This is a genomic window from Anaerotignum lactatifermentans, assembly GCF_016902535.1.
GTDB classification, from domain to species: Bacteria; Bacillota; Clostridia; order Lachnospirales; family Anaerotignaceae; genus Anaerotignum; species Anaerotignum lactatifermentans_A.
In genome coordinates this window covers 1-57671 of record NZ_JACSNY010000006.1, presented here as the reverse complement: position 1 = coordinate 57671, position 57671 = coordinate 1, and the positions used below count along the sequence as shown (strand labels likewise).

58 protein-coding genes (1 of these 58 running past the window's edge) are annotated in these 57671 nt (G+C 48.8%); 53 read left to right on the top strand and 5 right to left on the bottom strand.

What is annotated here, in order from left to right; translation table 11 throughout:
- Positions 1-232, bottom strand: partial view of a dihydroorotase gene (locus tag H9X84_RS06270; RefSeq protein WP_243423579.1) — the beginning only. Its footprint begins 1037 nt before the window's first position; the window shows 232 of its 1269 coding nt (coding positions 1-232); the start codon lies at positions 230-232; the stop codon falls past the left edge of the window.
- A 503-nt stretch (positions 233-735) separates the two neighbouring features.
- Between H9X84_RS06270 and purE the strand changes: the two genes are divergently transcribed.
- The 25 genes from purE (at position 736) to H9X84_RS06145 (ending at position 28173) form a co-directional block, all read left to right on the top strand.
- Positions 736-1230: a 5-(carboxyamino)imidazole ribonucleotide mutase gene (purE, locus tag H9X84_RS06265; RefSeq protein ID WP_205133457.1), complete on the top strand. Its 495-nt coding sequence runs from the start codon at positions 736-738 to the stop codon at positions 1228-1230.
- Between the two features lie 89 nt (positions 1231-1319).
- Positions 1320-2759: an amidophosphoribosyltransferase gene (gene purF / locus H9X84_RS06260; protein ID WP_205133456.1), complete on the top strand. Its 1440-nt coding sequence runs from the start codon at positions 1320-1322 to the stop codon at positions 2757-2759.
- A complete protein-coding gene (gene purM / locus H9X84_RS06255; protein ID WP_205133455.1) occupies positions 2756-3793 on the top strand; it encodes a phosphoribosylformylglycinamidine cyclo-ligase in 1038 nt (345 codons plus the stop codon). The genes purF and purM overlap by 4 nt, the downstream gene beginning before the upstream one ends.
- Entirely contained in the window at positions 3787-4395 is a 609-nt protein-coding gene (purN, locus tag H9X84_RS06250) for a phosphoribosylglycinamide formyltransferase (RefSeq protein WP_205133454.1), read from the top strand. The genes purM and purN overlap by 7 nt, the downstream gene beginning before the upstream one ends.
- A gap of 2 nt (positions 4396-4397) precedes the next feature.
- Positions 4398-5117 (top strand): IMP cyclohydrolase, encoded by a 720-nt coding sequence (locus tag H9X84_RS06245; protein WP_330612282.1) that lies wholly within the window; start codon positions 4398-4400, stop codon positions 5115-5117.
- 119 nt (positions 5118-5236) lie between these two features.
- On the top strand, positions 5237-6421 hold the full coding sequence (locus tag H9X84_RS06240; protein ID WP_205133453.1) for a phosphoribosylaminoimidazolecarboxamide formyltransferase: 1185 nt from the start codon (positions 5237-5239) through the stop codon (positions 6419-6421).
- Positions 6422-6444: 23 nt separating this feature from the next.
- Positions 6445-7707 (top strand): phosphoribosylamine--glycine ligase, encoded by a 1263-nt coding sequence (gene purD, locus H9X84_RS06235; RefSeq protein ID WP_205133452.1) that lies wholly within the window; start codon positions 6445-6447, stop codon positions 7705-7707.
- A gap of 5 nt (positions 7708-7712) precedes the next feature.
- Entirely contained in the window at positions 7713-11399 is a 3687-nt protein-coding gene (locus H9X84_RS06230) for a phosphoribosylformylglycinamidine synthase (protein WP_205133451.1), read from the top strand.
- 185 nt (positions 11400-11584) lie between these two features.
- Entirely contained in the window at positions 11585-12616 is a 1032-nt protein-coding gene (locus tag H9X84_RS06225; RefSeq protein WP_205133450.1) for a threonine aldolase family protein, read from the top strand.
- Positions 12617-12649: 33 nt separating this feature from the next.
- A complete protein-coding gene (locus H9X84_RS06220) occupies positions 12650-13294 on the top strand; it encodes a sigma-70 family RNA polymerase sigma factor (protein ID WP_205133449.1) in 645 nt (214 codons plus the stop codon).
- Complete coding sequence (locus H9X84_RS06215) at positions 13291-14301, top strand: anti-sigma factor family protein (RefSeq protein ID WP_205133448.1); 1011 nt, start codon at positions 13291-13293, stop codon at positions 14299-14301. Before H9X84_RS06220 ends, H9X84_RS06215 begins: the two co-directional genes overlap by 4 nt.
- Positions 14302-14467: 166 nt before the next feature.
- On the top strand, positions 14468-14818 hold the full coding sequence (locus H9X84_RS06210) for a DUF2200 domain-containing protein (protein WP_205133447.1): 351 nt from the start codon (positions 14468-14470) through the stop codon (positions 14816-14818).
- A 356-nt stretch (positions 14819-15174) separates the two neighbouring features.
- Positions 15175-16293, top strand: a complete 1119-nt coding sequence (locus H9X84_RS06205) for an ATP phosphoribosyltransferase regulatory subunit (protein WP_205133446.1) — start codon at positions 15175-15177, stop codon at positions 16291-16293.
- Positions 16286-16924, top strand: a complete 639-nt coding sequence (hisG, locus tag H9X84_RS06200) for an ATP phosphoribosyltransferase (protein ID WP_243423577.1) — start codon at positions 16286-16288, stop codon at positions 16922-16924. The genes H9X84_RS06205 and hisG overlap by 8 nt, the downstream gene beginning before the upstream one ends.
- Positions 16925-16933: 9 nt before the next feature.
- Positions 16934-18214, top strand: a complete 1281-nt coding sequence (hisD, locus tag H9X84_RS06195) for a histidinol dehydrogenase (protein ID WP_205133444.1) — start codon at positions 16934-16936, stop codon at positions 18212-18214.
- A 1-nt stretch (position 18215) separates the two neighbouring features.
- A complete protein-coding gene (hisC, locus tag H9X84_RS06190) occupies positions 18216-19286 on the top strand; it encodes a histidinol-phosphate transaminase (RefSeq protein WP_205133443.1) in 1071 nt (356 codons plus the stop codon).
- Complete coding sequence (gene hisB, locus H9X84_RS06185; protein ID WP_205133442.1) at positions 19283-19870, top strand: imidazoleglycerol-phosphate dehydratase HisB; 588 nt, start codon at positions 19283-19285, stop codon at positions 19868-19870. Before hisC ends, hisB begins: the two co-directional genes overlap by 4 nt.
- Positions 19870-20487 carry an imidazole glycerol phosphate synthase subunit HisH gene (hisH, locus tag H9X84_RS06180; RefSeq protein ID WP_205133441.1) on the top strand — a complete coding sequence of 206 codons (618 nt, stop codon included), beginning with the start codon at positions 19870-19872 and terminating at the stop codon, positions 20485-20487. The genes hisB and hisH overlap by 1 nt, the downstream gene beginning before the upstream one ends.
- Positions 20488-20505: 18 nt before the next feature.
- Positions 20506-21231: a 1-(5-phosphoribosyl)-5-[(5-phosphoribosylamino)methylideneamino]imidazole-4-carboxamide isomerase gene (gene hisA / locus H9X84_RS06175; RefSeq protein ID WP_205133440.1), complete on the top strand. Its 726-nt coding sequence runs from the start codon at positions 20506-20508 to the stop codon at positions 21229-21231.
- Complete coding sequence (gene hisF, locus H9X84_RS06170) at positions 21228-21986, top strand: imidazole glycerol phosphate synthase subunit HisF (RefSeq protein WP_205133439.1); 759 nt, start codon at positions 21228-21230, stop codon at positions 21984-21986. Before hisA ends, hisF begins: the two co-directional genes overlap by 4 nt.
- An 11-nt stretch (positions 21987-21997) precedes the next feature.
- Entirely contained in the window at positions 21998-22648 is a 651-nt protein-coding gene (gene hisIE, locus H9X84_RS06165) for a bifunctional phosphoribosyl-AMP cyclohydrolase/phosphoribosyl-ATP diphosphatase HisIE (RefSeq protein ID WP_205133438.1), read from the top strand.
- Positions 22645-23460 (top strand): histidinol-phosphatase, encoded by an 816-nt coding sequence (locus H9X84_RS06160; protein WP_205133437.1) that lies wholly within the window; start codon positions 22645-22647, stop codon positions 23458-23460. The genes hisIE and H9X84_RS06160 overlap by 4 nt, the downstream gene beginning before the upstream one ends.
- A gap of 539 nt (positions 23461-23999) precedes the next feature.
- Positions 24000-25103 carry a hypothetical protein gene (locus H9X84_RS06155; protein WP_205133436.1) on the top strand — a complete coding sequence of 368 codons (1104 nt, stop codon included), beginning with the start codon at positions 24000-24002 and terminating at the stop codon, positions 25101-25103.
- An 88-nt stretch (positions 25104-25191) separates the two neighbouring features.
- Entirely contained in the window at positions 25192-26538 is a 1347-nt protein-coding gene (locus H9X84_RS06150) for an aspartate aminotransferase family protein (RefSeq protein WP_243423575.1), read from the top strand.
- 225 nt (positions 26539-26763) lie between these two features.
- A complete protein-coding gene (locus H9X84_RS06145; protein WP_205133435.1) occupies positions 26764-28173 on the top strand; it encodes a uracil-xanthine permease family protein in 1410 nt (469 codons plus the stop codon).
- Between the two features lie 63 nt (positions 28174-28236).
- Here H9X84_RS06145 and H9X84_RS06140 read toward each other — a convergent pair whose 3' ends face one another.
- The gene (locus H9X84_RS06140; RefSeq protein ID WP_205133434.1) at positions 28237-29370 is read right to left on the bottom strand and encodes a THUMP domain-containing class I SAM-dependent RNA methyltransferase; all 1134 of its coding nucleotides are present in this window, start codon (positions 29368-29370) and stop codon (positions 28237-28239) included.
- 204 nt (positions 29371-29574) lie between these two features.
- On the opposite strand from H9X84_RS06140, the gene tgt reads away from it, so the two are divergent.
- The 24 genes from tgt to H9X84_RS06020 all read left to right on the top strand — a co-directional run bounded on the left by tgt (position 29575) and on the right by H9X84_RS06020 (position 50883).
- The gene (gene tgt, locus H9X84_RS06135) at positions 29575-30708 is read left to right on the top strand and encodes a tRNA guanosine(34) transglycosylase Tgt (RefSeq protein WP_205133433.1); all 1134 of its coding nucleotides are present in this window, start codon (positions 29575-29577) and stop codon (positions 30706-30708) included.
- Positions 30709-30791: 83 nt separating this feature from the next.
- Positions 30792-31247 (top strand): preprotein translocase subunit YajC, encoded by a 456-nt coding sequence (gene yajC / locus H9X84_RS06130; protein WP_205133432.1) that lies wholly within the window; start codon positions 30792-30794, stop codon positions 31245-31247.
- Positions 31248-31557: 310 nt separating this feature from the next.
- A complete protein-coding gene (locus H9X84_RS06125) occupies positions 31558-32679 on the top strand; it encodes a BMP family ABC transporter substrate-binding protein (RefSeq protein WP_205133431.1) in 1122 nt (373 codons plus the stop codon).
- Between the two features lie 181 nt (positions 32680-32860).
- Entirely contained in the window at positions 32861-34426 is a 1566-nt protein-coding gene (locus H9X84_RS06120; protein WP_205133430.1) for an ABC transporter ATP-binding protein, read from the top strand.
- Complete coding sequence (locus H9X84_RS06115) at positions 34416-35525, top strand: ABC transporter permease (protein ID WP_205133429.1); 1110 nt, start codon at positions 34416-34418, stop codon at positions 35523-35525. The genes H9X84_RS06120 and H9X84_RS06115 overlap by 11 nt, the downstream gene beginning before the upstream one ends.
- Positions 35525-36493, top strand: coding sequence for an ABC transporter permease (locus H9X84_RS06110; protein WP_205133428.1), 969 nt, complete (start codon positions 35525-35527; stop codon positions 36491-36493). The genes H9X84_RS06115 and H9X84_RS06110 overlap by 1 nt, the downstream gene beginning before the upstream one ends.
- A gap of 86 nt (positions 36494-36579) precedes the next feature.
- Positions 36580-37521, top strand: a complete 942-nt coding sequence (locus H9X84_RS06105; protein ID WP_205133427.1) for a nucleoside hydrolase — start codon at positions 36580-36582, stop codon at positions 37519-37521.
- Complete coding sequence (locus tag H9X84_RS06100; RefSeq protein WP_205133426.1) at positions 37518-38462, top strand: nucleoside hydrolase; 945 nt, start codon at positions 37518-37520, stop codon at positions 38460-38462. The genes H9X84_RS06105 and H9X84_RS06100 overlap by 4 nt, the downstream gene beginning before the upstream one ends.
- Before the next feature lie 391 nt (positions 38463-38853).
- On the top strand, positions 38854-39885 hold the full coding sequence (locus tag H9X84_RS06095; RefSeq protein ID WP_205133425.1) for a DctP family TRAP transporter solute-binding subunit: 1032 nt from the start codon (positions 38854-38856) through the stop codon (positions 39883-39885).
- Between the two features lie 21 nt (positions 39886-39906).
- Complete coding sequence (locus H9X84_RS06090; RefSeq protein ID WP_205133424.1) at positions 39907-40398, top strand: TRAP transporter small permease; 492 nt, start codon at positions 39907-39909, stop codon at positions 40396-40398.
- 3 nt (positions 40399-40401) lie between these two features.
- Positions 40402-41685, top strand: coding sequence for a TRAP transporter large permease (locus H9X84_RS06085; protein WP_205133423.1), 1284 nt, complete (start codon positions 40402-40404; stop codon positions 41683-41685).
- A gap of 51 nt (positions 41686-41736) precedes the next feature.
- Positions 41737-42570, top strand: a complete 834-nt coding sequence (locus H9X84_RS06080) for a transketolase (RefSeq protein ID WP_205133571.1) — start codon at positions 41737-41739, stop codon at positions 42568-42570.
- A 28-nt stretch (positions 42571-42598) separates the two neighbouring features.
- Positions 42599-43537 carry a transketolase family protein gene (locus H9X84_RS06075; protein ID WP_205133422.1) on the top strand — a complete coding sequence of 313 codons (939 nt, stop codon included), beginning with the start codon at positions 42599-42601 and terminating at the stop codon, positions 43535-43537.
- Between the two features lie 68 nt (positions 43538-43605).
- Positions 43606-44364, top strand: a complete 759-nt coding sequence (locus H9X84_RS06070; RefSeq protein WP_205133421.1) for an SDR family NAD(P)-dependent oxidoreductase — start codon at positions 43606-43608, stop codon at positions 44362-44364.
- A gap of 71 nt (positions 44365-44435) precedes the next feature.
- Positions 44436-45401 carry a 6-phosphofructokinase gene (gene pfkA, locus H9X84_RS06065; RefSeq protein WP_205133420.1) on the top strand — a complete coding sequence of 322 codons (966 nt, stop codon included), beginning with the start codon at positions 44436-44438 and terminating at the stop codon, positions 45399-45401.
- A gap of 143 nt (positions 45402-45544) precedes the next feature.
- On the top strand, positions 45545-46279 hold the full coding sequence (locus tag H9X84_RS06060) for a FadR/GntR family transcriptional regulator (RefSeq protein WP_205133419.1): 735 nt from the start codon (positions 45545-45547) through the stop codon (positions 46277-46279).
- The gene (locus tag H9X84_RS06055; RefSeq protein ID WP_205133418.1) at positions 46276-46515 is read left to right on the top strand and encodes a hypothetical protein; all 240 of its coding nucleotides are present in this window, start codon (positions 46276-46278) and stop codon (positions 46513-46515) included. Before H9X84_RS06060 ends, H9X84_RS06055 begins: the two co-directional genes overlap by 4 nt.
- On the top strand, positions 46484-47431 hold the full coding sequence (gene fba, locus H9X84_RS06050) for a class II fructose-1,6-bisphosphate aldolase (RefSeq protein WP_205133417.1): 948 nt from the start codon (positions 46484-46486) through the stop codon (positions 47429-47431). Before H9X84_RS06055 ends, fba begins: the two co-directional genes overlap by 32 nt.
- 245 nt (positions 47432-47676) lie before the next feature.
- On the top strand, positions 47677-48126 hold the full coding sequence (gene spoVAC / locus H9X84_RS06045; protein WP_330612277.1) for a stage V sporulation protein AC: 450 nt from the start codon (positions 47677-47679) through the stop codon (positions 48124-48126).
- A 4-nt stretch (positions 48127-48130) separates the two neighbouring features.
- Positions 48131-49150 carry a stage V sporulation protein AD gene (spoVAD, locus tag H9X84_RS06040; RefSeq protein ID WP_205133416.1) on the top strand — a complete coding sequence of 340 codons (1020 nt, stop codon included), beginning with the start codon at positions 48131-48133 and terminating at the stop codon, positions 49148-49150.
- Between the two features lie 3 nt (positions 49151-49153).
- Positions 49154-49507, top strand: a complete 354-nt coding sequence (spoVAE, locus tag H9X84_RS06035; RefSeq protein WP_205133415.1) for a stage V sporulation protein AE — start codon at positions 49154-49156, stop codon at positions 49505-49507.
- A gap of 173 nt (positions 49508-49680) precedes the next feature.
- Positions 49681-50163, top strand: coding sequence for a hydrolase (locus H9X84_RS06030; protein WP_205133414.1), 483 nt, complete (start codon positions 49681-49683; stop codon positions 50161-50163).
- A 167-nt stretch (positions 50164-50330) separates the two neighbouring features.
- Positions 50331-50681, top strand: a complete 351-nt coding sequence (locus H9X84_RS06025) for a DUF3796 domain-containing protein (protein ID WP_205133413.1) — start codon at positions 50331-50333, stop codon at positions 50679-50681.
- A gap of 1 nt (position 50682) precedes the next feature.
- Positions 50683-50883 (top strand): helix-turn-helix transcriptional regulator, encoded by a 201-nt coding sequence (locus tag H9X84_RS06020; protein WP_205133412.1) that lies wholly within the window; start codon positions 50683-50685, stop codon positions 50881-50883.
- Positions 50884-50931: 48 nt separating this feature from the next.
- On the opposite strand, the gene H9X84_RS06015 is transcribed toward H9X84_RS06020, so the two are convergent.
- Entirely contained in the window at positions 50932-51102 is a 171-nt protein-coding gene (locus tag H9X84_RS06015) for a hypothetical protein (protein WP_205133411.1), read from the bottom strand.
- Between the two features lie 111 nt (positions 51103-51213).
- On the opposite strand from H9X84_RS06015, the gene H9X84_RS06010 reads away from it, so the two are divergent.
- Positions 51214-51870 carry a YigZ family protein gene (locus H9X84_RS06010; RefSeq protein WP_205133410.1) on the top strand — a complete coding sequence of 219 codons (657 nt, stop codon included), beginning with the start codon at positions 51214-51216 and terminating at the stop codon, positions 51868-51870.
- A 454-nt stretch (positions 51871-52324) separates the two neighbouring features.
- On the opposite strand, the gene H9X84_RS06005 is transcribed toward H9X84_RS06010, so the two are convergent.
- On the bottom strand, positions 52325-53917 hold the full coding sequence (locus H9X84_RS06005; RefSeq protein WP_205133409.1) for an N-acyl-D-amino-acid deacylase family protein: 1593 nt from the start codon (positions 53915-53917) through the stop codon (positions 52325-52327).
- Positions 53918-53987: 70 nt separating this feature from the next.
- Positions 53988-55187: a DUF819 domain-containing protein gene (locus H9X84_RS06000; protein WP_205133408.1), complete on the bottom strand. Its 1200-nt coding sequence runs from the start codon at positions 55185-55187 to the stop codon at positions 53988-53990.
- A gap of 148 nt (positions 55188-55335) precedes the next feature.
- Here H9X84_RS06000 and H9X84_RS05995 point away from each other — a divergent pair, with 148 nt between their 5' ends.
- The 3 genes from H9X84_RS05995 to H9X84_RS05985 all read left to right on the top strand — a co-directional run bounded on the left by H9X84_RS05995 (position 55336) and on the right by H9X84_RS05985 (position 57093).
- Positions 55336-55800, top strand: a complete 465-nt coding sequence (locus H9X84_RS05995; protein ID WP_205133407.1) for a LysR family transcriptional regulator — start codon at positions 55336-55338, stop codon at positions 55798-55800.
- 28 nt (positions 55801-55828) lie between these two features.
- Positions 55829-56260 carry a hypothetical protein gene (locus H9X84_RS05990; RefSeq protein WP_205133406.1) on the top strand — a complete coding sequence of 144 codons (432 nt, stop codon included), beginning with the start codon at positions 55829-55831 and terminating at the stop codon, positions 56258-56260.
- 104 nt (positions 56261-56364) lie between these two features.
- Entirely contained in the window at positions 56365-57093 is a 729-nt protein-coding gene (locus tag H9X84_RS05985) for a YebC/PmpR family DNA-binding transcriptional regulator (protein WP_205133405.1), read from the top strand.
- Positions 57094-57671: the final 578 nt, after the last annotated feature.

Below are 57671 nucleotides of genomic sequence, written 5' to 3'. Positions count from 1 at the left end.
CCTTTGTACCGGTTTCTATGGTCTCTTTATAAAAAAATCCCGGTTCTCTCAGATGTGTATGGACATCAATGAAACCGGGAAAGATCACACAGCCTTCCAAATCAAAAACAACGCTGCTCCCTTCGGGTGCTGCGGTAGAAATATGGGAAATCATTCCATTATTTACAAATACGTTGGTTTTTACAAATTCGCCCTGTGTAAATACCATAGCATTGGATAAAATGTACTTCAATGTATTTCTCTCCTTTCTTCCGTAAAAGTGTTGTTAGATATTTCTTTACAAATTGTCAGTAGTATATCACAAGGATTTGGCCCTGTCAAGAATTTCTTTCTCCGAAAATTAGTCCCCCTTCATTGACAGCATATTCGAAAATATGATAGACTGAATTTGTAAAAATTAAGGAGGTTTTCTGTAACTGACGGATTCGTGGGCGACCACAGGGGAGCAGAAAACCTGAAGGAAGCAGTGCAGTGAGATTCGGTTTCGCGTAGAAGCGGACGAGGCGAACGGACGCCCTTGGCAATGTTGGATGTGTAGATGGAAAGTGACGGTGTTTTTATGAAAAAAGAAAAAAATATCGTCTTTTTTACTGTCATCGCTTTGGCGGGCTTCGGGTGTACCTGCTTTTGTCGACCGTCTGGGCAGTCCTGTTTCTAAATGATAGAATAGGACTGCCCTTTTTTCTGTGTTTTCCGAAAGGTATCTATTGTTTTTATTTTTTAGGAGGTTTATCCATGAAAAAAATTGGCATTGTAATGGGCAGTGACAGTGATCTTCCCGTACTGGAAAAGGCGATTGTAACGCTGGAAAAATTTGGCGCGCCTTTTGAGGTACATGTGTATTCCGCCCACAGAACACCTGTGGAGGCAAAGGATTTCGCGCAGAACGCAAGAGCCAACGGCTTTGGCGCCATTATTGCGGCGGCGGGCAAAGCGGCCCATCTGGCTGGTGCTATCGCGGCAAATACTACACTTCCCGTCATCGGCGTACCGGTAAAATCCTCTACCTTGGACGGTCTGGACGCGCTGCTTTCTACCGTACAGATGCCCGGCGGCATCCCCGTAGCTACCGTAGCCATTGACGGTGCGGAAAACGCGGCTCTGCTGGCGCTGCAGATGCTGGCGGTAGCGGACGCGGATCTGGCCAAAAAGCTGGATGACGCAAGAGCGGAGGCAGCTGCCAAAGTTCTGGAAAAGAACAAAGCCGTGGAGGAAAAATATAATAAATAAGCAACTCACCGCCAGCGGCGGTATTACAGCGGTCAGGAACGACCGGCCGCTTTTACCCAAAGGGAACAAGAGAACAGGAGTGTGCAAGGATGAATAAAATTCATGAAGAATGCGGCGTATTTGGTGTGTACGCCAAAGAAAAAACGACGGTAGCGTCTACGACCTACTATGGTCTGTTCGCTCTGCAGCACAGAGGTCAGGAAAGCTGCGGTATCGTTGTAAACGATGACGGCGTGTTCCAGTACCACAAGGACGGCGGTCTGGTCAACGACATCTTCACCCCCGAGATCATGGCGAAGCTGGGCGAAGGCAATATGGCTGTAGGCCATGTTCGCTATGGCACCACAGGCGCCAGTGATCGTCTCAACGCGCAGCCCATTGTTGTCAACCATATCAAAGGCAAAATGGCGCTGGCACACAACGGCAACCTGGTGAATTCCTACGAACTGCGCCAGGAACTGGAAATGGAAGGCTCCATTTTCCATACTACCAGTGATACAGAAGTTATTTCCTATATTATTACAAAAGAAAGACTGAAAGCACCCTCCATCGAGGAAGCTGTAAACCAGGCTATGAACCGCATCAAAGGGGCGTACTCTCTGGTTGTGATGTCTTCCTCCAAGATGATCGCCGCAAGAGATCCTCATGGGTTCCACCCTCTTTGCTACGGCGTGACAAAGGAAGGTACCTATATCGTAGCGTCTGAGACCTGCGCTCTGGACGCGGTCAGCGCGAAATTTATCCGTGATGTTGAACCCGGTGAAATCATCGTATTTGACGGCGATGAGATCCGTACCATCCGGGATCACATTGGCGAAGAAAAGAAACATCTGTGTATTTTTGAACATATTTATTTCTCCAGACCCGACTCTATCGTAGACGGTGTCAGCGTACATCACGCAAGAGCCACAGCGGGCGCTTGCCTGGCTATGGAGCATCCTGTACACGCGGATGTAGTTATTGGCGTGCCTGACTCCGGTCTGGACGCTGCCATTGGTTATGCCAGACAGTCCGGCATCCCTTACGGCATCGGCTTTATTAAAAACAAATATATCGGACGTACCTTTATCGCTCCCGGCCAGAAGGTGAGAGAGGATAAAGTAAGAATCAAATTAAATGTCGTTTCTGAAACAATCAAAGGCAAACGTGTCGTTATGGTCGATGACTCCATTGTCAGAGGTACCACTTCTGCAAGAATCGTAAAACTGCTGCGGGAAGCAGGCGCTGCCGAAGTACACGTTCGTTCCTCGGCGCCTCCGTTCCTGTTCCCCTGCTACTACGGCACAGACGTGGATTCCCAGGAAAATCTGATCGCGGTAAACCATACCATGGATGAGATCAAGGAGATCATCAGCGCTGACAGCATCGGTTACCTGAGCCTGGATCATCTGGGGATGCTGATGGGCGTTCCCAAAGGCGAAGGCTACTGTTCCGCGTGCTTCGACGGCAATTACCCCACAGAAGTACCTTCCGAAACCTGCAAAAACAGATTTGAATGCAAGCTCAGCGAAAGGAGAAATAAGAAATGAAAAGCCACAGCGAAAGCTACAAAGCAGCCGGTGTTGATATTACAGCGGGATATCAGGCCGTAGAACTGATGAAAAAGCACATCGCAAGAACCGTGACCGCAGGCGCCATGTCCGATATCGGCGGCTTTGGCGGACTGTTTGAAATGGATCTGACCGGGATTTCCAAGCCCGTACTGGTCAGCGGCACAGACGGCGTCGGCACAAAGCTGAAACTGGCCTTTTTGATGGACAAGCATGACACTGTCGGCATTGACTGCGTGGCTATGTGCGTCAACGATATTATCTGCTGCGGCGCGAAACCTCTGTTTTTCCTGGACTACATTGCCGTAGGCAAAAACTTCCCTGAAAAGGTAGCCTCCATTGTTTCCGGTGTGGCGGAAGGCTGTGTACAGTCCGGCGCGGCGCTCATCGGCGGCGAAACGGCGGAAATGCCCGGTTTCTATCCTGAGGATGAATACGATCTGGCAGGTTTTGCCGTTGGCGTTGTAGATAAAGACAAGATTCTGGATAACTCCACTATGACAGAAGACGACGTTGTCATCGCTCTGCCTTCCAGCGGCGTACATTCCAACGGTTTCTCTCTGGTGCGCCGTGTGCTGGATGTGGAACATGAGGACATTAAAACACCTTTGGCAGAGCTGGGCGGCAAATCCATCGGTGAAACACTGCTGGCGCCTACAAAGATCTATGTGAAGCCTATGCTGGCTCTGTTTGAGGAAGTAACCGTAAAAGCGGTTTCTCACATCACCGGCGGCGGCTTCTACGAAAATATTCCCAGAAGCATCCCCAAGGGCTTTGGCGCGAAGATCGACAAGAGCGCACTGCGGATTCCTCCCATCTTTGATATGATTGCAAAGAAGGGCAATATTCCCGAAAGAGATATGTTCAATACCTTTAATATGGGTGTGGGCATGAGCGTTGTGGTAGCGAAGGCAGATGCGGAAAAAGCCATTGAGATTTTGAAAGCCCAGGGCGAGGACGCTTATATCATGGGTGAAATCGTGAAATCCGAAGAGGGCGTGGTAATATGCTGAAAACAAAAATCGCGGTTTTTGTTTCCGGCGGCGGCACCAATCTTCAGGCGCTCATTGATGCCCAGAAAAGCGGTCTGCTGCAAAGCGGCGAGATCGCTCTGGTCCTGGCCAGCAATCACAAGGCCTACGCGCTGACCAGAGCGGCGGAAAATAATATTCCTTCCGCTGTGGTGGAAAGAAAGACATTTGCCACCCAGCTGGAGTATGAGGAAAAAGTCAAGGAAGTGCTGAAGGAGTATGGCATCGAGCTGATTGTTCTGGCGGGCTTTATGTCTATCCTCAGTGAGAATTTTACTTCCGCTTACCCCAAGCGCATCATCAATATCCATCCTTCTTTGATCCCTTCCTTCTGCGGGAAGGGGTATTACGGACTGAAGGTCCACGAGGCGGCTTTAGCCTATGGCGTAAAGGTCACCGGGGCTACGGTTCATTTTGTCAACGAGATTCCCGACGGCGGAGAGATTTTGCTGCAAAAGGCCGTTGAGGTAAAGGATGGAGATACGCCGGAAGTATTGCAGCGTCGTGTTATGGAAGAAGCGGAATGGGTTCTGCTTCCCAGAGCGACGGAACAGGTAGCGAAGGATTTGCAGAAAGGAAGATAATCATGGATATTTATAAAAGCGAGCCTATGAAAATGCTGGTAAAGGATAACCCCTATGTGGGCAGAGGCATCGTCATCGGCAAAACAGCTGACGGCAAAAAAGCGGCAGTGGCTTATTTTATCATGGGCAGAAGCGAAAACAGCCGCAACCGTATTTTTCTGGAACAGGGCGAAGAAGTGATTATCAAGCCTTATGATGAATCCAAGGTGGAAGATCCTTCTTTGATTATCTATTCCCCCATCAAAAAATGGGAAAACAACCTGATCGTTACCAACGGCGACCAGACCGATACCATTTATGACTATTTAAAGGAAGGAAAATCTTTTGAGGCGGCGCTGGAAACAAGAGAATTTGAGCCCGACGCACCCAATTTCACACCCAGAATCAGCGGTATGCTGACCTTTGGGGAAAAAGATTTTACCTATAAAATGAGTATTCTGAAAAGCGCGGACGCTGACGGCAGCGCCTGCAACAGATACACTTTCAATTATGCGGCGCTGGCAGGTCTGGGCCATTTCATCCATACCTATGCCTGTGACGGCAATCCTCTGCCTACCTTCCAGGGAGAACCGGAACGAGTAGCCATTGGAAACGACATCGACGCTTTCGCCAAAGAGATCTGGGAAAATCTGAACGCAGACAACAAGATTTCCGTTTACGTAAGATTTGTGGATCTGGAAAGCGGCGCTGTGGAAAACAGAATGATCAATAAGTATGAATAAATAAATGCGTGAGGATACAGCGGAAGAAAAGAGTTTTCTTTTCTTCCCTGTCTTGACGCTTTTTTTCACAATAGGACATTTTCCGTTTTACGGAAGAGCGTATGGAGGAGTGGATCGCTATGAAAGAATTTGAATTGAAATACGGATGTAACCCTAACCAGAAACCTGCCAAGATCTATATGGCTGACGGCGAGGAACTGCCCATTGAGATTTTGAACGGCAAGCCCGGTTATATCAACTTTTTGGATGCCTTCAACAGCTGGCAGCTGGTGAAAGAACTGAAGGAAGCCCTGGGGATGCCCGCGGCAACATCCTTCAAGCATGTCAGCCCTACATCCGCCGCTGTAGGTGTGCCCATGAGCGACGCGCTGAAAAGAGCTTGTTTTGTAGACGACATCGAGGGTCTGGATGATTCTCCCATCGCTTTGGCCTATGCCAGAGCCAGAGGCACTGACAGAATGTGTTCCTTTGGGGACTGGGTGGCACTGAGCGATGTCTGCGACGAAGTAACGGCACGGATGCTCAAAAGAGAGGTTTCCGATGGCATCATCGCTCCCGGCTATACACCGGAAGCATTGGAGATTCTCAAAAGCAAGAGAAAAGGCAGCTACAATATCGTAAAAATCGACCCTGACTATGTGCCCGAAAAACAGGAAAAGAAACAGGTTTACGGCATCACCTTCGAACAGGGCAGAAATGACTTCAAGATCGACAAAGAACTGCTGAACAATATTGTTACAGACAACAAAAACCTGACGGAAGAGGCAAAGAGAGATTTGATTATTGCCCTGATTACACTGAAATATACCCAGTCTAACTCCGTATGTTTCGCCAAAGACGGTCAGGCCATCGGCGTAGGCGCAGGCCAGCAGTCCAGAATCCACTGCACCAGACTGGCAGGCGGCAAGGCGGATGTATGGCATCTGCGTCAGCATGAAAAAGTATTGAACCTGCCGTTCCTGCCTACTGTTGGCAGACCGGACAGAGACAATACCATCGACGTATATATCTCCGATGATTATGAGGATGTTCTGGCGGACGGCGTATGGCAGACACTGTTCTCCGAAAAGCCCGAACCTCTGACAAAAGAAGAAAAGAGAGCTTATCTGGATACCATCACCGGTGTGGCTTTGGGCAGTGACGCCTTCTTCCCCTTCGGTGACAACATTGAACGGGCGGCAAAGAGCGGCGTAAGCTATATCGCGGAGCCCGGCGGTTCTATCCGTGACGACAATGTCATCGCTACCTGCAATAAGTTTGATATGGTTATGGCCTTTACCGGCATGAGATTGTTCCATCACTAAGAAGAAGCGGAGGACGAAAATATATGAAGGTTATGGTAGTTGGCGGCGGCGGCAGAGAACACGCCATCGTGAAGAAGATCAAGGAAAACCCCAGTGTGACAGAGCTGTATGTACTGCCCGGCAACGGCGGTATGGCGCAGGACGCTGTCTGTGTGGATATTGGTGCTAAGGATATTGACGGCATGGTGGCCTTTGCCAAGGAAAAAGCCATTGATTTTGCAGTGGTGGCGCCGGACGATCCTCTGGTGCTGGGCGCTGTGGATGCCCTGGAGGCCATTGGCGTGCCCTGCTTCGGCCCCAATAAAGATGCGGCCATTCTGGAAGGCAGTAAAGTATTTTCCAAAAATCTCATGAAAAAATATGGTATTCCCACAGCGGCTTATGAGGTTTTTGACAAGGCCGAAGACGCTCTGGCTTATCTGGAAACAGCGCCCATTCCAACGGTTATCAAGGCGGACGGCCTGGCGCTGGGCAAAGGCGTAATTATTGCCGAAACAAGAGAACAGGCCAAGGAAGGCGTAAAAACCATTATGGAAGATAAGGTATTCGGCGCCAGCGGTGACCACATTGTTGTGGAAGAGTTCCTGACAGGCCCCGAGGTTTCCGTTCTGGCGTTCACAGACGGCAAAACCATGATCCCCATGGTTTCTTCCATGGACCACAAGCGGGCGCTGGACGGAGACAAAGGTCTGAATACCGGCGGTATGGGTACAGTAGCGCCCAATCCTTACTATACAGAGGCTGTTGCGGAAGAATGTATGAAAACCATCTTCCTGCCTACCATGGATGCCATGAATAAAGAAGGCAGAACTTTCAAAGGCTGCCTGTACTTTGGTTTGATGCTGACACCCAACGGCCCCAAGGTGATTGAATATAACTGCCGTTTCGGCGATCCCGAAACACAGGTGGTTCTGCCGCTGCTGGAAAGCGATCTGTTGACCATCATGCAGCATATTGCCAAAGGCACATTGGCGGAGGCGGAAGTGGAATTCAGCAAAAAATCCGCCTGCTGTGTTATTATGGCGTCGGAGGGCTACCCCGGCAAGTATGAGACAGGCTATGAGATCACACTGCCCGCGGATTCCAGCCGCATTTTTGTGGCCGGCGCAAAAATCAAGGACGGCAAACTGGTGACCGGCGGCGGCCGTGTACTGGGTGTGACAGAAGTAGCGGATACACTGGCGGAGGCTGTGGACAAAGCCTATGCAACGGTAAAAACCGTAAGTTTCGCAAACGCGTATTATCGGAAAGATATTGGTAAAAAAGCCCTTGCGGCGGAGGTGTAACATCTATGGTTTATCGAATTTATGTGGAGAAAAAACAGGGCCTTCAGACAGAAGCGGATGGTCTGAGAAGTGATCTGGTAAATCTGCTGGGCATCAAAAATCTGACAGGTCTGCGCCTGTTGAATCGTTATGATGTGGAGCATATGGAAAAAGAGCTGTTTGACTACTGCACAACAACAGTTTTTTCTGAACCCCAGCTGGATGATGTGCTGACAGAGATTCCTCAGGACGGCGCGAAAGTATTCGCTGTGGAATTCCTGCCCGGTCAGTTCGACCAGAGAGCCAACTCCGCGGCGGAATGTATTCAGATTATTTCCAAGCAGGAAAGGCCTCTGGTAAAGAGCGCCAAGGTTTATCTGCTCTATGGCGATCTCAGCGACGCGGACGTGGAAGCCATCAAGAAATATGTCATCAACCCTGTGGAATCCAGAGAAGCGTCTCTGGAAGAAGCGGCTACACTGGAAATGGTATATGATATCCCCACTTCCGTAGCCGTGCTGGAAGGCTTCCGCCAGATGGACGAGGCGGCTCTGGCCCAGTTTGTGGCGGATCAGGGGCTGGCTATGGATCTGGACGACATCAAGGTTTGTCAGGCTTACTTCCTGAGCGAAGAAAGAGACCCTACTATTACAGAAATTAAAATGATCGACACCTACTGGTCCGATCACTGCCGTCATACCACGTTCCTGACTACCATCGACAAAGTGACCTTTGAAGATGAGCTTTTGCAGGGCGCTTATGATGAATATTTGAAAACAAGAGAAGCCATTGGCAGAACAAAACCCATCAACCTGATGGATATGGGCACCATCGTTGCCAAATTCCTGAAACAGCAGGGCAAGCTGGATAAGCTGGATGAATCCGAAGAAATCAATGCCTGCACAGTAAAAATGGATGTAAAAGTGGGCGACAGAACAGAAAAATGGCTGCTGCTCTTTAAAAACGAGACACACAACCATCCGACGGAAATCGAGCCTTTCGGCGGCGCTGCGACCTGTGTGGGCGGCGCTATCCGTGACCCTCTCAGCGGCCGTTCCTATGTATATGCCGCTATGCGTGTGACCGGCGCCGGCAATCCGCTGACTCCCGTTTCCGAAACACTGAAGGGGAAACTGCCTCAGCGTAAAATTGTTACAACTGCGGCAGCGGGCTACAGCTCTTACGGCAACCAGATTGGTCTGGCCACCGGTCAGGTAGACGAAATCTACCATGACGGCTATGTGGCGAAGAGAATGGAGATTGGCGCTGTTATCGGCGCGGCTCCCGCGGAGAATGTACGAAGAGAACGTCCTGTGGACGGCGATATCGTCATCCTGCTGGGGGGCAGAACCGGACGTGACGGCTGCGGCGGCGCAACAGGCTCTTCTAAATCCCATACTATGGAATCTCTGGAAAGCTGCGGCGCGGAGGTACAAAAGGGCAACGCTCCCGAAGAAAGAAAACTCCAGAGACTGTTCCGCAACGCGGAGGCATCCCGTCTCATCAAACGCTGCAACGACTTTGGTGCTGGCGGTGTATCCGTTGCCATCGGGGAACTGGCAGATGGTCTGGAAATCAACCTGAACGCTGTTCCCAAGAAATACGAAGGTCTGGACGGCACAGAGCTGGCCATCAGTGAATCTCAGGAACGTATGGCTGTCGTTGTAGCGGCAAAAGATGTGGAACGCTTCAAGGAACTGGCTTACAGCGAAAATCTGGAGGCTACCGTTGTGGCGGAAGTTAAGGAAAATCCTTATCTGGTTATGTACTGGAACGGTGAGAAGATTGTTAATATCTCCCGTGAGTTCCTGAACTCCAACGGGGCGGAAAAACATATTGAAATCGCTCCCGACGCACCCAAAGCCTTTGATAAGGAAATCAAAGGAGACTTCAAAGAAGCCTATCTGGAAATGGCGGGAGACCTGAATGTATGCTCCAAGCGAGGACTGTCCGAACGCTTTGACTCCACCATTGGTGCAGGTACGGTACTGATGCCCTTTGGCGGCAAGAACCAGAGAACACCCATTCAGGCCATGGTAAACAAGGTTTCCATGGAAAAAGATACAGCGGAGACCTGTTCCATGATGGCATGGGGCTATAACCCCTTTATCGCCGAAAAGAGCCCTTACCACAGCGCGTATCTGGCGGTTGTGGAATCTGTGGCAAAACTCATTGCTACCGGCGCGAAATTTGAGGACGTATATCTGTCCTTCCAGGAATATTTTGAAAAACCCATGAAGGACCCCAAACGCTGGGGCAAACCCATGGCGGCTCTCTTGGGCGCGTTCATGGCGCAGAAGGGTCTGGAGATCGCCGCCATTGGCGGCAAGGACTCCATGAGCGGCACCTTTGAGCATATCGATGTTCCGCCTACATTGGTTTCCTTCGCTGTAACAACAGAAGATACTAAAAATATTATCTCTCCTGAGTTCAAGGGAGAAAATCACAAGGTTGTATGGCTGAAGCCGGTATACGATAAAAACGGCCTGCCTACGGCGGAAAGCCTGAAAGCCCTGTTTGCTCAGGTGAATGACCTGATGCGTGCCGGCAAGGTATGCGCGGGCTATACCCCTACCTATGGCGGCGTGGCAGAGGCTGTGCTGAAAATGGCTATGGGCAATGACATCGGCTTTGCTTATGCGGACGGCCTGAGTCAGGAAGACATCTTTGGCTACGCTTATGGCTCCTTTATTCTGGAACTGAATACAGAGGACGAAGTGGGCCTGCTTCTGGGACGTACCGGCGGCAGCGCCATCACAAAAGACGGCGTTTCTATCCCTCTGACAGAGCTGTATGACGTATACGAGGGCAAGCTGGAACCGATTTACTCCTGCAATATTGCCACAGAGAAGAAGGAGATCCCTGCCTTCTCTTACCATGCGAAAACCGTGGCAAAACCCCGGATGCAGTTCGCAAAGCCCAAGGCTCTGATCCCTGTATTCCCTGGCACCAACTGCGAATATGATTCCGCTAAGGCCATGGAACGGGCAGGCGCGGAAGCGGAGATCTTCGTTATCAACAACCTGTCGGCGGCTGGCATCGCAAATTCCGTAGAGACCTTTGCGAAAAAACTGCGTGACAGCCAGATGATTTTCATTCCCGGCGGCTTCTCCGGCGGCGATGAACCTGACGGCTCCGGCAAGTTTATTACAGCCTTCTTCCGCAATCCGGAAATCAAGGAAGAAGTGACCAGACTGCTGGAGGACAGAGACGGTCTGATCTGCGGTATCTGCAACGGCTTCCAGGCGCTCATTAAACTGGGGCTGGTGCCTTACGGCAAGATCATCGACACAGACGAAAACTGCCCGACACTGACTTATAATACCATCCACAGACACCAGTCCAAACTGGTACGCACCCGTGTGGCGTCTAATCAGTCTCCTTGGCTGACCAACGTACAGGTAGGCGATATCTTTACGGTGCCTATTTCCCACGGGGAAGGCAGACTGCTGGCGGACGAGGCGCTGCTGCGTCAGCTGGCGGAAAACGGCCAGCTTCTGACACAGTATGTGGATGATAAGGGCAATCCTACTTATGATATTCAGTACAATCCCAACGGCTCCGCGCTTGCCATCGAGGGTCTGCTGTCTCCCGACGGCCGCGTTCTGGGTAAAATGGGTCATTCCGAGCGTATCGCTGACGGTCTGTACCGCAATGTACCCGGCGAGTTTGATATGAAACTGTTCAAATCCGCTGTGGAATACTGGAAATAATCAAAATAAACACTTTTGGAGAGGCACCTTCCAGACATGGAGGCCTCTCCATTTTTTTGGAACAAAATGCCGGCGGGAATCGTATCATATGAGTTGAGAGTTGCTCTCTGCTTGTGCTTTTTTGTCTGCCATGATACACTAAAAAGCAGAAGACAATGATGGCAGACAGAATAGGGGGAGAGATTATGATTCGATTTGAATGTGACTATGCGGAAGGCGCCCATCCCAGAATTTTGGAACGGTTGATAGAGACCAATGACATACAGACCTGCGGCTATACGGATGATCCTTACAGCGACCATGCCAGGGAGCTGATCCGTAAACTCTGCGGCAGGGAGGATGTGGATGTGCATTTCCTGGTGGGCGGCACCCAGACCAATCTGACGGTGATCGCTTCCATATTGCGGCCCCACCAGGGGGCGGTATGCGCCCAGTCCGGTCATATCAATGTTCATGAGACCGGCGCCATTGAGGCCACAGGGCATAAGGTGCTGACACTGCCCAGCCGGGACGGCAAAATTACGGCAAAACAGGTGCAGAAGATGGTAGAAGGCCATTGGGCGGATGTGAACCATGAGCATGTGGTACAGCCGGGGATGGTTTATATCTCCCAGCCCACAGAAAATGGCACTATGTATACGAAGGCGGAATTGACGGCACTCTATGAAGTGTGCAGGGAGAAAGGACTGCCTTTGTATATCGACGGCGCCAGACTGGGGTACGCGCTGGCTTCACCCGCCAACGATCTGACCATGGCGGAGATTGCCGGGCTTTGCGATGTGTTTTATATCGGCGGTACGAAAATCGGCGCTATGTTTGGCGAGGCGGTGGTGATTTGTAATCCGGCGCTGAAACGGGATTTTCGTTATTACATCAAACAGCGGGGCGGTCTGTTGGCGAAGGGGAGATTTTTGGGCCTGCAGTTTGAGACCCTTTTTGAGGACGGACTGTATTTTGAGATTTCCAAAAACGCGGTGGAACGGGCGCTGGAGATCCGGAAGGTCTGCGAGGAACGGGGATTTCCTATGCTCTACGATTCCATGACCAACCAGCAGTTTCCGGTACTGCCCAATGAAATGATTGAAAAACTGGAAAAGAAATACGCCTTTTTCGTATGGGAGCCTGTGGACGCGGGACACAGCGCTGTGCGCTTCTGCACCAGCTGGAAGACCACGAAGGAACAGGCACAGGCTCTGGCAGAAGATTTGCGGGGCTGATTTGAGAAAAAAAGGATACCCAAAGGAACTGAGGTGAGACAGTTGGACAAGTACAGCCAAAGAGACGCCGCGGAACTGGTGGCTCTGGCCAGACAGGGGGATATGGACGCCTTTGAGGCGCTGATCCTGCAGCATGAAAAAATTGTGTACAATATCGCTTTTCGGATGATGGGCGGCGGCGAAGACGTGAAGGATATGGCCCAGGAGGTTTTTCTGAAGGTCTATCGGAATCTGGAGCGTTTTGACGGAAAATCCGCCTTTTCCACCTGGATCTACCGTATTGCCGTCAATACCTGTATCGACGAGATCCGGAAACGGAAGGGGAAACAGACCTATTCTCTGGACGCGGAGCTGGAGGATGAGGACGGCAATTACAAAAAGCAGTTTGCTGACGAGGGCGGACGGCCGGAAGAGGAAATACTGCAAAAAGAACTGCGGGGCGAGGTGCTGGCAGCGTTAGAGACCTTGTCGCCGGAGCACAAGGCGGCAGTGATCCTGCGGGATATCCGTGGGTATTCCTATGAGGAGATTGCGGAGATGATCCAGATGCCGCTGGGTACGGTAAAATCAAGGATTTCCAGAGGAAGAGCCCAATTAAAGGAAGAAATTTTAAAAATCAGGGAACGAAAGACAGATTCTTCCCGTCAAAAGAAAGGAAAGGAGGGAAGGAAAGAATGAAATGCGAAGATTGCAGAGAACAGCTGTGGGCGCTGTTTGGCGGCGAACTGCCGGAAGAAGAAGCCCAGCGGCTGCGGGCGCATCTGGCGAAATGTCCGGCATGTGCCGAAGAAGCAAAGCTGATACAAAATCTTTCCAAAACCCTGCGAGACCTTCCAGAAGAAGAACTGCCCTCTGGGTTCCATGATGAATTGATGCAGAAATTGGGCCGGGAAAAGGAAGCCCGGTTGGAGGATACAAAAGCCATTTCCCCTTCGGAAACAGAAGGAAAGGTAGTACCTTTCCCCGGCAGAAAGAAGCCGGGCCGGCGGAATTTCGGGCTGATTGCGGCGGCAGTTGTTCTGGTGGCTGTTCTTGGCGGCAGTCAGGGGATTTTGCAGATGCGTTCGTCACAGGACGCGGTGGTGCAGGAAATGATGGAACAGGCCGATGCTGATTCGGTCCAGACAAAGGTGCGGTCCGTACAGGAGGATACGGCACAGACGGAAGAGGTCACAGGGACAGAAAATGAGCAGCTCCAGGCCCAGACAGGTACAGGTACAACCCCAGCGGTGACAAAAAAGGAGCAGACAGCAAATTATGCTTCCAACGCAAAGACAGGGGAAGAGACTTCTTCTGAGAAACGGATGGATACAGCTTCCGCGCCCCAGACTTCCAACACAACGGCAAATGAGGAATCCCTGGACGTTATGCCCATGACAGCTTCTCAGATTGCGGATGGTCAGCCGGGACTGCGTTCTGTAACGCCCGCACAGGAAGATGTGGCACTGAAGGTGGCGGATGTGCCTGCGGCCATGACCCAGGTGGAAGCCATTGCCGAAGAAATGTCTTTGACAGAGGTGGAAAAAACAGAAAACAGTCTGACCTATGCCATGGCGGAAAGCCAGAAGCCTGCTTTTCTGGAAGAATTGAAGGAAGTGGGCACTCATGAGGCTCAGGCGGCAGTCACAGACAGCCAGAATGAAATCTGGGTCAAAGTGACTTTTGAGACACAGACAACAGAATAAAATGACGGAAGAAGAGAAGTTTTCTCTGAAAAAACTCCAAGCAAAAATTGAATTGCCTGAATCCTCTTGGTTATAAGGATTCGGGCAATATTTGTTTTCTGATGAGGAAGTCTCTGATCTTTCCGCCGTTATTTTTGTGGTATGATATTAAAAAGGAGGGGGATTTATGAAGGAAGAAAAAGTGTTTGGGTTGATGTTTTCCAGGGTTTATCCGCTGTTAGTCGCTAAGGCGGAGAAAAAAGGGCGGACACGGGAGGAAGTGGATGAGCTGACCTGCTGGCTGACAGGCTACACAAAAGAGGAATTGGAAATGTTTTTGGAGCAGGAACTGACCTATGGTGATTTTTTCCGAAATGCTCCTGCTCCCGCCAAAAACAGGGAGAACATTACCGGTGTGATCTGTGGTGTACGGGTGGAGCAGATCGAAGACCCGCTGATGCGTGAGATCCGCCGTCTGGATAAACTGGTGGATGAACTGGCAAAGGGGAAGCCCATGGAAAAGATCCTGCGCCAGTGAAGGATATAATTTTACGAAAAAAGGATAGCTGGATTCCTTTGCACGGCAGAGGCGCTATCCTTTTTGATTTTTGGAAAAGAGTAGAGAAAAACCAGAGGATGTGCCATAATAAAAAATGCCAAAGGTAGGGGAAACGGCAATATTTGCTTTTTGGGAGACCGGATGGAGCGCTATGTCTGACTTTGGACGGAAAAAAGCAGCTGTGGAGTTGCTTCTATACAATTTGCATAATTTATGAAAATGGAAGGAAACAATTTGCATATAGATACCAAACTTTAGTAATCTACTTGACTAAAGCGTTTTGCTGTTCTATGATGGTTCTATGATGAAAAATAAAAGTTTCGGAGGGTCGGCTTATGATTAAACAAGAGGGTTTTCTGAAAAAAGGCGAGCAGACGGTATATCTGCTCCGTTCGCTCTTTGAACAGTACGGATACAGAAAGTTTAAAATGAGCAAGTTTGAGGAATATGATTTTTACGCGGATAACCGCAGTTTTCTTTCGGCGGAGAATATTCTTACGTTTAACGGTCTGAAAGGACGTCTGCTGGCGCTGAAGCCGGATGTGACGTTGTCTATCGTAAAGAATACAAGAGGAAACCGGGACTGCCCCGAGCGTGTATACTATACGGAAAACGTATACCGGGCGGAAAAAGGTGACGGCGAATACCGGGAAATGATGCAGGTAGGGCTGGAGTATATCGGCGATGTGGATGATTATGCAGTTTGTGAGATCATTCTGCTGGCGAAAAAGAGTCTGGATAGCATCAGCGCCCGGTCTGTGCTGGATATTTCCCATATGGGCTTTGTTTCCGGTCTGCTGGAGGCGGCGGGTATTTCCCCCAGCAAACAGGGCAGGATTTTGGCCTGCATGGGAGAGAAGAATCCCCATGGTATCCGTCAGCTGTGCCGGGAGGCAGGCGTTTCGGAGGAAATGACGGAAAAAATCGCCATGACGGCGGAACTGGGCGGATCTTTGGAGGAAACGCTGCCCAAGGCAAAGGCCATCTGCTGCAACGAGAAAATGGAGCAGGCGGTGGCAGAGCTGGAAAAACTGCTGGCCTGCCTGAAAGCCTGCGTCTATGACCAGGGCATCAATCTGGATTTTTCCGTTGTCAATGATATGGACTATTATAACGGTATTATTTTCCAGGGCTTTGTAGATGGTATTCCAAAGAAGATCCTGTTTGGCGGCAGATATGACAAACTGCTGGAGAAATTCGGGAAAGACGCCGGCGCCATGGGCTTTGCTGTGGCCATGGATCTTCTGGAACGCTACGGCGAGACAGAAAAGACATATGATGTGGACGCGCTGCTGCTCTATGATGATACCACAGACACCATCGCCAAAATGCGGGCGGTGCAGATGCTCCAGAATATGGGCCTGAGTGTGGCGGCGCAGAAAAAGGATGACGGCAGCATTACATACAAACAGCTTTGCCGTCTCAATGAAAGAGGGGTGGAAGTCATTGGCTGAGTATATCAATATTGCCCTGCCAAAGGGCAGACTGGGAGAAAAAGCATACGATATTTTTGAATCCATCGGTTACGGCTGTCCCTCTATCCGGGAGCAGAACAGAAAACTGATTTTTGAGAATGAGGAAAACGGCGTTCGCTATTTCTGGGTAAAGCCTTCAGATGTGGCTGTTTATGTGGAACGGGGTGCCGCCGATGTAGGCATTGTGGGAAAGGATATCCTGCTGGAGCAGGGCTCGGATGTGTATGAGCTTTTGGATCTGGGCATTGGCAAATGCCGTATGGCAGTGGCCGGGCTAAAAGGCACCAGAGTCCACAGCGACCATACCCTGCGGGTAGCTACCAAGTTCCCCAATATCGCCCGGGAATATTTCCGGGGCCAGAGCCAGGAGATCGAGATCATCAAGCTCCATGGCTCCATTGAAATCGCTCCCATTTTGAATATGTCCGATGTGATTGTGGATATCGTGGAAACAGGAACGACATTAAAGGAAAACAACATGGAGCCTTTGGAGGATATCGTGCAGATCAGCGCAAGGCTCATTGCCAATAAAGCGGGCTATAAATTCAAAAACAGACAGATCCGTGAAATGTGCGAAAAGATCGCCGCACTGCGGGAAGGAAAGGAGTGAGCCGTTCCCATGATTCAGCAGTATCGTTATGAAGAAATTAAAATAGAAGATATTTTTCACAGAACAGAGGAAAAAACAGATGTGGCGGATACCGTAGCCGCTATTATTGAGGATGTGCGCAAAAACAAGGATGAGGCCCTGTTCCGCTACTGCCGTCAGTTTGACGGGGCGGAGCTGGAATGCCTGGAAGTATCTGAGGAAGAACGGGCGGCGGCGCTGTGGCAGGTAGACCATGAATTTCTGGATATCCTGCGGGAGGCGGCGGCCAATATTCGCGCTTTCCATGAAAAACAGAAACGGCAGGACTTTGTTGTGACGGAAAAAGACGGTGTGGTGCTGGGTCAGAAAATCATGCCTCTGGACAGAGCCGGGGTCTATGTACCCGGCGGCACAGCCAGCTATCCCTCTACCGTTTTGATGGATACTATCCCCGCGAAAATTGCCGGCGTGAAGGAAATCATCATGACGACACCGGCCAAGGGCGGGAAGGTAAACCCTGTGATTTTGGCGGCGGCGGAAATCGCCGGCGTAGATCGTATTTTTAAAATCGGCGGGGCGCAGGCCGTAGCCGCTCTGGCTTACGGCACAGAAAGCGTGCCTAAAGTGGACAAGATCGTAGGCCCCGGCAACGCCTTTGTGGCGGAGGCCAAAAAGCAGGTCTTTGGCCGTGTTTCCATTGATATGATTGCCGGCCCCAGTGAGATTTTGATTCTGGCCGATGATACCTGTGACGCCGAAATTGTGGCGGCGGATATGCTGTCTCAGGCGGAGCATGATAAAATGGCCAGCGCGGTGCTGGTCACAGACAGTCAGAGACTGGCGGACGCTGTATCGGCGGAGCTGGAACGTCAGATTCCTCTCCTGCCCCGGGCGGAGATCGCCAGAGCGTCTATTGATGAATGCGGCAAGATTATACTGGCGGAGTCCATGGTGCAGGCGGTGGAGATTTCTAACGAAATCGCGCCGGAACATCTGGAAATCTGTGTGGATCATCCTTTCGCCTATCTGGCGCAGATACGCCATGCGGGTTCTATTTTCCTTGGAAAGCAGGCGCCGGAGGCGTTGGGGGATTATTTCGCGGGGCCGAACCATACCCTGCCCACCAGCGGAACGGCCAGATTTTCTTCTCCTTTATCCGTAGACGATTTTATCAAGAAATCTTCCTTTACATATTATACAGCGGACGCTCTGCGGGAAGTGGGGCAGAAGATCGTCCGGTTCGCCAACGAGGAAGGCCTGCAGGCCCATGGCAGATCTGTGGCGGTGCGGCTGGAAAAAGGAGGAGAATGATATGAGCAGATTTATGAGCGCCCGCTTTGCCGGGCTGGAAGCATATACGCCGGGGGAACAGCCCCAGGATATGCAGTATGTAAAGCTGAATACCAATGAGTCGCCCTATCCGCCTTCTCCGGAGGTCTTTGCCCGACTGAGCCGGGAGGAAATCGAAAAGCTGCAGCTTTATCCCGATCCCGAAGGGAAGATCCTGCGGCAGAAGCTGGCGGCTCTTTACGGCGTGGGACCGGAAAATATTTTCCTTTCCAACGGCTCCGATGATATTTTGAATTTCGCTTTTATGGCTTTTTGTGACGAAAGCCATGGGGCGGTGTTCCCGGAGATCAGCTACGGGTTTTATCCCGTTTACGCCGATCTGTATGGGGTGAAGGCAAAAAAGATTCCTTTGAAAGAGGACTTTTCCATAGATCATAAGGACTACTGCCATGCCGGAGGGATGGTGGTCATCGCCAATCCCAACGCGCCTACGGGCATGGAAATTTCTCAGGCGCAGATCCGGGAGATTCTGCGGACCAATCCGGACAATGTGGTCATTATTGACGAGGCGTACATTGATTTCGGCGGTACCAGCTGTGTGGAACTGGTGAAAGAATACGAAAATCTGCTGGTGGTGCAGACCTTCTCCAAATCCCGTTCCATGGCGGGAGCCAGACTGGGATTTGCCATCGCGTCGGCGGGGCTGATCGAGGATCTGAATAAAATCAAATACTCCACCAATCCCTATAATATCAACCGTCTGACACTGGCGGCAGGAGAAGCGGCAGTGGACAGCAACGAATACTATATGGAAAACTGCAAAAAGATCGCCGCCACCAGAGAGCGGACAACGGCGGCTTTGCGGGAGATGGGCTTTACGGTGCTGGATTCCGTTGCCAACTTCATTTTTGCCAAGTCGGATGCCATCAGCGGCGCCGCGCTTTATGCCGGATTGAAGAAAAAAGGCGTTCTGGTGCGGTATTTCGGCAAGAAACGGATTGAGGACTTTGTGCGGATTACCATTGGCACAGATGAGCAGATGGAGATTCTGCTGGAAAAAACAAAGGAACTGTTAAAGGAGGGGAAGGCGTGAGAACAAGCGACATCAAACGGAAAACGGCGGAAACGGAGATTTCTCTTTCCTTAAATCTGGACGGCAGCGGAAAAAGCCATGTGGATACAGGCTGCGGTTTTTTGAATCATATGCTGACCCTGTTCGCCAGACATGGCAGATTTGATCTGGATGTGGTCTGCAACGGAGATACGGAAGTGGACGACCATCATACAGTGGAGGATATCGGCATTTGTCTTGGCATGGCCTTCGCGGAGGCTCTGGGCAATGGTGCGGGCATTACCCGCTACGGTCATATGATTCTGCCTATGGATGAAACATTGATTTTATGTGCTGTGGACATTTCCGGGCGAAATCATCTGGAATACGGTCTGGAGATCCCTACGGAAAAAGTAGGGACTTTTGATACGGAGCTGACAGAGGAATTTCTGATCGCCTTTGTCAGAAAGGCAAATCTGACCCTCCATGTGAAACAGCTGGCGGGCAGAAACAGCCACCATATTATAGAAGGAACATTTAAAGCGTTGGCAAGGTCCTTAAAGCAGGCGGTTGCCATTGAGGAAAAATACCGGGATGAGATCCCGTCCACAAAAGGGGTGCTGTAATGGTTGGGATTATTGATTATGGCGTAGGCAATCTGTTTTCCTTGAAAAGCTCTCTGGCTTATATTGGAGAGGAAGCGGTTGTTACCAACGATAAAGAAGTATTAAAACAGTGCGACCGCATCATACTGCCCGGCGTCGGCGCCTTTGGCGACGCGGCCAGAAAGCTGCGGGAAAGCGGTATGGCGGAGGTAGTGATGGAGGAAGCGGCGGCTGGCAAGCCTCTCCTGGGCATTTGTCTGGGGATGCAGCTGCTTTTTGAGAAGGGCTACGAATATGGCGAGCATGACGGTCTGGGTCTGGTGCCCGGCGTGGTGCGCCCTATCCGTCCTATGATCGGGGAAGAACTGAAAGTGCCCCATATTGGCTGGAACGGCCTGCATTTCCCCAAGGGGAAGGAACGGTGTCCTCTCTTTGCTGATTTGAAGGAAAACGACTGTGTTTATTTTGTTCATTCCTACGCGGGCGTAGAATGTGAGAAAGCCGTAACAGCCACAACGGAATACGGCGCGGAGCTGACGGCGGCCGTAGCCAGAGGAAACGTATTCGGCACCCAGTTCCACCCGGAAAAAAGCGGAGAAGTGGGCCTGAAAATTCTGAAGGCCTTTTGTAAACTGTAAGAAAGAGGAGGAAAGAGCATGTATATTTTTCCTGCCATAGATTTGATCGAAGGCTGCGCTGTGCGTCTGGTGCGGGGGGATTATGCCCAAAAGACCGTATACAGCGATGACCCTGCCGCCGTGGCGGAATCCTTTGCTAAAGCCGGAGCGGAATATCTCCATCTGGTGGATCTGGAGGGGGCCAAAGACGGCACAACGCCCAATCTGGAAACCATACGGAAGATTGTGGCCCGCAGCGGTCTGAAAACAGAAGTGGGCGGCGGCATCCGTTCCGAGGAAACCATACAGAAATATCTGGACGCGGGGGTATATCGCGTCATTTTGGGGACGGCGGCCATTACGCAGCCGGATTTTCTGGAAAAAATGGTGGCCAAATACGGCGAAAAAATAGCAGTAGGCGTGGATATTAAAGACGGCATGGTTGCTATCAAGGGCTGGACAGAGGTGTCCGCCCTGAGTTGTGACGCCTTTTGTGAGAAGCTGGAAAAAATGGGCGTGAAAACGGTGATTTGTACGGATATTTCCAAAGACGGCCTTCTTTCCGGCACCAATCTGGAACTGTACCGCCATCTGTCGGAAACCTATTCCATGGATCTGGTAGCCTCCGGCGGCGTGACCTCTCTGGAGGACGTGGCAGCCCTGAAAGAAATGGGCATTTACGGCGCTATTTTGGGCAAGGCCCTTTATACGGGCCATATTGATCTGGAAAAAGCAGTGAAGCTGGGGAAGGGGGAAGACAAGTGATTACAAAAAGAATCATCCCCTGTCTGGACGTAAAGGACGGACGGGTAGTAAAAGGCGTGAATTTTCAGGGCTTGAATGATGTTTCCTCTCCGGTGGAGCTGGGAAAGTATTACAGTGATAACGGGGCGGATGAACTGGTATTTTATGATATCACCGCATCTGCCGAAGGACGCGCTCTGTTTACGGATATTCTGCGGAAGGTAGCGGAGACCATTTTTATCCCTCTGACCGTAGGCGGCGGCATCAATACGCTGGAGGATTTTGACCGTGTGCTGAAATGTGGCGCCGATAAAGTCAGTGTCAATTCCGGCGCCATCAAAAACCCGGATCTGATTGCCCAGGCGGCGAAGAAATACGGGGATCAGTGTGTGGTCCTCTCCGCTGATGTGAAACGGGTAGATGGAAAATTTACGGTATTCGCCAAGGGCGGCCGGGAAAACACAGGCATGGATGCCATCCAGTGGATCAAAAAATGTGTTTCCATGGGTGCCGGGGAAATCGTGGTCAACAGCATTGATACCGACGGTGTGAAGCAGGGCTTTGACCTGGAAATGCTGGCGGCGGTCTGTGACGCTGTTTCTGTGCCCGTCATCGCTTCCGGCGGTGCTGGATGCATCGAGGACTTTGTGACCCTGTTCCATGAACTGCCCAAGGTAGACGCAGGTCTGGCGGCCTCCATCTTCCATTTTGGGGAAGTGGATATCCGGGAGCTGAAGGAGCGTCTGGCGGCGGAACAGGTATTGGTAAGAAGATAAAGGAGAAAGCTATGTTTGATCTGGATACATTGAAATTTGACGAAAAAGGGTTGATCCCCGCCGTTGTGGTGGATGCCCTCAATAAAAAGGTGCTGACAGTGGCTTATATGAACCGGGAAAGTCTGGAAATCAGCATTAAAGAAGGAAAGACCTGTTTCTGGTCCCGTTCCAGACAGGAACTGTGGCGCAAAGGAGAGACCTCCGGCAATTATCAGCATATCGTCAGCATTACGGCCGACTGCGACAGAGACGCACTGACGGTGGAGGTATTGAAGGACGGCCCTGCATGCCATCTGGGCACGGAATCCTGCTTCAATGAAACTGTTTATGCGAGTCAGGAAAATCAGGGCTTTTCCATGGATGGTCTGATGGAACTGCTGGAAGGCAGAAAGGAACAGATGCCCTCCGGTTCCTACACCACCTATCTGTTTGAAAAGGGTCTGGACAAAATCCTGAAAAAAGTAGGAGAGGAATCCACAGAGGTCATTATTGCCGCCAAAGCGGAGGATAAGAAAGAGACCATTTACGAGATCGCCGATCTGGCCTATCATGTACTGGTGCTGATGGTAGAGGCGGGCATTTCTCTGGAAGAGGTGCGCAAAGAACTGGCCTCCCGCCATGTGATTGACCATAAGGTAAAACAGGAGAAGATGACAAAATGATACCGAAAGCCAATTTTCATACCCATACCACCTATTGCGACGGCAAATGCACTGTGGAGGAAATGGTCCGGGCGGCATATGAAAAGGGATTTTCTGCGCTGGGTTTTTCCGGCCACAGCTATACGGCCTTTGATGAGAGTTACTGTATGTCCAAAGAAGGCGTGAAAAATTATCTGGCGGAGCTGGCGGAATGGAAGGCGGCCTATGCCGGGAAAATGGAAATTTATGCCGGTGTGGAGCAGGATTATTATTCTGAGGAAAGTACGGCGCCCTTTGATTATGTCATTGGGTCTGTCCATTATCTGTGCTGTGATGGACGGTATTATGATGTGGACGAGTCTTCGGAGAAAATGGAACGGGTCATTCGGGAGTATTTCGGCGGAGCCGGGCTGAAATACGCCGCCGCTTATTTCGCTGTGGCCGCGGATGTGGTGCGCAAAACCGGCGCCGATATCATCGGTCATTTCGATCTGGTGACAAAGTTCAATGAAGGAAACCGGCTTTTTGACACGGAAAGCAAGGCATATCGCTTTGCGGCCCTGGAGGCCATGGAGGCACTGCTGGAAACAGGAAAGCCCTTTGAGATCAATACGGGAGCCATGTACCGGGGACTGCGGACGGAGCCATACCCTTCCTTTGCCCTGCTGAAGGAGCTGCGCAAACGGGGCGGAAAGATCCTTCTTTCCAGCGACAGCCATGATACGGTTTCTTTGGGCTTTGGATTTGAGGAAACAGCAGTGGCCGCTCGGGAGGCAGGCTTTTCCACGGCATTACTGTGGACGCCGGTAGGCATGAAAGAATATAAATTATAGGATTTTGTATGCAATATCCTGCTAAAAACAGGGAAAAGACGGTGCTTTTTTAAGGAAAGCCCGTCTTTTTTTTGCTGCGATTGTATGAGTACTGAATACAAAGTGCAAATTATGCAGAAAATTCTTCAAAATGGACAGGGACAGAACAAGGATCATAGCGAAAACAAGTGTAATTATTGACAATAATACTCCCATAAAATGAAAATTTTTCCTTATCTGGGTTCATTTTTTGTCTTGCTGTACAAAAAAAGAGAGGAATTCTATATTTTCCGCACGGAATTTACAAATGATAAATTTATTTTTCAAATACTAAATTACTTGTTGACAACGGCATAAAAACTGACTAAAATACAAGTAAATTGCATTTACTATATTTAAACTGTTTGGAAAACACAACGAAATATGGCGGATGCAATGGGAGTTAGCTAACGACGGAATTATACATTACCATGAACTACAAAAGAAAAAACGGCTTTGGCCGGAGAAAGGCACCAACTTGTATTTTCAAAGAAAAATAAAAAGTTAAAGGGGGAGAAAGTATGAGTTTATTAACATCAAAAGGCTTTCAAAAGTATTTTGTACCTGGTATCGTATTCCAGTCCTGCGTTATCGCCGGCGGTTATGGTACAGGGCGTGAGCTGATCGAGTACTTCATGGGTTACGGCCCTGTGGGCGGCATGCTGTCCATGTGTATCGTATCTTTGCTGACTTGGTCCATTATCTGTGCGATTTCCTTTGCTTTCGCACACACTTTCAAAAAATATGACTACAAGAGTTTTATGAAGCAGCTGATGGGTCCTCTTTGGATCGTATTCGAAATCTGCTATCTGGTATTTATCATGATCGTATTGGCCGTTGTAGCCGCTTCGGCAGGTTCTATCGTATTTGAGCTGTTCGGCGTTACAAAATGGGTCGGCATCATCGGTATGGCTGTTGCCGTATTCCTGCTGGTTATCAATGGTTCTGAACTGATCGAAAAAGTTCTTTCCGTATGGTCCTTCGTATTGTACGGCGTTTATATCCTGTTCCTGATCCTGGTATTTGTAAACTACAGCGGCGATATCGGCGCGAATTTCGCTTCCGTTCCCGTAACAGGCAACTGGGCAATGGGTGGTTTCCAGTACGCGTTCTACAATCTGGCCATCATCATTGCGGTACTGTATACCATCAAACACTGTGATACAAAGAAAGAAGCGTTCTGCTCCGGTCTGATCGCCGGCGTAATCGGTATTCTGCCCGGTATCATCCTGTTTGTGGCTATGTGCAGTTTCTATCCTGTCATCATCGACGAAGAACTGCCTGTTAACTACATCCTGACACAGATGAACATGCCTTGGTTGCAGTATGTATTCCAGATCGTACTGTTCGGTACTTTGATCGAAACAGGTTCCGGCCTGATCTACTCTGTAACAGACCGTATCGAAGGCGCTATGGTAGCAAAGGGCAAAGAAGTTCCCAAGTGGACAACACCTGTTACCGCAGCTGGTCTGCTGGTTCTGGCAGTATTCATTTCCACAGCTGGTCTGACAGCACTGATCTCCAAAGGTTACGGTACATTGGCATGGGTATTCTTTATCGTATACGTAATTCCAGTATTGACTTTTGGTATTTACAAAATCGTCAAAGCAAAAGACGTAAAATAACAGAGAGGTATCAAACATTACAGACGTTTGCCGATTTTTCGGCAAACGTTTGTAGTCTGGGACAAAGATATTTAGGAGCGTGAGTGAAATGGCATTGAACACGACAAAATGCAATGAATGGGTTGCAAGAGATAAAAAAGTTTTGGCGCCGACACAGCATCTGTCTTATTTTCCTCTGGTAGTAGAACACGCCAAGGACGATATGATCTATGATGAGGACGGCAATGGCTTTATCGACTTTTTGAGCAGCGCCTCTTCCCTGAATCTGGGCAGCTGCAATGATGTGGTAACAAAAGCGCTGAAGGAGCAGCTGGAAAAATTCACACAGTACTCCATCGCTTATACCTATGGACGTACTTCCATTGAGTATGCGGAACGTCTGGCATCTGTATATCCCGGCGGCGGAGATGTAAAAGTCGTATTCGGCAACTGTGGTTCCGACGCTAATGACGCTGCCGTAAAATTCGCGAGAGCATACACCGGCAGAACAAAGATCATTACATTTATCAATGGTTATCATGGCAATACCTTTGGCGCATCTTCCATGACCACCGTTACCACAAGAATGCGTAAGGGCATGGGACCTTTCCTGCCGGATATCTATTGTTTCCCCTTCTTTGGCAACAATGTGCCCGACGAGGAATGTGAAAAGAATTGTCTGATGGAAATAGAGCGTGCCTTCAGCACCTACCTGGTAGCGGAAGAAGTAGCGGCTGTTATCATTGAGCCGGTACAGGGCGACGCAGGGCTGATTCCCGCGCATCCTATTTTCATGAAAAAACTGTATGCGCTGTGCAAAAAGTATGGCATCCTCTTTATTTCTGAGGAAGTACAGCAGGCATTCTTCCGTACAGGCAAATGGTTCGCCATTGAAAACTACGGCATCGTTCCTGACGGCATCATCATGGGCAAATCCGTTGGCGGCAGCCTGACGCTGGGCGCGTTCATGGCAAGAAGCGAGATCATGGATACACTGCCCGCACCTGCGCACCTGTTCACACTGGGCGGCAATGCGATGGCCTGCACCGCCGGTATGGCAGCCTTTGACTACATGAAGGGCGAAGAATTCCAGGGAATCCTGGCTAGAAATACAGAAATTATGAACCGCCGTCTGAAACAGCTGGAGGAAAAATTCCCCGAATTGGTAGCGGGCAATCAGGGCATCGCCATGTCCCGCGGCATCATCATCAGCAAAAAAGGCGAAGATGGGGAAAGAACACCTGACAGCGACGGTACATTTAAGATCCTGTACCGCTCCTATGAAAAAGGCCTGCTGGTAATCTCTCTGGCAGCCAATATTCTGCGTATCCAGCCGCCGCTGAATATCAAAGCGGAAAATCTGGAAAAAGGCTTCGATATTCTGGAAGAATCTATCAGTGAATATCTGAATGGCCAGATCTCTGACGATGTAATGCAGTTCCGTCAGGGCTGGTAATTCGTATTTTCCCGGGGAGGGAAGTAAATAGCTGCGAATGTTTCTGATATTTCGCAGGGGGCGTTATGAAAAAGAAACACGGAACAAATGAGATACATTTGCTCCGTGTTTTTTTCTGTTTCTATAAAATATGAAATTGTTCCGGAAAAAAGGAAAAGATATCTTTACAAAAGAAGACATTTTTTCTATAATCAGACAAGAATATAGAAAGAAAGGGAGAAGGATATGGAAACGGAAAACAAAAAAAAGGGGATGGCGTTTCAGTTCTACGGAAAAATGCCGTTGAAAGAAGCGATTCCTCTGGGGCTTCAGCATGTACTGGCAATGTTCGTGGGGAACCTGACACCGATTTTGATTATTACCGGTGCCTGCGGCCTGGGAGTCGGCAGTGAGTTCGAGGAACTTCAGGTCAGCCTGCTGCAAAATGCCATGTGGATCGCAGGTCTGGTAACACTGATTCAGTTGTTCGCCATTGGTCCCATCGGCGGCAAGGTGCCGATTATTATGGGGACAAGCTCCGGTTTTATTGGTGTATTCAATAGTGTCGTTGCTACTATGGGCGGCGGTGTGCTTTCCTATGGGGCGATTATGGGCGCTTCTATTATTGGCGGTTTGATGGAAGGGGTACTGGGATTTTTCCTGAAACCCTTAAGAAGATTTTTCCCGCCGATCGTAACGGGTACTGTGGTGCTGTCCATCGGTTTGTCTCTGATCTCTGTGGGGATTGCGTCCTTTGGCGGCGGCAGCGGCGCCTTAGACTTTGGTTCCATGGAGAACCTGCTTCTGGCCTGCTTCGTTCTGGTGGTGATCCTGGCAGTAAAGCATGGCACAAAGGGCGTGACCAGCAGTTCTTCTATTTTGATTGGCATTGTGGCAGGCTATATCGCGGCTTTGATTATGGGCGCAGTGCTGCCGCATACAGGCGTTACGGCCGACGGTGTGGAATATACAAAATCCTGGGTTCTGAACTGGGATAAAGTGAAAGAGGCGGCATGGTTCGCCATTCCCTCCATTATGCCTGTAAAGATTGTATTTGACTGGAGAGCGATTCTGCCGGTTCTGATTATGTTTATTGTAACAGCGGTGGAAACAGTCGGCGATATTTCCGGCGTTATGGAAGGCGGCATGGGCCGAGAGGCCACAGACAAAGAATTGTCCGGGGGCGTCATCTGTGATGGTATCGGGTCTTCTCTGGCGGCTATCTTTGGTGTTATGCCAAATACTTCCTTCAGCCAGAATGTTGGTCTGGTAACCATGACAAAAGTAGTCAATCGGACGGCGCTGTCTGTGGGCGCGATTTTCCTGATCCTTTGCGGTCTGGTGCCGAAGCTGGGAGCGCTGGTTTCCATTATGCCCCAGTCTGTACTGGGCGGCGCGGCAGTCATGATGTTTTCTTCCATCGTTGTCAGTGGTATCCAGCTGGTAACAAAGGAACCCATGACACCCAGAAATCTGACCATTCTTTCTGTGGCTTTGGGCGTTGGCTATGGTATGGGTGCCAACAGCAGTATTCTTGCGTCTGCGCCTTCTGCGGTTCAGCTGATTTTCGGCGGTTCCGGTATTGTGCCCGCAGCCATGGTAGCGATTGTACTGAATATCCTTCTTCCAAAAGAACGGCCGGAAGAAGAGGCCTGAAAGAAAAGGGATTTCCCAATGTCTGAAAAAGACTAGGGAAATCCCTTTTTTTGATATTTTCTATTATTTTCTGGGTGGTCTGGGGCCTTCAAACTGGTAATAATCCGTTTTGATGCGGCCATTGAATAATTTCCGCTTTCTGTCGGCTTTTCTGCCGAAAAGGGATTCGAAATATTCCATGGAAGTGATGAGATAGGTAGACCATGTGGTATCCTCCTTCATGATGCCGCCCAAAGCGCGGTACATATTCTCTACTTCCTTCAATTCCCCCAGACGTTCGCCGTAGGGCGGGTTGGTAATCATAACGCCGTATTTCCCAGGTAATGTAATTTCCTGGCAGGGGCAGACCGTAAAGGTGATGCAGTCATCCACACCGGCTTTTTCCGCGTTGGCTTTGGCCAGTTCGATGGCGGCAGGGTCAATATCGCTGCCGTAGATTTGCGGCATAGCGTCATAGTCGATGGCCTGATAAGCCTCCATTCTGGCCTGTTTCCAAAGGTCCTTGCCGATGCGTTTCCATTCTTCGGAGGCGAATTTGCGATGGATGCCGGGGGCGATGTTCCGGGCGATCATGGCGGCCTCAATGGGAATGGTGCCGGAGCCGCAGAAGGGATCTAACAGGATACGGTCCTTCCGCCAGTAGCTCAGCTGGATCATGGCGGAGGCCAGGGTCTCCTTCAGGGGCGCGTCCAGGGCGTTGGCACGATAGCCCCGCATATGCAGGCCGGAGCCGCTGGTGTCGATGGCCAGTGTGACCACATCCTTTAGAATGCCTACCTGAATGGTGTAAGAGGCGCCGGTTTCGTCGAACCAGTCTGTTTTGTAGGTCTGTTTCAATTTTTCCACAACGGCCTTTTTTACAATGGCCTGGCAGTCGGAAACACTGAACAGGGTGGATTTAACGGATTTTCCCACAACGGTGAATTTGCCGTCCTCGGGAATCCAGTCTGCCCAGGGCAGGGCCTTTGTCTGGTCAAACAGCTCTGTAAAGGTTACGGCTGTGAAGGTGCCCATTTTTACCCAGACACGGCCCGCGCAGCGCAGCCACAGATTTGCCTTGACAATATCGGCTTCTGTGCCGGTAAATTCTACCTTGCCGTCGTATGTTTTGATATTCTCAAAGCCCAAAGCCTGACATTCCCGTTTGACAACGGCTTCCAGGCCAAAGGTGGTGGTGGCGATCAGTTGTATGCTCATATGGTTTCTCCGTTCTTTCTGTAATCTCTTTTTGCCGATATAAATAAGATAATGCACCGGGAGAGCCCTGTCAAGGGAAGGGGCAAAAGCCGGGCAAAAAGAAAGGGATTTTTTGCCAAAACAGCGTTTTTTTCTTGAAATCAAGGGGAAAACAGGATATGATAGTAAAGATGCTATGATGAAAAGACAGAAATGAGGAGAACTATGTATCGATTATTGAAAACCTGCGGCAGAGCCAAGCGGGGAGAATTTCATACCCCTCATGGGGTGATCCAGACACCGGTATTTATGAACGTTGGTACAGCGGCAGCCATCAAGGGCGCTCTTTCCACGGAGGATCTGGAACGTGTGAAGTGCCAGGTGGAGCTTTCCAATACCTACCATCTGCACCTGCGTCCCGGTGATGAGGTGGTGAAAAAACTGGGCGGCCTCCATAAGTTTATGGTCTGGGATAAGCCCATTTTGACAGACTCCGGCGGGTTCCAGGTGTTTTCCCTGACAACCCTGCGCAAGATCACGGAGGAAGGCGTATATTTCAATTCCCATATTGATGGCAGAAAAATCTTTATGGGGCCAGAGGAAAGTATGCGTATCCAGTCCAATCTGGCCTCTACCATTGCTATGGCCTTTGACGAGTGCATCGGTATTCCGGCGGAACGCCCTTATGTGGAAAATTCCGTGGCCAGAACAACGCGGTGGCTGGAACGGTGCAAAAAAGAGATGGCAAGACTGAACAGTCTGGAGGATACCATCAATAAAAAACAGATGCTTTTCGGCATCAACCAGGGAGCAACTTATGCCGATATCCGAATCGAGCATGCCAAACGGATCTCGGAAATGGATCTGGACGGGTATGCCATCGGCGGTCTGGCTGTAGGGGAGACCCATGCGGAGATGTACCATATCATTGAGGAAGTGGTGCCTTACCTGCCCCAGAACAAGCCCACCTATCTGATGGGCGTAGGCACGCCGGAAAATATTCTGGAAGCCGTAGAACGCGGCGTTGACTTCTTTGACTGTGTACTGCCGGCCAGAAACGGACGCCATGCCCATGTCTATACCAATCAGGGCAAGCTGAATCTTTTGAACGCTAAGTATGAGCTGGATGATACGCCCATTGACCCTACCTGTCAGTGTCCTACCTGCCAGCGCTATACCAAGGCTTATATCCGCCATCTTTTCAAGGCTAAGGAAATGCTGGCCATGCGTCTGTGCGTTATGCATAATCTGTATTTCTTTAATACCATGATGGAGGAGATCCGCCAGGCACTGGATGAGGAACGTTTCCCCGCTTATAAAAAAGCGAAGCTGGAGGGCTTCGCACAGAATGGGAAGTAATATTTCCTTGACGCTGATACATTTCTTAGATATAATATCTTTGTATATTTTTTGAAACCATAGGATGTTAGGAGAGAAAACAAATGAATGAATGGATGAGATTTTTGCTGGATTCCAGCACAGTCATTACACCCACCGGCAGTGAAACACAGGCAGCTGCGGAAACAACCAGCAGCGGTCTGTTCGGCGGATTTTTGAGCGGCAGCAACGGTTTTACGATCGTAATCGTATACGTGATCGCCCTGGTTGTAATTATGTATTTCCTGTCCTTCCGCCCCACACAGAAAAGAGAAAAGGCGCTGGCAGAACAGAGAAACGCTATCCAGATCGGCGATATGGTTGTTACCAACAGCGGTCTGTACGGCAAAGTTGTAGACATGACATATGATTGCTTCATCATCGAGTTCGGTCTGAACAAAGGGGTGCGTGTACCGGTAGCCAGAGGCGAGGTATACGGCAAGAGAGAGCCCAACATGACCAACGAGGCACCTCCCGAAGAGGAAAAGCCTAAGAAAAAAGGTCTGTTCAGAAGAGGCTGAGCATAAATATTCGCGTGGTTTTCCTGTGGGGAAACCACGCTTTTTTTATATAAAAAATACTGTCCGGATCTATCAGAAATACAAGCACAATCTATGAAAAACAAGGGCGGCAGCGGCAGAAAAAAGGGGAATATTTGGAAAATGTCGGATTTTAATACACATAATATACAAAAACGGGAATGTATTCTATGAAATTATTGACAATAATAGATATATGATGTAAACTGAAAAAGAATTGAAAAACCTCTCGGGGAGAGGCTTTTGTTCATTGTCAACCGAAAAAAAGAACAAGAAGAAAGGGAGATTCACTATGAAGAAGTTACTTTCTCTGTTGCTGGCTTCCACTCTGACAGTTTCCATGCTGGCAGGCTGCGGCGGTGGCGGCGACACCACAACTGATGACACAGCAAGCGGCGATCAGAAGGTTTACAATGTCTGCAACCTGGTTAATGGTAACCTGGGCGACAAATCCTTCTTCGACTCTGCGGAAGCTGGTCTGGCAGAACTACAGGAAGCTGGCAGAATCACTTACACAACCATTGAAATGGGTGGTTCCACAGAAGACGAAGCAAAATGGGAAGGCTATCTGGATGAAGTATCCGCTTCCGGCGAATACGATCTGATCGTTATCGGTACTTATCAGATGTCCGAATACCTGAAAAATGTGTCTGAAAAATATCCCGATCAGAAATACCTGATCTATGATGACACAACTTACACACTGCCCAACGTAGTAAATCTGAGCTATGCACAGAACGACCTGGGCTACATGATCGGTGCTTTCGCAGCAGCGATGACAACAGATACCAGCGTTGACAAAATCAACGAAGATGCAGTAATCGGTTTCGTTGGCGGCGTAGACAGCCCTGTAATCAACGACTTCCTGTATGGCTACATCCTGGGCGCACAGTCTGTAAATCCTGATATCAAGGTTGACACAAGATACATTGGCAACTACATTGACCCCGCGAAGGGCAAAGAATTGGCTGAATCCATGATCAACGACAACAACTGTGACATTATCTGGGGCGTAGCAGGCAACGCAGGTAACGGTGCAGCTGAAGCGTGTCTGGAAACAGGCAAGGCTTACTTCATCGGTGTTGACTCCGACCAGGAAGCAACATTCTCTGCTGAAATGGCAGCGATCACATTGACATCCGGTCTGAAAAACATCGGCGACTCTCTGGTATGGTTCTTTGACCAGTGGGATGCAGGCGAAGAAATGTTTGGCCAGCAGATCCTGATCGGCAGCAACGAAGGCGGCGTTGGCATGGTTACAGATAAAAACTATGCGACAATCGTTCCCGACGGCGTAAAAGAATCTGTTGACGCAGCAATCGCAGCTGTATCCAATGGTGATGTTGATGTTCCCAGTGCGATCGGCGATGAAACAAACGCTGTTGCTGAACTGAGAGAATCCGTAAGACCTTAATTTGACAGAAAACGGTTCTTCGGCGTAATAAAAGGGGGCTGAATTCAGCCCCCTTTTATGTTTTTTTCTGCGGATTGAAAAAATTTTTCGATGGAAGTCCTAAAACATCCATATTTTAAGGGAACAAAAAATTTTTTGAAGTTGCAGATAACAAATGAAAAAAGAAGGAGGGGACCTGATCATGGCAGACAATGAATATGTTGTGCAGATGAAAGGAATTACAAAAGTTTATCCAAACGGCATTGCCGCCAATCAGGGTGTGGATTTTAACGTAAAAAAAGGCGAGATTCATGCGCTGATGGGTGAGAACGGTGCCGGAAAGTCCACATTGATGAAGATGCTGTTCGGCTTGGAACAGCCGACAGAAGGGAAGATCATTGTAAACGGAGAGGAAGTTTCTCTGACATCTCCTACTGTGGCTATCTCCAAGGGGATCGGTATGGTACATCAGCACTTTATGCTGGTGCCGAGCCTGACTGTGGCGGAAAATATCGTTCTGGGGATGGAGCCCAAAAAGAACAGCCTGTTTATGGACTACAAAAAAGCGGTGGAAATTACAGAGGAATATGCCAAAAAGTATAATCTTCATGTAGATCCTGATGCGAAGGTAAGAGACATCCCTGTTGGGATGAAGCAGAAGGTGGAAATCCTGAAGGCACTGGTACGTGGCGCGAAAATCCTGATTCTGGACGAGCCTACGGCGGTACTGACGACCCAGGAGACAGAAGAGCTGTTCAAAGAGCTGGTTCATCTGAAGGAACAGGGCTATACCATGGTATTTATTTCCCATAAGCTCCATGAGATCAAACAGATCACAGACCGTCTGACCATTATGCGAAGCGGGAAATCCATGGGCGTATATAACACAGCGGATATTTCCAAAGAGGATATTTCCCGTCTGATGGTAGGCCGTGACGTTATTCTGACAGTAGAAAAGGATCAGGCACAGCCCACAGATGTGGTACTGCGTGTGCGTGATCTGGAATACACCAATGAATGGAAAAAGAAAATGCTCAACGGTATGTCCTTTGACGTAAGAAAAGGTGAGATTCTGGGGATTGCCGGTGTAGAAGGCAATGGCCAGAGAGAGCTGGTAGACATGCTCTTTAATCTGAATACACCGGACAGCGGTGTAGCCACAGTCAACGGCCATAATATTCTGGGTGAACCTCAGAGAAAAATCCGTGATCTGGGCGTTTCCCTGATCCCGGAGGACCGTATGACATTTGGTATGGCAGGTGCGGCCAGCATTGAGGAAAATCTCATCAGTGACCGCTGTGCGCAGAAACGCTATAATAATGGGCCTTTGTTCAATATGAAAAATATTCACGAGGACAGCGATAAGCTCATTGAGGAATACAAGGTGCTTTGCAAGAACAGAACGCAGAAGGTAGGCATGCTTTCCGGCGGTAATATCCAGAAGGTTGTCGTTGCCAGAGAGTTTTCCGCGGAACCTGTTCTGATTATTGCTGACCAGCCTACCCGAGGGATCGACGTCGGCGCTACGGAATTTATCCGCAAGAAGCTGGTAGAGCTGAGCAGGGAAGGCGCGGCGGTGCTGCTTGTTTCTGCCGACCTGAATGAGGTTATGGAATTATCTGATAGTTTGATTATTATGTACAATGGTCAGATTGCGGCTTACTTTGAGGATACCAAGGATCTGACAGACACCATTATGGGTGAATATATGCTGGGTCTGAAACAGCAGAGCCCGGAAGAAGTAAGGAGGGTGCAGCATGGGGAATAAAAAAATGATGAGATTCGAGATCCTGCGTGGCTGTGCCGCAATTTTGATTGCCATCGCAGTAGCGTTTATTTTCATCCTGATTTGTGCGGATGATCCCATGAACGCGTTGTATTGTCTTTTGGTGCGGCCTGTATTCAATAATGGCGCATTGAATATATCGTCTATTTATATGATTCTGGCGCGTATGACGCCTATCATCTTCACCGGTTTGGCGGTTTGCGTTATGTTCTCCGCTAACCAGTTCAACCTTGCCGGGGAAGGTACCGTTATGGCCGGCGGCTTTGTGGCCGGTTTGGTTGGTATTTATGTTCCCATGGCGGCTGGTCTGCATCCTGTGGTTTGTATCCTGGCCGGTTCCATCGTGGGCGGCGCGCTGATGCTGATTCCCGCATGGGCAAAGGTAAAGCTGAATGCCAGCGAAATGGTTTGCTCCCTGATGCTGAACTACGTCATCCTGTATGTGGTTATGCATTTTCTCAGCAACGTGTTCGCGGACCGTTCTCAGGGCTCCGTACAGACCTACCCTTATCTGGAAACCGCGCGGGTAAGCAAACTGATTCCCGGCACAGAGCTGACATGGGGCTTCCTGGCGGCTATTGCAGTGACGGTTCTGGTTGCTTTCTTCATGTTCCGTACCCGTTGGGGCTATGCGGTTCGTATGATCGGGATCAATGAATCCTTCTCCAAATATTCCGGTATGAAGGTTGGCGCCATTATCGTGGCATCTCAGGTTATCGGCGGTGTGCTCAGTGGTATGGGCGGTGCCATCGAGGCTCTGGGCAGATATAACGCCTTCCTATGGAAAGATCTGCCGGGCTACGGTTGGACAGGTATGACCGTTGCGATCCTGGCAAAGAATAACCCGATTGCCATTCCTTTTGCGGCCCTGTTTATTTCTTATTTGAACAGAGGCTGTGAATTGATGTCCATTTACGCAGGCGTGCCCGCGGAAATGATTGATATTATCCAGGCGGTTATCTTCCTGTTCTTCGCGGCAGAACACTTCATGGCGAAGACAAGACAGAAAATGGTTGTAAAAGAAGCCAAGGAAGAATTGGCTGAAAAATCCAAACCCGCAGCGGAAGGAGGTAATGCGTAATGTTAGAACAGATTTTAAGCATGGTATTTACCACTAGCTTCGGTTATTCTATTATTCGTATCACTTCCCCCATTCTGTTTGCGGCACTGGCTGCCGTTGTTGCGGAAAAAGCCGGTGTTACCAATATCGGTTTGGAAGGTATTATGATGATTTCTGCCCTCTTTGGCGTACTGTTCGCTTACTGGACCAGCTACTGGTGGGTAGGCGTAATCGGCGCCATGGCGGTAGGTGTCATTTTGGCACTGATTATAGGTATTTTTGCGCTGAAACTGAAAACGGATATTATTCTGGCCGGGATTGCCATCAACCTAGTGGGCTCAGGCGGTACGATCTTCCTGCTGTACCTGTTTACAGGTCTGAAAGGGAATACAGCCAGCCTGACCAGCCCCAGTATGCTGACACCCAAGATCAATATTCCGATTCTGGAAAGCATTCCCGTAATCGGACCCATTTTCTCCGGTCATTCCATTTTGACTTATCTGGCATTCCTGCTGGTATTTCTGGTATGGGTGCTGCTGTATAAAACAGCGCTGGGTCTGCAGATCCGTGCCGTGGGTGAAAACTCCCACGCGGCGGACAGCGTCGGCGTCAGTGTATTGAAGATTCAGTATATTGCCCTGGGTATTTCCGGTGCGCTTTCCGGTCTGGGCGGCGCGTATATGTCCATGTACTATTCCCAGAGCTGGAATACCGGTATCGTAGCGGGCCGTGGCTTTATCGCTCTGGCGGCACAGGCCATGGGCCAAGGGGAACCGTTGGGCTCCATGTTTGCCTCCCTGCTCTTTGGTTTTGCCAGTGCGCTGGGCAACAAAATGGAAGGTATGCAGGGCTTCTCCTCCTTCCTGGTATCGGCTGTGCCCTACGCGGTAACCATTATCGGTCTGGTGCTGTATGCCAGCACGCAGGTTCGTCGTGTTAAAAAAGCACGGTTTGTGGAAAAAGAGAAGAAAGAACCTGAACGGTCCTAATAAAGATACAGATTACTGAAATAAAGTTGGTTCAGCTGTTCAGCTGGACCAACTTTTCTGAATAGAGAAAAGGAAGGTGGAAGAGGATGAGAAAGATCCCTGTGATTCTGGATGGAGATCCGGGACATGATGACGCCATTGCGTGGGTGCTGGCAAAAGGCAGCCAGCAGATGAATATTTTAGGGGTAACATCTGTCTGCGGGAATCAGACCATTGAAAAGACAACGTATAATGCCAGACGAATCTGCACACTGATCGGTCTGGATGTTCCTATGGCAATGGGGCGTCTGCGGCCTTTGATCTCCGCGCCTATTATTGCGCCTACGGTCCATGGGGAATCCGGTTTGGACGGCCCTGCATTGCCGGAGCCTGCTTATCCGCTGCTGGAGATGGACGCGGTAAGTCTGATGGCAAAGCTGCTGGAGGAAAGCGAGGAACCGGTGACACTGATTCCTACGGGGCCTCTGACCAATGTGGCGGCGCTGCTGCTGGCGTATCCCGAATTGAAGGCGAAGATCGCCCGTATTTCCCTGATGGGCGGCGGCGTACAGTACGGTAACTGGACCCCCGCGGCGGAATTTAATATTCTGGTAGATCCGGAAGCGGCAGACGTGGTATTTTCCTCCGGCATCCCTATCATTATGGCGGGGCTGGATGTAACAGAAAAGGCAATGATCTTCCCCGAGGACTTTGAACGGATTCGGGCACTGGGAAATCCTGTGGCTGTCATTGTGGCAGAATGGCTGGAATTCTTCTATCAGTTCCATCGGGGGCTGGGCTATGAAGGCGCGCCGGTTCATGACGCTGTTGCTGTTGCTGCGCTGTTGAAGCCGGAGATTATGGAATCTCAGGATTTGTATGTACAGGTAGAAACGGCAGGAGAATTCTGTAAAGGTGCTACCGTAGCGGATTTTAACGGTGTACTGGGCAAGGCGCCCAATGCGAAAGTATTGATGGGCATTGACCGCCAGGCATTTGTGGATCTGCTGGTAGAAGCCATTGAAACCTATGGGGAGGGAAAAGCATGAAACGGATTCCTGTAATTATTGACTGTGATCCCGGTGTGGACGATACCGCGGCACTGCTGCTGGCTTATCAGATGCCGGAACTGGATATCCGCGCCGTAACGACGGTAGCGGGAAATGTTGGTGTGGACAAAACCACCAACAACGCCAAAAAAGTGAGAAATGTACTGGGAGCGGACTTCCCGATTTTCCGTGGAGCGGAAAAACCCATGTTCCGCCCGCTGGTAACGGCTTCTGAGTTCCATGGCGCCGATGGCTTTGGCGGTGTGGAAATGCCTGTGCCGGAGGTGGATATTTCCGAGGAAAAGGCATGGGACGCCATTTATCGTATTGCCAAAGAATGTAATGGAGAGTTGGTATTGATCGCCGTAGGCCCTATGACCAATGTAGGTATCGCTCTGGCGAAATACAAAGAACTGCCGAAGCTTTTGAAAAAAATTGTCATTATGGGCGGAGCGGCCATTGGTGGGAATGTGACGCCGGCGGCGGAATTCAATATTTATGTAGACCCGGAAGCGGCGGATATGATGTTCTGCTGTGGTGTGCCGGTACATATGTGCGGTCTGGATGTCACCATGCAGGCTTATGCCACCAGAGAAGAACTGGCTCATATTGGCGATCTGGGCACACCTCAGGCGAAGCTGTTTTGTGATGTGCTTCAAAATGGTCTGGAGAAGTACCTTAGCTGGGGAAAAAAGGGTGTTGCGCTCCATGATCCGGCGGCAGTACTGTACACGGTGTATCCGGAGCTTTTCACAGCGGAAGAAGCCGGTGTGCGGGTAGAGACCAAAGGCCCTCTGACACTGGGGAAAACAGTAACAGACCTGTATAGTGACAAGCAGTTTGACGATCATAATGCCTTTGTAGTGACTGGCGTGGATCGTGAGAAATTCCTGGATAAGGTCTATACCCTGATGGAAAAATACGGAAAGACAGAAGAATAAAAAACGGTAAAGCCGGTATTCCCTGTATGGGGATGCCGGTTTTTTCTTTTGTCCGCAGAAGGATTTTTCTTTTGGGCATGGAATTGGTTAGATAAGATGATTTTTCCTGAACTTTGCTGAAATGAGAAAGGAAAAAGATACCGGATTTGTAGGAGCATTTTTCATAATTCCGAAGACAAGGGACTGTCTCTTTTAACGGTTCAATGTAGGATGTTGGTGTATGTTTTGTACAAAAGTATGCAAAAAAAATTGTAGGGAATGTAGAAGTAAAGAAATTTTGCTTTTTCAAATTGACTTTGGGAGAAAAAAGATATATGATTTAAACATCCTACATAGTACGTAATATGTATAGCGAAAAAGTTATGGTGATACCACAAGAGGGGATGAGGCAATGAAAAAGAAATGGATATCAGCTCTGCTGGCGGTTATCCTGGCCATTGGCAGTCTCAGCGGCTGCGGCAATACCCAGGAGGAAGCCCAGGAAGAAGGGAAATACCAGAAGGTAGAGCTGGCGATGGCAGTCAATGGGACAGATATTCAGATCGATACATTGGTAGCCAAAAAGTTTGCGGAATTGGTTTATGAAGCGTCAGATGGTTATGTGGAGATCGTGGTTTTTCCCAATGACCAGTTGGCTGGCGGCAATGCCACAAAGGGTATTGAAATGATCGCCGATGGTTCTGTGGATTTAGCGGCCTATGCCAGCAGTGTAATGTCCGTATTGGACGAACGGCTTCTGGTCGGTACGATTCCATGGTCCTACAACAATTACGAGGAGGCCAAGGAGGCCATTGACAACGGCGGCGGAGATTACTACGCAAAATTACTGGCGGAGCATGATATCACATATCTGGGTTCCTTCCACAATGGATTCCGGCAGCTGACCAACAGCAAGCATGCGGTAGAAACACCGGAGGACGTAAAAGGGTTGAAGATTCGTGTTCCTGGCGGTGAGGTTTATATGGGTGTATTCAATGCCTTTGGCGCCGATCCCATTTCCATGAGCTGGAGCGAAGTATTTACAGCCATCCAGCAGGGAACCATTGATGGTCAGGAAAATGGCGTCAGCATTACGGATTCCTCTAAAATGTACGAAGTGCAGGACTATATGACCATTTGGAACTATACCTATGAAAACGATCTGTTTGTGGCCAACAGCACCATCTGGAACGAATATCTGGAGCCGGAAACGAGAGAACTGCTGCAGGAGAAGGCATTGGAAGCCTGTGAATGGGGCAGGGATTATCTGGAGGAAGAAGAAGAAAAAATCATCCAGAAATTTGTAGAGCATGATATCGAGGTCACACGGCTGACAGAAGAACAGCTGGAGCCTTTTAAAGAAACAGTAGCGCAGCTGCGCAGCTATCTGATGGAGAAATATGGTCAGGAAGCCTGCGAAGCCTTCCGTATCCCGTCAAACTAAGGAAAGGAGCGAAGCAATACCATGAAAAAGTTTTTGCGGAACATTGAGGAAATTTTATCCGCCGTATGTCTGTCCGTTATGGTTATCATTGCCTTTGTGAATGTTATCGGACGATATGTGCTGGGAGCGTCCTTATCCTTTACAGATGAGGCGACGACATACCTGTTTGTATTGTTAAGTTTGCTGGGAGCGGCTATCGCGGCAAAACGGGGCGCGCATCTGAGCCTGACCATTATCCTAGATGTTGTCAATCCCGGTGTGGAAAAGGTACTCAAGAGCATTGGGCTGATTCTGGCGGTTGTATTCAGCGGTTCAATTTTCTACTACGGTATCTTTATGACCATGCGGCAGTTTGCCAGAGGTCAGATTACAGCGGGGATGCAATGGCCGGAATGGATTTTTGGTTCCTTTGTACCTATTGGAGCTTTCTTCCTGACCATCCGCTTTTTGCAGGCCCTGCTTCGTGAGATCAAAGCGCCAGCAGGGAGAGAAGAAAAAGAGGAGGTTGTGTAACGTATGGTAGCTGCTTGTTTGTTTATTACCTTTGCCGTATTACTGCTCATCGGTACCCCCATTGCCATCTGCCTGGGTATCTCCAGTATGGTTGCCATGATTGTACAGGGCGCCGGCAGACCCATTGAAGTAGTGCTGGGTACGCTGCCCCAGCTGGTATCGGCATCCACCAGCAAGTTCGTTCTTCTGGCGATCCCGTTCTTTATTCTGGGCGGAAATATTATGGAAAAGGCAGGGATTTCTCAGAAACTCATTACACTGGCACAGGCCTGTGTAGGCCATCTGCGGGGCGGCGTTGCTATGGTATGTGTCATTGTAGCCTGCTTTTTCGCGGCGATCTCCGGCTCTGGTCCCGCGACGGTAGCGGCATTGGGATTGATTTTGATTCCCGCCATGGTTAAGGTAGGCTATTCCCCCGCATTTTCCGCGGCGCTCATGGGCGCGGCAGGGGCCATTGGGGTTATCATTCCTCCGTCCATTACCTTTGTTGTATACGGTTCCATTTCGGATACCTCCATTGGTACTTTGTTTATCGCCGGTGTATTGCCGGGGCTTTTGATGGGGCTGGCACTGGTGCTGGTATCCCTGTGGGTAGGCAGAAAGTCTGATCTGGAGATCCTGCCTAAAGCCAGCGGAGCGCAGCGCTGGGCGGCATTTAAAGATGCCTTCTGGGGCCTGATGATGCCGGTTATCATTCTGGGGGGCATTTACGGCGGTGTATTCACTCCCACAGAAGCGGCGGCAGTTTCCGCTGTATACGGTCTTTTGGTAGGAGCCTTTATCTATAAGACCATCAAGTGGAAGGAACTCTATCAGATTCTGGTGGATTCCGCGTCCACAACGGCTACGGTTATGCTGATTACGGCGGCGGCCAGCATCTTTGCTTATATCCTGACACGTTCCCGCATCGACGTAGCCATCAATGAGGCGCTTATCAGCGCTACGGGAGGAAATACCATTATTTTCTTCCTGATTGTGAACATTATCCTGCTTTTGGCCGGCTGTTTCCTGGATTCCACATCGGCGCTGTATATCTTTGTACCGCTGTTTGTACCTGTGGCAAAAGTTCTTGGCATAGATCTGGTGCATCTGGGGGTAGTTATGATCGTAAATCTGGCCATTGGACTGGTAACACCGCCCGTAGGCGTTAATCTGTATGTGGCCTGCGGCATCGCGAAATGCAACTTAAAACAAATATCGGTGGCGGTTCTGCCATTGATTGTGGCGGCGCTGATCGTACTGTTGCTGGTAACCTATATCCCGGCCATTTCCCTGGTATTTGTTTAAGCATAGAAAAAATAACTCCAAATCATACATAAAAATAAGAGGTGGAATATGATGAAAAACGTAAGTGTAAACGAACTGAAGAACATTGCCACAGATTTGCGGAAAAAAGCGGTCACAATGATCTATGAGGCACAGTCCGGACATCCCGGCGGATCTCTGTCAGCGGCGGATTTTGTAGCGGCCTGCTATTTCAGAGAAATGAATATTGACCCTAAAAATCCCAAATGGGAAGACAGAGACCGTTTTGTGCTTTCCAAAGGCCATGTTTGCCCGATCCAGTACGCGGCACTGGGTACACTGGGTTATTTCCCGGAAAAAGAACTGCATACCCTCAGAAAAGAAGGCTCTATTTTGCAGGGACACCCCGATATGAAAAAATGCCCCGGCATTGATATTTCTACCGGTTCTCTGGGGCAGGGGCTGGCCTGTGCCGTAGGTATGGCCCTTTGTGCCAAAATGGACGGCAAAGACTACCGTGCTTTTGTTGTGGTAGGTGACGGCGAAGCCCAGGAAGGCGAGATCTGGGAGGCGGCGCAGACAGCCAATAAGTATCATCTGGATAACCTGATTGTATTTGTGGATGACAACAATCTGCAGTTGGACGGCACCTGTGACGAGGTTATGCCCAATATTCATCTGGGCAAAAAATTCGAAGCCTTCGGTTTTGAAAGCTATGAAATCGACGGAAACGATATGCAGCAGATTGTGGATACACTGGATCGAATCAGAGAATCCAAAAACGGAAAGCCCAAATGCATTTTTGGTCACACCGTAAAAGGCAAAGGCGTTTCCTATATGGAAAATGCCTGCGGCTGGCATGGTGTGGCGCCCAATGATGAGGAATACGCACAGGCAATGAAGGAACTGGATGCGCAGATGATCTGAAATCTGCCGATGGAAAGGAGAATAAAGCATGAGCGAAATGAAAAAGGCCACCAGAGAAGGCTTCGGAGAAGAGATTGTGGCTCTGGGCAAACAGAATAAAGATATTTGTGTGATTGATATTGATATCGGCAAATCCTGCAAAACAGGAGAATTTGTAAAACAGCTGCCTAAACAGCATATCAATGTGGGTATCGCGGAGCAGAACGGCGCAGGTGTGGCAGCGGGTATGGCTACCTGCGGCAAGATTCCTTTTGTAGTAACATATGCCGTATTCGGTTCTCTAAGAATGTGTGAAATGATCCGTCAGGAGATCTGCTATCCCAATTTGAATGTAAAGATTGCCTGCTCCCACGGCGGCGTAACACCGGCCAACGACGGTGCCAGCCACCAGAGCATCGAGGATATGGGCGTACTGCGTACCATCCCCAATATGACGGTTATCATGCCTGCGGACTATGTTGCGGCCAAGAAGCTGACAGCGGCGGCAGCGGAAATGTACGGCCCCTGCTATCTGCGTTTTACCAGAGACGCGATCCCTGTGATCTATGATGAAACGGCGGAATTTGTCATCGGGAAAGCGAATGTGCTGAAGGAGGGCAAGGATGTTGCCATTATTGCCAACGGGGATACAGTGGTTCTGGCGCTGAAAGCGGCGGAAGAACTGGCAAAGGAAGGCATCCAGGCAAGAGTGGTGGATATGCATACCATCAAACCGCTGGATGTGGAAGAAGTAAACTACTGTGTGGATCATATCGGAAAGATCATCACCGTAGAGGATCATAATATCCTCAATGGTCTGGGCAGTGCGGTTTGCGAGGTCGCAGCGGAAAAAGGGAAGGGCATTGTAAAACGTATTGGCATCCAGGACCAGTTTGGTCAGTCCGCGCCCTATGAAAGACTGTTGGCCATCAATGGCATTACCGTGGAAAATATCGTTAAGACAGCAAAAGAACTGTATTCTTTATAAGCATAAACATCATATGTTTAACAAAGTATGTATGATAGAATTTATATAGAAAAAAGGAGGAAATCATTATGTTGGATTTTAATGGACAGGTCATCATCGTTACAGGCAGCGGCTCTCCCAAGGGTATTGGCAAAACCATCGCCAAAACCTTTGCGGCCCAGGGCGGTACTGTTGTCATTGCCGACATGAATACAGAGGGTGTAGCAAATACCGTAAAGGAGATCGAAGCAGAAGGCGGCAAAGCGTTTGGCATTGAACTGAATGTTACAGACAAAGCTTCTGTTGACAATATGGTAAAAACCATCATGGATAAATTCGGACGTATCGATGTACTCATCAACAATGCCGGTATTTCCCAGAAGGTAACCGTAGAAGATATGACACTGGAGGATATGAAACGGATCTTTGAAGTAAACATGTTTGGTCTGTTCCTGTGTACACAGGCCTGCATGAAGCCTATGAGAGCGGCAAAATACGGCAGAATCGTCAATCTGTCCTCTGTATCCGGCAAAAGAGGCGGCGGTGTATTCGGCGGCGCGCACTACTCCGCGTCCAAGGCGGCTGTACTTGGCTTTTCCAAAAACCTGGCCAGAGAGATCTCCGCTGACGGCGTGACCATCAACTGTGTCTGCCCCGGTCTGATCAACACAGAAATCTGGAAATCTCTGCCCAAAGCAGATGCCGATAAAGTCATTGACGGCATCCCTATGGGACGTCCTGGCGAGACACAGGAAGTTGCCAATGCCATTGTATTCCTGGCATCCAAAGAAGCAAGCTATATCACAGGGGAAGAGATCGACATTAACGGCGGCTCTCATATGGACTAAACAGTGGAGATTCCAGCGGGCAGTCTTGCGGCTATGCGGGCTGCCTGCGGAACATTTCATGGAGGGATAGTATGAAAACCATTGGAATATTGACCAGCGGCGGAGATGCGCCGGGAATGAACGCGGCCATCCGCTCCGCTGTACGAACTGCCTGCCACAGCGCCATGGAGGTCATCGGCATCCATCGGGGGTATCAGGGGCTGCTTCATGGGGATACGGTTCCTCTGGACAGCAACGCGGTCTCCTGTATCGTCAAAGATGGCGGCACGGTGCTTTATACAGCAAGATGTCAGGAAATGTTCACGCAGGAAGGAATTCAAAAGGCAGTGGAAAATGCGCGCGGAATGGGCCTGGATGGGCTGGTGGTTATCGGCGGAGATGGCTCCTTTGCCGCGGCGGAAAAGCTATGCGCCGCGGGACTGCCTACGGTGGGCATTCCCGGCACTATCGACAATGATATCAAGTGCACGGACTATACCATTGGCTTTGACACTGCCTGTAATGTGGCAGTGGAGGCCATCGACCGTCTGCGGGATACGGCCCGCAGTCATGAAAAATGCAGTATTATCGAGGTCATGGGCAGAAATGCCGGATTTCTGGCACTGGATGTAGGTCTGGCCGTGGGGGCGGCCGATGTGCTGGTGCCGGAAGCGGCCTTTGATGTGGAACATGATGTCTGTCAGAATATTCTGGAGCGGAAAAGACAGGGGAAAACCCACCACATCATCGTGGTTTCGGAGGGCTGTAAGATCGACCTGCAAAAAATGGCGGAGATCATCGTGGAAAAAACCGGAGTGGATTCCCGCATCACCATACTGGGCCATATCCAGCGCGGCGGTACGCCGACTATGCTGGATCGGGTCTATGCGGCAAAAATGGGAAATTACGCCGTAGAACTTCTTCGCAAAGGCATCGCAAACCGTGTGGTTGCCATCCAGCGGGATCAGGTGGTGGATTTTGATATCAGGGAAGCTCTGGCAATGAAAAAAAATATTGACTTTGGTCTGCTGGAGATTTGCCGGAATATCTCTAATTAAGACAAATGCTTTATTTTCTGTACAACTTTGTGCCAGAAGGTTGAGAATACAAGGGATTTCATATATAATAGGTGTGGTTAATAAGTATTCTGAAATTTGTATCATAAAGTGAACGAAAGAAAATAAAGGCAGGTAGATTGCATATGGCAACAAAGTCAAAAGAGATCGGCTTGAAGCCGATCCAGAAGGAATCTGTGGTACAGCAGGTCATAGACCGGCTGACAGAAGCGATGCTGACCGGCGCGTTAAAGCCGGGGGACAAAATCCCGACAGAGCTGGAAATGTCTGAGAGCTTTGGGGTAGGACGCAACTCTATCCGGGAGGCCATTAAAATACTGGTATATTTAGGTGTTTTAGAGATCCGCAGAGCGGACGGTACCTTCGTCAGAAGCGGTTTTACGGACTCTATGATTGATCCTATGATCTATGGCATTATCTTAAATGAGGATGATTCCTATACAGAATTGAAGGAATTCCGGGAGTTTATGGAACAGAGCATCATCCGTTCCGCCTTGAAGAAACGGACACAGGAGGATGTGGAGAAGCTTTATGAAAAATATTGTGTGCTGGAGGAGGCCATTCAGGCGGAACCTATGGATATCCTGAAGGTATTTGAGGCGGACAATGATTTTCATGATACGATCTCAGAAATGATCCATAACTCTCTGATGTTCAAGATCAATTCTGTGGTACGAACACTGACTTACAGCCTGCGTCTGCGTACAGTGACCCATGTGTTGGAAAATCAGCTGAAAGAAGATCTGCTGCGGGTGCATAAGGATATTTATGAGGTGATTCAGAATCAAGCGTACGATCGTATTGATGAAGTCATCCATAACAGTTATTTGTACGATAAATTGACCTACGAAGATCATTGAAAGAAGGAACAGTCAACAAAGCGCCCTTGCTTGCCGGAATGGCTTTGTCCATGAAATCATGGGGAGAAAACAGCCATGGGGATTTTTCAAAGGAAGGCCTGTTCCTGGCTGCTGTGCCGAAATCTTTTCCAAAAGGGAAAGGATCAGCGCTGGGAATGAAGGAAGAAGATCCTCGGGCATTAAAAAAAGAGAGGTGTTTTTGCAATGGCTTTGGTTACGACAAAGAATATGTTTGAAAAGGCGTTTCAGGGCGGTTACGCCATTGGCGCCTTCAATATCAATAACATGGAGATCATACAGGGAATTGTGGAAGCTGCCAGAAGGCAGAATTCCGCGGTGATCTTACAGGTCTCCAAAGGCGCGCTGAAATATGCCCATCCGAAATATTTGCGGGCTATGGTAGAGGCGGCTGTGGCGGAAACGGGACTGGATATTGCGCTGCATCTGGATCATGGCCCGGATTTTGAAACTTGCCGCGATTGTATCGACTATGGATTTACTTCCGTTATGTTTGACGGTTCTCATTATGATTATGAGGAGAATGTGGCAAAAACAAAGGAAATTGTGGACTATGCCCACGCCAGAGGCGTTGTAGTAGAGGCGGAGCTGGGAAAACTGGCGGGGATTGAGGATGATGTGAAGGTAGACGAGAAAAACGCGTCCTTTACAGATCCCGATCAGGCAGTGGATTTTGTAAAACGTACCGGTGTGGACTCTCTGGCCGTTGCCATTGGTACCAGCCATGGGGCCTATAAATTCAAGGGAGAGGCAAAGCTGGATTTCGAGCGTCTGGAAGAAATTACAAGGAAGCTGGAAGAAGCGGGTATCCACAACTTTCCTATCGTTCTTCATGGTGCGTCCTCAGTAGACCAGAAGAGCGTAGAAATGTGCAACGCCTATGGCGGAAAGATCAACGGCGCCAAGGGCATTCCGGCGGAAATGCTGCGTAAGGCGGCTTCCATGGCAGTCTGCAAGATCAATATGGACACGGATCTGCGTCTGGCTATGACGGCGGCAGTGCGGAAAGCGCTGGCAGAGGACCCGGCAGGCATTGACCCCAGAGGGTATCTGGGCAGCGGCCGTGACCTGATTACAGAATTGGTGGAAGGAAAGATCAAGGATGTGATTGGTTCCGCCGATTCCATGAAATAAGGTTTTGGAAGAACTTTTTTATGAAACTGCTTTAGACATGTTTCTGCCTCTTTGACCTCCATGGCTTTGCGGCCCCTTGAGGCGGAAAAGATATTTTATCATCATTAAAAGAAGGAACATTACCCTATGGGACAGGTAAGGTTCCTTCTTTTTTTGTTTATCAGCCGTTTTTCCTGACCTGTGACGCAAGAAAAGAAAAAAACAGCGCATACTACTGAGGAAAAGGAAAAGAGAGGTGATGTTTTGTGGAGGCCAATGAACACACAAAACAGGAATATGAGAAAATGGTGGAGGAGGTTTCCCCCAAAAGTCCTATTGTCAAGAACTGTATCCTGGCATTTTTGTCCGGCGGGGCGATCTGCACGCTGGGACAGGCCTTTCGCCATTGGTATCTGTCTATGGCTATGACCGAAGAAGAATGCGGGCTGATGGTATCGGTGACGCTGATCGGTATATCGGCGGTACTGACGGCTTTGGGGATTTACGGCAGGCTGGGGAAGCACTGCGGCGCCGGAACAGAGGTCCCTATTACAGGCTTTGCCAATTCCGTAGTGTCTCCCGCCATTGAATTTAAAAAAGAGGGGCTGGTGCTGGGCATGGCCGCAAAAATGTTTCTGATTGCCGGGCCGGTCATCGTCTATGGCACGCTGACCTCGGTGATAGTGGGACTGATTTATTTTTTGTTGGGCAGGTGAGGATATGGGAAAACGATTGGGCCCGCAGACGGTGCGGTTGGAGAAAGAGATCCATGTGGTAGGCGCCGCCGGTGTGGCAGGAAAGATGGAAGGGGAAGGCCCCTTGGGGGAATATTTCGATCGGGTTGTAATAGACGCAATGTTTGGAGAGGACAGCTGGGAAAAGGCGGAAAGCCATTTTGTCCGGGAAGCCATGGAACGGGCGGTGGAAAAGTCAGGGCATACCATGGGGGATATGAATTATATTCTCTGCGGTGATCTATTGAATCAATGCATAGGAACCACATTTGGCATTAAGGATTTTTCTATCCCCTGTTTTGGCGTTTTTGGCGCCTGCTCTACCATGGGTGAAACCATGAGTCTGGGGGCAATGCTGCTGGACGGCGGTTTCGCGGAAACTGTGCTGGCAGGGGCCTCCAGCCATTTTTGCTCCGCGGAAAAGCAGTTCCGTTTTCCGCTGCCCCTTGGCATACAGCGTCCGCCGGTATCGGCGAGAACGGTAACCGGAGCGGGGGCGGTGGTTCTTTCCCGGCAGGGGGAAGGGCCGTTGATCCGTGAGATTACCACAGGAAAAATTGTGGATCTGGGCATCAAAGACGCCAATCATATGGGGGCGGCCATGGCACCGGCGGCGGCAGCCCTGATCGCTGCCCATCTGCGGGAGACCGGGCGGCAGGTAAAGGATTATGATGTGATTGCGACAGGAGACTTGGGGCATATTGGCCGTGAGCTGGCCATAAAACTGCTGAAACAGGAAGGATTTTTGGCGGATGAGCGATATACGGACTGCGGTATGTTGATTTTTGATCGAACCAGACAGGACGTACATGCCGGCGGCAGCGGCTGTGCCTGTTCCGCGCTGACCTTCGCTTCTTATTTTTATCCTAGGCTTTGTCGGGGAGAGATCCGGCGGATGCTTTTTGTACCGACGGGGGCTCTGCTGAGCACCACTTCGGTTCAGCAGGGACTTTCCATTCCCGGTATTGCCCATGGCATTGTTCTGGAAAGCGGAAGGGAGGAATAGGCGGTGGAATTTTTAAAGGCGTTTCTGGTAGGCGGCAGTATCTGTGTCATTGGACAAATTCTCATAGATAAAACAAAGCTGACTCCTGCCAGAATACTGGTGCTTTATGTCTGTGTGGGCTGCTTGCTGGGGGCAGTGGGGATTTACCCCAGACTGGTGGAGTTCGCGGGGGCCGGCGCGACGGTGCCGCTGACGGGATTTGGCGCGAATCTGGCAAAAGGCGTGATGGAGGAAATCGACAGTGCAGGGGCCTTCGGTATACTGACCGGTGGACTGAAATCAGCGGCCGGCGGGTTAGCGGCGGCAGTTCTGTTTGGCTTTGGCGCGGCACTGCTGGCTGAACCGCGGGAGAAATAAAAGGAGCTTAATTCTAAGGAAGAATTTTAAAGAAATTTTATACGTTTTTTTGTAGTCGTGTATTTCTTTTTGTGCTATAATGAGAATGTAAATTAAGTTTTACGCTTAACTCTACATGGAAGGAACGATGTGAAATGCACAAGGCAATCGGTTCAAGAAAGGACTTCACAAAATTGGATGAGGATTCACTGCTGGCAGAGTACAAAGCGTGCGTGGGGGATCTCCTCGGGCACGAAATGATCCAGAAGCTGGACGATCATATGCAGCATTGCGAAACCAGCCGTTTGCAGCACAGCATCAACGTGTCGTATTACAGCTTTTTGATCTGCTACCGCATGGGATGGGATTATCGTTCCGCAGCGAGAGCAGGTTTGCTGCATGACTTGTTCTTCTATGATTGGAGAACAAAAAAATGCATCCGTTCCAATCACGCAGCTTGGCATCCTCGGGTTGCTTATGACAACGCGAAAAAGATTACAGAATTAAATAAAGTGGAAAAAGACGCGATTTTGAAACATATGTGGCCCTGCACTATCGTGCCGCCGCGCTATATCGAATCCTATGTCATTACTTTCGTAGACAAACTGTCCGCAGTATTCGAAGTTGCGGAGAGAAAGTATGTGAAAGTAGCAAGACGTGCCGTTGCGCAGTCCTGATTGAACGAAACCGGGAAAAGATCTCATATCCTGATGGTATGAGGTCTTTTCTTTTTGTGCGGAAATTAAAAGTGATATATTTGTAACTTTTCGGTTGACATGGATGGTGGAATGTGATATATTTATCTTAAAGAGAGATAAATATATCACATAGAGGGGGAAAGAGTATGTTTCGTAAAAAATTTTTTCTAGGCTTTCTTGGATTCCTGGGCTGCTTTGCTTTTCGCTATATCGGTTCAGGGGATGTGCTGGATCTGGCCTATTTCGGATTTTTTGCCTTCTGCGGAAATTTCTTTCTGGGCAGGATACAGGGAGACCGTCAGGACGAACGGTATCAGGAGGATCAGAAGGAGGCGCTGGCCTGGATCGGCAGAATTTCCATTGCTGCGCTGTTCATCATCTGGTGCGCGGGCATTTTGTTCCGAAATATGGAACTGGTCTTTGTTCTGGTGGTGGCGGCTTATGCGCTGCTGTTAAATCTGTACAGCTGGAAGCTGTATGTATTGGAGGAAAAGTAATATGGCGGTATTTACCTGTAACCTGAAAAAATACCGCCAGGCAAAGGGATTGACCCAGGAACAGCTGGCGGAAAAGGTGGGCGTCCGACGGGAGACCATCATGCGGCTGGAGGCGGGAAAATACAATCCGTCCTTAAAATTGGCCATAGATATTTCCCGGGCAGTGGAAGCCCCCATAGAAGAGATTTTTATTTTTGACTGAAAAACGGCGGTACCTGACCTGTTGCAAAGGATGGGTACCACCGCTTTTTTAATGATGATTTTCGTTGACGAACCGGCGAAGCTCTTCCATGGAATGGATGCTGCTGCCGTTGTTGGAAAGAGAAATCTGTATCTCATCAGGAAGAGATTTATAGAAATGTTTCGCTCTTTCGTTGTTGAGCAGAAGATCTGCCAGATCTTCGTACTTTTGTCCGGACATATAACCGCCTCCTTTTTGTGATATTCTTAGTATGGCGGAAAAAGCCGGGTTTTATGCCTTTTATCTTGAGAATAGAACATCTTTTTGCTATACTGGTATACGGTGATTGATATGCTGAAAAAATATAAAACCATTCTGGCCCAGGCGGAAGCGGAGATTGTGGAGAAGAAATCCCGGTTTATCGCGACAGTCCGCCCGGTGAAAACGGAAGAAGAGGCCAGAGCCTTTATTGATGAGTTGAAGAAAAAATACTGGGATGCTACTCATAATGTCTTTGCCTACCAGTTGGGTGAGCGAAACGAGATCCAGCGGTTCAGTGATGACGGCGAACCTCAGGGCACAGCCGGGATGCCGGTGCTGAATGTGCTCAAGGGGGAGGATGTAAAGGATACGGCTATTGTTGTCACGAGATACTTCGGCGGTACGCTTCTGGGAACCGGCGGATTGGTGCGTGCCTATGGAAAAGCGGCAAAGGAAGGTCTTTTGGCGGCAGGCATTGCGGAGTTGGTGCTGTATCGACGCTACCATGTGACGGTGGATTATACGGATTCCGGCAAGGTGCAGTATGAGATCCTGCAGGATGGCCATGTGCTCTATGATACGGTCTATACGGATAAAGTGGAGTTTGTGGTGCTGGCAGAATCGGAAGCGGGAGATGCCTTTGAGAAAAAAATGCTGGATATCATGAAGGGCCGTGAGGTCTATGAAATGACCGATGAGGTGTTTGGTGTCTGGCAGGAGGGACAGCTGCGGCTGATGGAAGAATAAAAAGAAGAGAAGCGAAAATCCCAAAAAAATCAGATTTTCTTAAAAATATGGTTTTTCTTGTGTTTTTTTGAAAAACGGAAATGGTGTCTTTATCATAAAATAATATAAATCAAAACAGAATCGCTGAAATCTATTGTACTGTATTGGTTTCAGCGATATTTGTTTCCTGATAAAAAAGATTGGAATATGGTTTTATGAAAATAGCCCCGGTCTTTTCTGGAAAAAGCCAGGGCTTGAGAGGGACAAAATAAGGTAGAATAAAAGCAGCTTCCCCTTAAGAAAACAACGATTTTCTTATTCCCTGATTTTTTAAGGGGAGCGCAATGGCTGTCTTCATAAGAAAACAATTCAGATCAAAATTGGGTTGCCGGAATCCTCCTTATTACAAGGATTCCGGCGATATTTGTTTTTTTATGAAGATGCCTCTAATTCTGTGTGTTGATAGGAAATGATATTACTTTTTGTGAAGCAGAATTTTGCCGCCATGGGCACCGGTCAGCGCACCGTGTTCATAAACGATGGTGCCGTTGACAATGACAGATTCAATTCCCTGGCAAACCTGATTGGAATGAGTGTAATTGGGGGTATCTTCTAATGTGTCATAATCAAAGATTACCAGGTCAGCGTCATAACCTTCCGCCAAAGCACCTTTGTTTTCCAGCATGGCGCGGCTGGCAGGGAGAGAGGTCATTTTTCGAATGATTTCCTCCAGAGACATCAGATTCCGCTCTTTCTGAAAGTGACAGATGGCCCGGACGAAGGTGCCAAATGCGCGGGGATGCGCTTTTTCTTCCATGGCACGGCAGATGCCGTCAGTACCGACAACAGTATGAGGATAGGAAATGATCCGATCCAGATCCTCTTCAGACATGCAGTGGTAGATGGCTGTGCCTACACCGCCGTTTGCCGCTAACAGATTACAGAGGGCCTGGAAAGGGGTTACGCCAGTTTCTGCAGCGTAGTCGCTGAGGAATTTTCCTTCTGCTTCATGGGTAACGGGACAGGAGGAGATGAATATGCCTTCATATCCGCCGCAGTTGCGAACATAGTTATCAAAGGGCGTTGTGGGATCATTGATTTCCTGTTCCAGTTTTTTGCGTACTTCCGGGTCCTTTAGTTTTTCCGCCATTGCGGGGATGCCTTCGGTAAAGTACCAGGGTGGAATACAGGCATTTAAATGGGTCATGGAAGCGGTATAGGGGTATTGATCCAATGTAATACGGATACCGTCCTGAATGGCTTTATCGACCAATGCCAGGGTTTCTCTGGATAATCCCCAGTTTTGTTTGCCGCATACCTTGTGGTGTGAAATGCTGACACGAACACCGCTTCTGCGGCCAATTTCGATGGCCTCTTTTACGGAATTTACTACATCATAGGATTCATTGCGCATATGTGTAGCATACAGTCCGTCATATTCCGCAACCACTTTTGCCAGTTCTGCCAATTCGTCTGTTTCCGCATAAGCGCTGGGGGTGTAGATCAGGCCGGAGCTCATGCCCAATGCGCCGTGTTCCATGCACTCCCGCAAAAGATGCTTCATGGTTTCCAGTTCTTCGACAGTTGGTTTTCGGCAGGCATAACCCATTACAGCCAGCCGCAGAGAGCCGTGGCCTACCAAAAATTTAATATTTGCTGCTAAAGGGAGCTGTTTTGCATATTCCAGGTAGCGCTGAAATGTGATCCAGTTGGGCATATCATCAGGATAGGTGGCAGTTCCAACGGAGAGAAGCGTTTTATACAGCTCCAATTTTTCCGGTCTGACAGGAAACATCGAAGAGCCGCATTGTCCGGCAATCTCCGTGGTGATCCCCTGTGAAACTTTGCATAGTTTTGCAAAGTCCTGACCTAAGACCATATCTCCGTGAGAATGAAAATCAATAAATCCGGGACAAACAATTTTGCCATGGGCATTGATTACCTGGCGAGCAGATGCTTGCTCTGTGTGAAATGTGATTTTGCCGTCTGTTATACCGATGTCGGCCTGAAATGCCTTTTTTCCGGTACCGTCTATAAGGGTACCATTTTGAATGAGAATGTCTAACATAAGTAGCCGCCTCTTTTCTGTTTTATTGTATGAATAGATGTTTTATGAAAATACTGCTTAGATTTGGATATTACGCACCAAAAATATTTCCAACGAGGACGCCCACATAGTTGCCGATGATATAGCCATAAAGACCCACCAGGACGCCGGGAACGACCATCTTTTTCCAACCCATGCTGATGGACAGTGCAGCAGCGGTGGGAGGTCCGCCGATGGAGGCGATGATGCCGACCATCATTTCTTCCAGATCGAATTTGAAAATTTTGCCAATGGCAAAGACCAAAAGACACATTACTGCAAAAACGATGTAGAAAGCACAGATAATCAGACCGCCGTACTGGATGATCTGTACCAGGTTGGCGGAGCAGCCAATGGTGACAAACCACATAAGCAGCATGATGTTGCCCAGCTCATCAGAGCCTTTGACATTTCCCATAAATTTGGGAAAAGCAGTTGCGACGATGGTTGTCAACAGTGTCATAACCAAGTATACACTGCCAAAGAGCTGTTTTACGACAAAGCCCGCGTTGCTGTTGCTGATTATTCCAGAGATCAGCTGGCTGATGCTGACGATTACAAAGGTAATGGCCATTGCCTGAGCAATGTCTTTTAAAGAGATCCCTTTGCTTTTCCAATACATGGCGGCTTCTGTTGCTCCTTCTTTGTTGCCGCCTTCTGCCAATTCTCTTTCATATTCATCAATATGAGGATGTCGGAAGTTTGTACGGAAAAATTTTGTTCTGCAGAACTGACCAAAGAAAAATACAATCATAGCAACTGTGAAGTTCCCAACCAGGCCCAGTCCGTTAAGCATATCGGTAGGAACATCAAAAATCTGTGTAATAGCAACGGCGTTTACAGTGCCACCGACAGCAGCAGCACTATACATAGCAGCGAATTTAGCGATATTGTCCACATTTCTGAAGATAATGGGGATTAAGCAGGAAGCCAGGAACGCACTGACAGCGCAGATATTGAAAATTAAAAAGGTTGTTCCGCTGGACTTATAAATTTTTCGAATATCAGATTTGAATAACAGCAAAGGAATTGCCAAAAGTAGCAGGATATTCCCAATACTGTCATAAACAGGGGAGGAAAAGGGAATGACTTTTAAATTTGCTAAGATCATCCCGCCTGCGATACACATAACACAGCTGCTGACCCGCGCGCCCCATTTCCATTTTTGTTCAATGGTGATGGCCAGCGCAGTGACAGCCATAATTACCATCCATAAATATAAGGTATCTTCTGCCTGAATCCATGATGTCATAATAACACATCCCTTCTGTATGATATAGCTTTCTTCTGCGAACCAATTGGTTAAGATTATTATATAGGAGAGGAAATAAAACATGGTAATATCAAAATATGGCATTGGTTATAAAAAAGTGTTATAATATAATTATGGAGGTGGGGTTATGAAAATTGAGCAGATCCGGCAGGTATTAAGTATATATCAATCTGGTTCTATTAATAAAGCAGCGCATCATTTGTATCTTTCTCAGCCGAATATCAGCAATTCGCTGAAATCATTGGAACGGGAACTGCAGCAAAAAATATTTATCCGCAGCCATCATGGGATTGAATTGACAGAGTTTGGGAAGGTCTTTGTTCAGAATGCGCAAGGGCTTTTGAAATACGCCGATCAAATTGAAGCGGCGGCAAAAGATTTTTCCTCAGCCAAGGCTGCACTGTCATTTTCTGTTTCGGTATCATATCTTTTGTTTGCTCAAGTAATTTTTCGCCGCATGATGGAAAAATATGAAAACGCAACAGTAAATTTCAGATATAATCAAACATCTGTTTCTGAAATTGTAATGGATGTGCATGACCGTAATGTAGAATTGGGTTTGATTTCAATTCCGACTCTTGAAAAAAAATAAATGGCTTGCGAAATTAGAATTGGAAGATATGGTTTTTGAATCAATTTACAGCAGTAAACCGGCTGCGATGTTTTCTTTAGAGCATAACTCGAAAAATCCGGAAAAAGAGGTATGCCTAAAAGACCTGCACGAAAGATCCTTAACGATTATTGCGGAAAAATTACCGGTATTTGATATGGTGAATAAAAAAATGTGTGCTGCAATGGGGGCAAGATCGTTGATTGAGGTTAATGACAGGACAACAGCCCATGAGTTTATTCGGGGAAAAAACGCTTATGCCTGTGTCGTGAACTGTGCTCCGGCATATGAGAAGATCCCTTTTTTTTCCTATGCAAAAGTGGTTCCCATTGTCGATGCACCTTTTTTATTTGAGGTAGGTTGGGTTTATCGAAAGGATACTTACCATTCCGATCTGGCTGTGGAATTTATTAGAGAAGTTGAAGGGCTTTTTATGATATAGAAAAATAAGAGGGGATAGAGACTGATTTCTCTTCAGTTTTCCTTGTATTTTCGGAGAAAAAGTGATAAAATATTTGGGTGAAATTTTTAAGAGGAGGGTTCCTAATGTCAGGACATTCGAAATTTGCAAATATCAAACATAAAAAAGAAAAAAATGATGCGGCAAAAGGCAAAGTATTTACCATGCTGGGCAGAGAAATTCAGGTAGCGGTAAAAGCAGGAGGTCCTGACCCCGCCGTCAATGGGAAATTGAGAGATGTCATTGCAAAATGCAAATCTAATAATATGCCTAACGATACCATCGAAAGAAGTATCAAAAAAGCAGCTGGTAACGAGGAAGGCGTAGAATATGAACTGGTTACATACGAAGGCTATGGTCCCAGCGGTGTAGCTGTAATCGTAGAAGCGCTGACAGACAACAGAAACAGAGCGGCTGCCAATGTGAGAAATGCTTTTACAAAAGGCGGCGGCAATATGGGTACCAATGGCTGCGTATCTTTCATGTTCGACCAGAAGGGTCTGATTGTCATTGATAAAGAAGAAGTAGAAATGGACGAGGAAGAACTGATGATGGCAGCTCTGGATGCTGGCGCGGAGGATTTTGCGGCAGAAGAGGACAGCTACGAAATTACCACATCTCCCGATGATTTCTCTGCGGTAAGAGAAGCACTGGAAACAGCAGGTATTCCTATGGCAAGCGCTGAAGTGACAATGATCCCCCAGACATATACAGAATTGAAATCTGATGAGGATATTAAGAAAATGAATAAATTGCTGGATATGCTGGATGACGATGATGATGTACAGAATGTATATCATAACTGGGATGAGTGATCAAAATAGATGACATAGCCGAAAGATGAGTAAAATCAAGGCTTTCAGCGGTTTTTGAGGGTGATTTTCAAAGCCCCAAAAAATCCAATTTTATAGATGACATAGCGTTTTTGGAGTTAAAAAACGATTTTCGGGCAGTGAGATGAAAAAAATCTCACTGCCTTTTTTCATTTCTGAAAATCGACAAAAAAGTGGTTTGCAAAAATATAACCATTTTTTGAAAGAAATTTGAAGTTTGTGAAAAAGAGATAAAGTTTATTTTGAAAGAAACTGTATCTTTGTTGATACAGTTCGAAATATATTTTTTAAAAGAGAGGAGGAATTCAGATATAACAAAAAAATAAATTTATTTTGTAAAAACCAACTAAATTAAGTAACCTTCAAAAAATGAAAAGAGGAATGAGAATGAAGGAAAAAGAAATCAAAGTGCTAAAAGTAAAGCCGCATGAACATCCTGAAGTCTATATGCTGGACTATAGTCAATAAAAAAGACACGATTTTTGAATATATTTTCTGGGAACGGCTAGATTCCTTGCCGATCCCAGAATGTTGCTTCCATTTCATCTGGTGTCAGATAG

Excerpts from the sequence above, each read along its gene's own strand:
- purE (WP_205133457.1), top strand. The coding sequence starts at position 736 with ATGAAAAAAATTGGCATTGTAATGGGCAGTGACAGTGATCTTCCCGTA.
- purF (WP_205133456.1), top strand. The coding sequence starts at position 1,320 with ATGAATAAAATTCATGAAGAATGCGGCGTATTTGGTGTGTACGCCAAA.
- purM (WP_205133455.1), top strand. The coding sequence starts at position 2,756 with ATGAAAAGCCACAGCGAAAGCTACAAAGCAGCCGGTGTTGATATTACA.
- purN (WP_205133454.1), top strand. The coding sequence starts at position 3,787 with ATGCTGAAAACAAAAATCGCGGTTTTTGTTTCCGGCGGCGGCACCAAT.
- H9X84_RS06245 (WP_330612282.1), top strand. The coding sequence starts at position 4,398 with ATGGATATTTATAAAAGCGAGCCTATGAAAATGCTGGTAAAGGATAAC.
- H9X84_RS06240 (WP_205133453.1), top strand. The coding sequence starts at position 5,237 with ATGAAAGAATTTGAATTGAAATACGGATGTAACCCTAACCAGAAACCT.
- purD (WP_205133452.1), top strand. The coding sequence starts at position 6,445 with ATGAAGGTTATGGTAGTTGGCGGCGGCGGCAGAGAACACGCCATCGTG.
- H9X84_RS06230 (WP_205133451.1), top strand. The coding sequence starts at position 7,713 with ATGGTTTATCGAATTTATGTGGAGAAAAAACAGGGCCTTCAGACAGAA.
- H9X84_RS06225 (WP_205133450.1), top strand. The coding sequence starts at position 11,585 with ATGATTCGATTTGAATGTGACTATGCGGAAGGCGCCCATCCCAGAATT.
- H9X84_RS06215 (WP_205133448.1), top strand. The coding sequence starts at position 13,291 with ATGAAATGCGAAGATTGCAGAGAACAGCTGTGGGCGCTGTTTGGCGGC.
- H9X84_RS06210 (WP_205133447.1), top strand. The coding sequence starts at position 14,468 with ATGAAGGAAGAAAAAGTGTTTGGGTTGATGTTTTCCAGGGTTTATCCG.
- H9X84_RS06205 (WP_205133446.1), top strand. The coding sequence starts at position 15,175 with ATGATTAAACAAGAGGGTTTTCTGAAAAAAGGCGAGCAGACGGTATAT.
- hisD (WP_205133444.1), top strand. The coding sequence starts at position 16,934 with ATGATTCAGCAGTATCGTTATGAAGAAATTAAAATAGAAGATATTTTT.
- hisC (WP_205133443.1), top strand. The coding sequence starts at position 18,216 with ATGAGCAGATTTATGAGCGCCCGCTTTGCCGGGCTGGAAGCATATACG.
- hisH (WP_205133441.1), top strand. The coding sequence starts at position 19,870 with ATGGTTGGGATTATTGATTATGGCGTAGGCAATCTGTTTTCCTTGAAA.
- hisA (WP_205133440.1), top strand. The coding sequence starts at position 20,506 with ATGTATATTTTTCCTGCCATAGATTTGATCGAAGGCTGCGCTGTGCGT.
- hisIE (WP_205133438.1), top strand. The coding sequence starts at position 21,998 with ATGTTTGATCTGGATACATTGAAATTTGACGAAAAAGGGTTGATCCCC.
- H9X84_RS06160 (WP_205133437.1), top strand. The coding sequence starts at position 22,645 with ATGATACCGAAAGCCAATTTTCATACCCATACCACCTATTGCGACGGC.
- H9X84_RS06155 (WP_205133436.1), top strand. The coding sequence starts at position 24,000 with ATGAGTTTATTAACATCAAAAGGCTTTCAAAAGTATTTTGTACCTGGT.
- H9X84_RS06150 (WP_243423575.1), top strand. The coding sequence starts at position 25,192 with ATGGCATTGAACACGACAAAATGCAATGAATGGGTTGCAAGAGATAAA.
- H9X84_RS06145 (WP_205133435.1), top strand. The coding sequence starts at position 26,764 with ATGGAAACGGAAAACAAAAAAAAGGGGATGGCGTTTCAGTTCTACGGA.
- H9X84_RS06140 (WP_205133434.1), bottom strand. The coding sequence starts at position 29,370 with ATGAGCATACAACTGATCGCCACCACCACCTTTGGCCTGGAAGCCGTT.
- tgt (WP_205133433.1), top strand. The coding sequence starts at position 29,575 with ATGTATCGATTATTGAAAACCTGCGGCAGAGCCAAGCGGGGAGAATTT.
- yajC (WP_205133432.1), top strand. The coding sequence starts at position 30,792 with ATGAATGAATGGATGAGATTTTTGCTGGATTCCAGCACAGTCATTACA.
- H9X84_RS06125 (WP_205133431.1), top strand. The coding sequence starts at position 31,558 with ATGAAGAAGTTACTTTCTCTGTTGCTGGCTTCCACTCTGACAGTTTCC.
- H9X84_RS06120 (WP_205133430.1), top strand. The coding sequence starts at position 32,861 with ATGGCAGACAATGAATATGTTGTGCAGATGAAAGGAATTACAAAAGTT.
- H9X84_RS06115 (WP_205133429.1), top strand. The coding sequence starts at position 34,416 with ATGGGGAATAAAAAAATGATGAGATTCGAGATCCTGCGTGGCTGTGCC.
- H9X84_RS06110 (WP_205133428.1), top strand. The coding sequence starts at position 35,525 with ATGTTAGAACAGATTTTAAGCATGGTATTTACCACTAGCTTCGGTTAT.
- H9X84_RS06105 (WP_205133427.1), top strand. The coding sequence starts at position 36,580 with ATGAGAAAGATCCCTGTGATTCTGGATGGAGATCCGGGACATGATGAC.
- H9X84_RS06100 (WP_205133426.1), top strand. The coding sequence starts at position 37,518 with ATGAAACGGATTCCTGTAATTATTGACTGTGATCCCGGTGTGGACGAT.
- H9X84_RS06095 (WP_205133425.1), top strand. The coding sequence starts at position 38,854 with ATGAAAAAGAAATGGATATCAGCTCTGCTGGCGGTTATCCTGGCCATT.
- H9X84_RS06090 (WP_205133424.1), top strand. The coding sequence starts at position 39,907 with ATGAAAAAGTTTTTGCGGAACATTGAGGAAATTTTATCCGCCGTATGT.
- H9X84_RS06085 (WP_205133423.1), top strand. The coding sequence starts at position 40,402 with ATGGTAGCTGCTTGTTTGTTTATTACCTTTGCCGTATTACTGCTCATC.
- H9X84_RS06080 (WP_205133571.1), top strand. The coding sequence starts at position 41,737 with ATGAAAAACGTAAGTGTAAACGAACTGAAGAACATTGCCACAGATTTG.
- H9X84_RS06075 (WP_205133422.1), top strand. The coding sequence starts at position 42,599 with ATGAGCGAAATGAAAAAGGCCACCAGAGAAGGCTTCGGAGAAGAGATT.
- H9X84_RS06070 (WP_205133421.1), top strand. The coding sequence starts at position 43,606 with ATGTTGGATTTTAATGGACAGGTCATCATCGTTACAGGCAGCGGCTCT.
- pfkA (WP_205133420.1), top strand. The coding sequence starts at position 44,436 with ATGAAAACCATTGGAATATTGACCAGCGGCGGAGATGCGCCGGGAATG.
- H9X84_RS06060 (WP_205133419.1), top strand. The coding sequence starts at position 45,545 with ATGGCAACAAAGTCAAAAGAGATCGGCTTGAAGCCGATCCAGAAGGAA.
- fba (WP_205133417.1), top strand. The coding sequence starts at position 46,484 with ATGGCTTTGGTTACGACAAAGAATATGTTTGAAAAGGCGTTTCAGGGC.
- spoVAD (WP_205133416.1), top strand. The coding sequence starts at position 48,131 with ATGGGAAAACGATTGGGCCCGCAGACGGTGCGGTTGGAGAAAGAGATC.
- H9X84_RS06025 (WP_205133413.1), top strand. The coding sequence starts at position 50,331 with ATGTTTCGTAAAAAATTTTTTCTAGGCTTTCTTGGATTCCTGGGCTGC.
- H9X84_RS06020 (WP_205133412.1), top strand. The coding sequence starts at position 50,683 with ATGGCGGTATTTACCTGTAACCTGAAAAAATACCGCCAGGCAAAGGGA.
- H9X84_RS06015 (WP_205133411.1), bottom strand. The coding sequence starts at position 51,102 with ATGTCCGGACAAAAGTACGAAGATCTGGCAGATCTTCTGCTCAACAAC.
- H9X84_RS06010 (WP_205133410.1), top strand. The coding sequence starts at position 51,214 with ATGCTGAAAAAATATAAAACCATTCTGGCCCAGGCGGAAGCGGAGATT.
- H9X84_RS06005 (WP_205133409.1), bottom strand. The coding sequence starts at position 53,917 with ATGTTAGACATTCTCATTCAAAATGGTACCCTTATAGACGGTACCGGA.
- H9X84_RS06000 (WP_205133408.1), bottom strand. The coding sequence starts at position 55,187 with ATGACATCATGGATTCAGGCAGAAGATACCTTATATTTATGGATGGTA.
- H9X84_RS05995 (WP_205133407.1), top strand. The coding sequence starts at position 55,336 with ATGAAAATTGAGCAGATCCGGCAGGTATTAAGTATATATCAATCTGGT.
- H9X84_RS05990 (WP_205133406.1), top strand. The coding sequence starts at position 55,829 with ATGGTTTTTGAATCAATTTACAGCAGTAAACCGGCTGCGATGTTTTCT.
- H9X84_RS05985 (WP_205133405.1), top strand. The coding sequence starts at position 56,365 with ATGTCAGGACATTCGAAATTTGCAAATATCAAACATAAAAAAGAAAAA.